The 57,671-nt window shown below is 35.6% G+C and carries 55 protein-coding genes (1 of these 55 running past the window's edge); 42 read left to right on the forward strand and 13 right to left on the reverse strand.

Features of this window, described 5'->3' with window-relative positions:
- Positions 1-301 precede the first annotated feature (301 nt).
- Complete coding sequence (locus tag C8N46_RS19465) at positions 302-493, forward strand: hypothetical protein (RefSeq protein ID WP_108116790.1); 192 nt, start codon at positions 302-304, stop codon at positions 491-493.
- A gap of 148 nt (positions 494-641) precedes the next feature.
- Positions 642-1,736: an adenylate/guanylate cyclase domain-containing protein gene (locus C8N46_RS19470; protein ID WP_108116791.1), complete on the forward strand. Its 1,095-nt coding sequence runs from the start codon at positions 642-644 to the stop codon at positions 1,734-1,736.
- A gap of 567 nt (positions 1,737-2,303) precedes the next feature.
- Here C8N46_RS19470 and C8N46_RS19475 read toward each other — a convergent pair.
- The 3 genes from C8N46_RS19475 to C8N46_RS20230 are packed head-to-tail and all read right to left on the reverse strand — an operon-like array spanning position 2,304 to position 3,048.
- Entirely contained in the window at positions 2,304-2,561 is a 258-nt protein-coding gene (locus C8N46_RS19475; protein ID WP_146169905.1) for a hypothetical protein, read from the reverse strand.
- 28 nt (positions 2,562-2,589) lie between these two features.
- Positions 2,590-2,838 carry a hypothetical protein gene (locus tag C8N46_RS19480; protein WP_108116793.1) on the reverse strand — a complete coding sequence of 83 codons (249 nt, stop codon included), beginning with the start codon at positions 2,836-2,838 and terminating at the stop codon, positions 2,590-2,592.
- 12 nt (positions 2,839-2,850) lie between these two features.
- A complete protein-coding gene (locus C8N46_RS20230; protein WP_146169906.1) occupies positions 2,851-3,048 on the reverse strand; it encodes a hypothetical protein in 198 nt (65 codons plus the stop codon).
- Positions 3,049-3,189: 141 nt separating this feature from the next.
- Here C8N46_RS20230 and C8N46_RS19490 point away from each other — a divergent pair, with 141 nt between their 5' ends.
- From C8N46_RS19490 to C8N46_RS19510, 5 genes are all read left to right on the forward strand, one after another.
- Entirely contained in the window at positions 3,190-3,786 is a 597-nt protein-coding gene (locus C8N46_RS19490) for a TetR/AcrR family transcriptional regulator (RefSeq protein WP_108116795.1), read from the forward strand.
- Positions 3,787-3,838: 52 nt separating this feature from the next.
- Positions 3,839-4,327 carry an acyl-CoA thioesterase gene (locus tag C8N46_RS19495; protein ID WP_108116796.1) on the forward strand — a complete coding sequence of 163 codons (489 nt, stop codon included), beginning with the start codon at positions 3,839-3,841 and terminating at the stop codon, positions 4,325-4,327.
- A gap of 423 nt (positions 4,328-4,750) precedes the next feature.
- Positions 4,751-5,416, forward strand: a complete 666-nt coding sequence (deoC, locus tag C8N46_RS19500; RefSeq protein ID WP_108116797.1) for a deoxyribose-phosphate aldolase — start codon at positions 4,751-4,753, stop codon at positions 5,414-5,416.
- Positions 5,417-5,419: 3 nt separating this feature from the next.
- Complete coding sequence (gene deoD, locus C8N46_RS19505) at positions 5,420-6,118, forward strand: purine-nucleoside phosphorylase (RefSeq protein WP_108116798.1); 699 nt, start codon at positions 5,420-5,422, stop codon at positions 6,116-6,118.
- A 17-nt stretch (positions 6,119-6,135) separates the two neighbouring features.
- The gene (locus C8N46_RS19510; RefSeq protein ID WP_108116799.1) at positions 6,136-6,663 is read left to right on the forward strand and encodes a SixA phosphatase family protein; all 528 of its coding nucleotides are present in this window, start codon (positions 6,136-6,138) and stop codon (positions 6,661-6,663) included.
- 106 nt (positions 6,664-6,769) lie between these two features.
- Here C8N46_RS19510 and C8N46_RS19515 read toward each other — a convergent pair whose 3' ends face one another.
- Positions 6,770-7,423, reverse strand: a complete 654-nt coding sequence (locus C8N46_RS19515; RefSeq protein ID WP_108116800.1) for an OmpW/AlkL family protein — start codon at positions 7,421-7,423, stop codon at positions 6,770-6,772.
- Between the two features lie 159 nt (positions 7,424-7,582).
- Here C8N46_RS19515 and smpB point away from each other — a divergent pair, with 159 nt between their 5' ends.
- Complete coding sequence (smpB, locus tag C8N46_RS19520) at positions 7,583-8,038, forward strand: SsrA-binding protein SmpB (RefSeq protein ID WP_108116801.1); 456 nt, start codon at positions 7,583-7,585, stop codon at positions 8,036-8,038.
- A gap of 90 nt (positions 8,039-8,128) precedes the next feature.
- On the opposite strand, the gene C8N46_RS19525 is transcribed toward smpB, so the two are convergent.
- Together C8N46_RS19525 and C8N46_RS19530 are read right to left on the reverse strand one after the other, a co-directional pair.
- Positions 8,129-11,650, reverse strand: a complete 3,522-nt coding sequence (locus tag C8N46_RS19525) for an amino acid adenylation domain-containing protein (protein ID WP_108116802.1) — start codon at positions 11,648-11,650, stop codon at positions 8,129-8,131.
- Positions 11,651-11,794: 144 nt separating this feature from the next.
- The gene (locus C8N46_RS19530; protein WP_108116803.1) at positions 11,795-12,436 is read right to left on the reverse strand and encodes a protein-L-isoaspartate(D-aspartate) O-methyltransferase; all 642 of its coding nucleotides are present in this window, start codon (positions 12,434-12,436) and stop codon (positions 11,795-11,797) included.
- A 204-nt stretch (positions 12,437-12,640) separates the two neighbouring features.
- On the opposite strand from C8N46_RS19530, the gene C8N46_RS19535 reads away from it, so the two are divergent.
- From C8N46_RS19535 to C8N46_RS19560, 6 genes are read left to right on the forward strand one after another with little or no spacing between them, the layout of a single operon-like run.
- Positions 12,641-13,606 (forward strand): Gfo/Idh/MocA family protein, encoded by a 966-nt coding sequence (locus C8N46_RS19535; RefSeq protein ID WP_108116804.1) that lies wholly within the window; start codon positions 12,641-12,643, stop codon positions 13,604-13,606.
- A gap of 6 nt (positions 13,607-13,612) precedes the next feature.
- Complete coding sequence (locus C8N46_RS19540; RefSeq protein ID WP_108116805.1) at positions 13,613-14,308, forward strand: hypothetical protein; 696 nt, start codon at positions 13,613-13,615, stop codon at positions 14,306-14,308.
- A gap of 14 nt (positions 14,309-14,322) precedes the next feature.
- Positions 14,323-15,210 carry a 3-hydroxybutyryl-CoA dehydrogenase gene (locus tag C8N46_RS19545; RefSeq protein WP_108116806.1) on the forward strand — a complete coding sequence of 296 codons (888 nt, stop codon included), beginning with the start codon at positions 14,323-14,325 and terminating at the stop codon, positions 15,208-15,210.
- A complete protein-coding gene (locus C8N46_RS19550; protein WP_108116807.1) occupies positions 15,210-15,650 on the forward strand; it encodes a YcxB family protein in 441 nt (146 codons plus the stop codon). The genes C8N46_RS19545 and C8N46_RS19550 overlap by 1 nt, the downstream gene beginning before the upstream one ends.
- Positions 15,647-16,261, forward strand: coding sequence for a M23 family metallopeptidase (locus C8N46_RS19555; RefSeq protein WP_108116808.1), 615 nt, complete (start codon positions 15,647-15,649; stop codon positions 16,259-16,261). The genes C8N46_RS19550 and C8N46_RS19555 overlap by 4 nt, the downstream gene beginning before the upstream one ends.
- A gap of 1 nt (position 16,262) precedes the next feature.
- Positions 16,263-17,477: a DUF1015 domain-containing protein gene (locus C8N46_RS19560; protein ID WP_108116809.1), complete on the forward strand. Its 1,215-nt coding sequence runs from the start codon at positions 16,263-16,265 to the stop codon at positions 17,475-17,477.
- Positions 17,478-18,017: 540 nt separating this feature from the next.
- On the opposite strand, the gene C8N46_RS19565 is transcribed toward C8N46_RS19560, so the two are convergent.
- Positions 18,018-18,794: an anti-sigma factor gene (locus tag C8N46_RS19565; protein WP_108116810.1), complete on the reverse strand. Its 777-nt coding sequence runs from the start codon at positions 18,792-18,794 to the stop codon at positions 18,018-18,020.
- The gene (locus C8N46_RS19570; protein WP_245896969.1) at positions 18,791-19,366 is read right to left on the reverse strand and encodes an RNA polymerase sigma factor; all 576 of its coding nucleotides are present in this window, start codon (positions 19,364-19,366) and stop codon (positions 18,791-18,793) included. Before C8N46_RS19570 ends, C8N46_RS19565 begins: the two co-directional genes overlap by 4 nt.
- Positions 19,367-19,482: 116 nt before the next feature.
- Here C8N46_RS19570 and C8N46_RS19575 point away from each other — a divergent pair, with 116 nt between their 5' ends.
- The gene (locus C8N46_RS19575; RefSeq protein ID WP_108116812.1) at positions 19,483-19,995 is read left to right on the forward strand and encodes a fasciclin domain-containing protein; all 513 of its coding nucleotides are present in this window, start codon (positions 19,483-19,485) and stop codon (positions 19,993-19,995) included.
- Positions 19,996-20,116: 121 nt separating this feature from the next.
- Here the strand turns inward: C8N46_RS19575 and C8N46_RS19580 are convergent, their stop codons facing one another.
- Positions 20,117-20,641: a hypothetical protein gene (locus tag C8N46_RS19580; RefSeq protein ID WP_108116813.1), complete on the reverse strand. Its 525-nt coding sequence runs from the start codon at positions 20,639-20,641 to the stop codon at positions 20,117-20,119.
- Between the two features lie 174 nt (positions 20,642-20,815).
- Here C8N46_RS19580 and C8N46_RS19585 point away from each other — a divergent pair, with 174 nt between their 5' ends.
- The 3 genes from C8N46_RS19585 (at position 20,816) to C8N46_RS19595 (ending at position 25,248) form a co-directional block, all read left to right on the forward strand.
- On the forward strand, positions 20,816-21,670 hold the full coding sequence (locus C8N46_RS19585; RefSeq protein WP_108116814.1) for a DUF4846 domain-containing protein: 855 nt from the start codon (positions 20,816-20,818) through the stop codon (positions 21,668-21,670).
- 8 nt (positions 21,671-21,678) lie between these two features.
- On the forward strand, positions 21,679-22,389 hold the full coding sequence (locus C8N46_RS19590; protein ID WP_108116815.1) for a hypothetical protein: 711 nt from the start codon (positions 21,679-21,681) through the stop codon (positions 22,387-22,389).
- Positions 22,390-22,521: 132 nt separating this feature from the next.
- Positions 22,522-25,248 (forward strand): zinc-dependent metalloprotease, encoded by a 2,727-nt coding sequence (locus C8N46_RS19595; RefSeq protein ID WP_108116816.1) that lies wholly within the window; start codon positions 22,522-22,524, stop codon positions 25,246-25,248.
- Positions 25,249-25,366: 118 nt separating this feature from the next.
- Here C8N46_RS19595 and C8N46_RS19600 read toward each other — a convergent pair whose 3' ends face one another.
- On the reverse strand, positions 25,367-26,680 hold the full coding sequence (locus C8N46_RS19600) for a hypothetical protein (RefSeq protein ID WP_108116817.1): 1,314 nt from the start codon (positions 26,678-26,680) through the stop codon (positions 25,367-25,369).
- A 143-nt stretch (positions 26,681-26,823) separates the two neighbouring features.
- On the opposite strand from C8N46_RS19600, the gene uvrA reads away from it, so the two are divergent.
- The 19 genes from uvrA (at position 26,824) to C8N46_RS19700 (ending at position 49,814) form a co-directional block, all read left to right on the forward strand.
- On the forward strand, positions 26,824-29,658 hold the full coding sequence (gene uvrA / locus C8N46_RS19605) for an excinuclease ABC subunit UvrA (protein ID WP_108116818.1): 2,835 nt from the start codon (positions 26,824-26,826) through the stop codon (positions 29,656-29,658).
- Between the two features lie 915 nt (positions 29,659-30,573).
- Positions 30,574-31,467, forward strand: a complete 894-nt coding sequence (locus C8N46_RS19615) for a hypothetical protein (RefSeq protein ID WP_108116820.1) — start codon at positions 30,574-30,576, stop codon at positions 31,465-31,467.
- 502 nt (positions 31,468-31,969) lie between these two features.
- Positions 31,970-32,743 carry a hypothetical protein gene (locus tag C8N46_RS19620; RefSeq protein WP_108116821.1) on the forward strand — a complete coding sequence of 258 codons (774 nt, stop codon included), beginning with the start codon at positions 31,970-31,972 and terminating at the stop codon, positions 32,741-32,743.
- 179 nt (positions 32,744-32,922) lie between these two features.
- Positions 32,923-34,143: a permease gene (locus C8N46_RS19625; RefSeq protein ID WP_108116822.1), complete on the forward strand. Its 1,221-nt coding sequence runs from the start codon at positions 32,923-32,925 to the stop codon at positions 34,141-34,143.
- A gap of 538 nt (positions 34,144-34,681) precedes the next feature.
- A complete protein-coding gene (locus C8N46_RS19630) occupies positions 34,682-35,161 on the forward strand; it encodes a hypothetical protein (protein WP_146169907.1) in 480 nt (159 codons plus the stop codon).
- A 308-nt stretch (positions 35,162-35,469) separates the two neighbouring features.
- Positions 35,470-36,147 carry a T9SS type A sorting domain-containing protein gene (locus tag C8N46_RS19635; RefSeq protein ID WP_108116824.1) on the forward strand — a complete coding sequence of 226 codons (678 nt, stop codon included), beginning with the start codon at positions 35,470-35,472 and terminating at the stop codon, positions 36,145-36,147.
- Positions 36,148-36,482: 335 nt separating this feature from the next.
- Positions 36,483-37,268: a shikimate dehydrogenase family protein gene (locus tag C8N46_RS19640; protein ID WP_108116825.1), complete on the forward strand. Its 786-nt coding sequence runs from the start codon at positions 36,483-36,485 to the stop codon at positions 37,266-37,268.
- 158 nt (positions 37,269-37,426) lie between these two features.
- On the forward strand, positions 37,427-38,326 hold the full coding sequence (locus tag C8N46_RS19645) for a hypothetical protein (protein ID WP_108116826.1): 900 nt from the start codon (positions 37,427-37,429) through the stop codon (positions 38,324-38,326).
- Between the two features lie 45 nt (positions 38,327-38,371).
- Positions 38,372-38,734, forward strand: a complete 363-nt coding sequence (locus C8N46_RS19650) for a hypothetical protein (protein ID WP_108116827.1) — start codon at positions 38,372-38,374, stop codon at positions 38,732-38,734.
- Between the two features lie 174 nt (positions 38,735-38,908).
- Positions 38,909-40,669: an alpha/beta hydrolase-fold protein gene (locus tag C8N46_RS19655; RefSeq protein WP_108116850.1), complete on the forward strand. Its 1,761-nt coding sequence runs from the start codon at positions 38,909-38,911 to the stop codon at positions 40,667-40,669.
- A gap of 36 nt (positions 40,670-40,705) precedes the next feature.
- Positions 40,706-41,428 (forward strand): DNA alkylation repair protein, encoded by a 723-nt coding sequence (locus C8N46_RS19660; protein ID WP_108116828.1) that lies wholly within the window; start codon positions 40,706-40,708, stop codon positions 41,426-41,428.
- Positions 41,412-42,299 carry an SPL family radical SAM protein gene (locus C8N46_RS19665; RefSeq protein ID WP_108116829.1) on the forward strand — a complete coding sequence of 296 codons (888 nt, stop codon included), beginning with the start codon at positions 41,412-41,414 and terminating at the stop codon, positions 42,297-42,299. Before C8N46_RS19660 ends, C8N46_RS19665 begins: the two co-directional genes overlap by 17 nt.
- Before the next feature lie 348 nt (positions 42,300-42,647).
- Positions 42,648-43,160 (forward strand): hypothetical protein, encoded by a 513-nt coding sequence (locus tag C8N46_RS19670; RefSeq protein ID WP_108116830.1) that lies wholly within the window; start codon positions 42,648-42,650, stop codon positions 43,158-43,160.
- A gap of 56 nt (positions 43,161-43,216) precedes the next feature.
- The gene (locus tag C8N46_RS19675) at positions 43,217-44,671 is read left to right on the forward strand and encodes a vanadium-dependent haloperoxidase (RefSeq protein ID WP_108116831.1); all 1,455 of its coding nucleotides are present in this window, start codon (positions 43,217-43,219) and stop codon (positions 44,669-44,671) included.
- Between the two features lie 122 nt (positions 44,672-44,793).
- Positions 44,794-45,027, forward strand: coding sequence for a hypothetical protein (locus C8N46_RS19680; RefSeq protein ID WP_108116832.1), 234 nt, complete (start codon positions 44,794-44,796; stop codon positions 45,025-45,027).
- A 4-nt stretch (positions 45,028-45,031) separates the two neighbouring features.
- On the forward strand, positions 45,032-45,352 hold the full coding sequence (locus C8N46_RS21085; protein WP_108116833.1) for a type II toxin-antitoxin system RelE/ParE family toxin: 321 nt from the start codon (positions 45,032-45,034) through the stop codon (positions 45,350-45,352).
- A gap of 178 nt (positions 45,353-45,530) precedes the next feature.
- On the forward strand, positions 45,531-47,762 hold the full coding sequence (locus tag C8N46_RS19690; protein WP_108116834.1) for a SulP family inorganic anion transporter: 2,232 nt from the start codon (positions 45,531-45,533) through the stop codon (positions 47,760-47,762).
- A 301-nt stretch (positions 47,763-48,063) separates the two neighbouring features.
- On the forward strand, positions 48,064-48,450 hold the full coding sequence (locus C8N46_RS19695; RefSeq protein WP_108116835.1) for a hypothetical protein: 387 nt from the start codon (positions 48,064-48,066) through the stop codon (positions 48,448-48,450).
- Between the two features lie 20 nt (positions 48,451-48,470).
- The gene (locus C8N46_RS19700) at positions 48,471-49,814 is read left to right on the forward strand and encodes an NCS2 family permease (protein ID WP_108116836.1); all 1,344 of its coding nucleotides are present in this window, start codon (positions 48,471-48,473) and stop codon (positions 49,812-49,814) included.
- Between the two features lie 242 nt (positions 49,815-50,056).
- Here the strand turns inward: C8N46_RS19700 and C8N46_RS19705 are convergent, their stop codons facing one another.
- Genes C8N46_RS19705 through C8N46_RS19715 form a run of 3 tightly spaced genes read right to left on the reverse strand, consistent with a single transcriptional unit; the run spans position 50,057 to position 51,894 of the window.
- Entirely contained in the window at positions 50,057-50,929 is an 873-nt protein-coding gene (locus C8N46_RS19705; RefSeq protein WP_108116837.1) for a DUF5777 family beta-barrel protein, read from the reverse strand.
- Entirely contained in the window at positions 50,919-51,467 is a 549-nt protein-coding gene (locus C8N46_RS19710; protein WP_108116838.1) for a YceI family protein, read from the reverse strand. Before C8N46_RS19710 ends, C8N46_RS19705 begins: the two co-directional genes overlap by 11 nt.
- Positions 51,468-51,477: 10 nt before the next feature.
- A complete protein-coding gene (locus tag C8N46_RS19715) occupies positions 51,478-51,894 on the reverse strand; it encodes an OB-fold protein (protein WP_108116839.1) in 417 nt (138 codons plus the stop codon).
- Positions 51,895-52,432: 538 nt separating this feature from the next.
- On the opposite strand from C8N46_RS19715, the gene C8N46_RS19720 reads away from it, so the two are divergent.
- The 5 genes from C8N46_RS19720 to C8N46_RS19740 all read left to right on the forward strand — a co-directional run.
- Positions 52,433-53,560 carry a LytR/AlgR family response regulator transcription factor gene (locus C8N46_RS19720; RefSeq protein ID WP_108116840.1) on the forward strand — a complete coding sequence of 376 codons (1,128 nt, stop codon included), beginning with the start codon at positions 52,433-52,435 and terminating at the stop codon, positions 53,558-53,560.
- Positions 53,561-53,643: 83 nt separating this feature from the next.
- The gene (locus tag C8N46_RS19725; protein ID WP_108116841.1) at positions 53,644-54,639 is read left to right on the forward strand and encodes a hypothetical protein; all 996 of its coding nucleotides are present in this window, start codon (positions 53,644-53,646) and stop codon (positions 54,637-54,639) included.
- 242 nt (positions 54,640-54,881) lie between these two features.
- On the forward strand, positions 54,882-55,571 hold the full coding sequence (locus C8N46_RS19730) for an LOG family protein (RefSeq protein ID WP_108116842.1): 690 nt from the start codon (positions 54,882-54,884) through the stop codon (positions 55,569-55,571).
- Positions 55,572-55,608: 37 nt separating this feature from the next.
- Entirely contained in the window at positions 55,609-56,877 is a 1,269-nt protein-coding gene (locus C8N46_RS19735) for a T9SS type A sorting domain-containing protein (RefSeq protein WP_108116843.1), read from the forward strand.
- Positions 56,878-56,922: 45 nt separating this feature from the next.
- On the forward strand, positions 56,923-57,671 hold the 5' portion of the coding sequence (locus C8N46_RS19740; RefSeq protein ID WP_108116844.1) for a gluzincin family metallopeptidase. It continues 2,035 nt past the right edge of the window; only the first 749 of its 2,784 coding nucleotides appear in the window; it begins with the start codon at positions 56,923-56,925; its stop codon lies off the right edge, out of view.

The raw sequence follows: 57,671 nt of genomic DNA on the forward strand, positions 1-57,671 counted from the left end.
ATTTTTAATTCTGAGCGCAAATAGTGTACTTAAGTTCGGCTCTTTTTTAAACTTAAATATAAATATACAAGTCTAAAGGAGCGCAGTCGAGAACACTAGAAAACGATGCTTTTCAATCGAATCTCGGTAGCTTCGCTCGTTATCTACGATAATACTCGAGTTGAAATTTATTATAAGTATTTGTAAATAAGTTAATTACAATATTTCTTATACCCAAATTACATTAATTACGGAATTCCCGTAAGTGATTGAGATTCTTATGTTGTATTTTAAAGATTTAACATCTTAAATTTTTATAGCTATGAAAAAAAGAAATCTTATCTCGTTACAGTTAAACAAAAAATCTATTTCCAACCTTCAATATGAAAAAGTGGTTGGTGGAGCTACGTATCCTTGTTCTACAGGTCCAGGAGTGACTTCTGTACGACCGTATTATTGTAAAGTAATGTGCGAGTTTCCGCATACTGCTGATCCAGAAAATTGTCCGGCATAACGATATAAAGCGAACTTGGTTTCGCTTTTTTTTATGTGTATTTGAGAATGCATAAGCTAACTAAAATTTTAATCTTTTAATGATTGAATCGTTCAATTTTTTAATCTTTTAAGTACTTTTAGCACACAGACAATTATTATCAATATTCATGTTCACGCCAAAATTCAAAAGATACCTCGCGCAAATTCTGCCATTTGGTGTAATATGGTTGCTTTTTGGAATCATTTTCTTATTGATTGAAATTGCCGCAACGAAAGATTATGCCTATCGTCCGAAAAGTGTTATTGAAGTCAATCTGCAAGTTTTTGTATTTGCCATGTTTGCGGTAACTTTGGTAGGTTTGCTTATTGGAACTATTGAAGTTTTGTTTCTCAATCGGCTTTTCGCGAAAAGTAGTTTCTTAAAAACCATCTTAGGAAAACTAGTCATCTACTCTCTTTTTTTATTTCTGATTATCGTCATCATGTATCCAATCGCGGCGAGTATGGAGTTGAAAATAAGCATTTTCGACTCGGCTATTTGGAATAAATTTTATGAATATTTAAAGAGCATCACATTTATAAGTACTGGTTTTCAGATGTTTATTTCATTAACTGCTTCCCTATTCTATGCGGAAATCAGTGAAAATATTGGTCACGGCGTGTTGGCAAATTTCATCAGAGGAAAATACCACAGACCCAAAGAGGAAAACCGAATTTTTATGTTTTTAGACATGAAATCGTCCACCACAATTGCTGAACAATTAGGACATGTTCGGTATTTTGAATTGTTAAAAGAATACTACTACACGCTGTCGGACGCAGTTGTTGCGCATTCTGGAGAAATCTATCAATATGTCGGTGATGAGATGGTGATTTCGTGGACATATAAAAACGGAATTCAAAACAACAATTGCATTGCTTGTTTCTTTAAAATGAAAGCGGATGTACAAAAAAAGCAAGACGAATTTAACAAACGATTTGGTGTAGTTCCCGAATTCAAAGCCGGATTGCACTTAGGAACCGTGACCACAGGCGAGATTGGTGCGGTAAAAAAAGACATCATTTTCACAGGCGATGTGTTGAATGCTACCGCACGCATTCAAGCACTTTGCAATACTTTGGGCGTTGACATCCTTATCTCAGAAGATTTGAAAGAAGCGCTCGTACTCGAATCAAAATTTAAAGCCATCTCTAAAGGAAACCAAGAATTACGTGGAAAACAAACTTTGAAAGAATTGTTTACAATTCAGTTTAGGAGTTGAAAAGTTTATAAGTTTATGAGTTTATCAGTTAACGTCAACGTCACATCGAGTGGTTTTCGATAGAAAATTGTATCGAGATGTGCTATGAAGTTCTACTAGGTTCAAAAATTACTTCAATCTTTCAATCATTTAATCTTTCAATTGATTCAGTTTATAAGTTGAAAAGTTTAGGTGTTTATCAGTTAACGTCAACGTCACATCGAGTAATTTTCGCTAGAAAATTGTATCGAGATGTGCTATGAAGTTCTACTAGGTTCAAAAAAATTACTTCAATCTTTCAATCATTTAATCTTTCAATTGATTCAGTTTATAAGTTGAAAAGTTTAGGAGTTTACTTTTATTAAGTTCTACAAATTCTAAACGTCACATCGAGTGTTTTTCTGAGTGAAACGAGGAAAATTGTATCGAGATGTGCTCTGAAATTCTATATGTTCAAAAAAATTACTTCAATCTTTCAATCATTTAATCTTTCAATAAAAAAAAGATAGAAGCATACATACAACTACACTTCTATCTTCCTTAACTAACTCAAAATTGATAATTATATATAGTAGGATATAATTCAAATTAGCAGTTATACAAAGAATTTCCACATCCTTCTGGTGTACAACTTAATTCAGGAGCTGAAAAACAAGTTTCTACATTCAATGTATAACAATCAACGCGACCAGTATTGGTACCACAATCATTTGTTGGGTTGCAATTACACGACAACGTTGGCGGTGGACAATCGGCTGTGTTTCCTCCTTTTACTGTTTGCGCTTCAAAAGAAGCTACATTCTGTTTTTTTAACAATAGTTTTAAGTTCAATTCTTTTTTCTTCATGGTAGGTATTTTTAAAATTAAATTCATATTAGCCAATATCTCCACAGACGTATGGTTCACAACTTAAAATTTTATCGGTATAACAAGCCTCTTCACGGATAGTGATACACACAAAAGGACACGTAACAGCATCTGAACAGATGTCGGATTGTTGACATACATCTGGTTCCACAGTAATTGGCTCACTATCAACCGCTGTTCCGCCCTTAATTCTCTTGGCTTCAAAAGAAGCTACTTTGCTCTTTCGTAAACTTAGTTTTACATTCTTTTTTTTCATGTCGACAGTTATTTACATCTCAATTGGCTTGCAATTATCAAACTTAGGATCGGTACACGAACAGGTTTCAATTGGGCACAAGCTATTATGTGTTAAAGGTTCGTCGGAAGGATTCGCGTTCACAGCTCCTCCAATAATTATGTTAGCATCTAAAGAAGCGATGACGTTCTTTTTTAAAGCTAACTTTATAGTGAAATGTCTTTTTTTCATGATGTGATTTTTAAATTAAGTTACATAAATTTACTAATAATCAAACATTTACAACTACATAGAAACAATACTTCCACTACGTTTTTACAATAAAAACTCATTTTATACCGATTGGTATATTTTTTTAACTATCTTTACTGCATGATTACCAAAGCCGAAAAAACAGCTGCATTTATTATAGAAACCGTTGCGCCTATTTTTAATAAAAACGGATACGCCGCTACGAGTATTTCTGATATTACCAATGCAACAGGCTTAACAAAAGGCGCGATTTACGGAAACTTTAAGAACAAAGAAGAACTTGCCATTGCGTCATTTAAGTACATGGTAAGACTACTCATGAAGGAATTGGTAAAACACATGGACAAAAGTGATTCTCCAATTGAAAAACTCTATTTAATTACCGATTTCTATCGCAATTACTATCTGTATACAAATAAAATGGGTGGTTGTCCTATTTTAAATGTGGGCGTTGACGCGAACAATCAAAATGCATTATTATTACAAAAAGTCCGTACCATCATTCAACGCATTCAAGACCAATTGGCAACTATTATTGAAGACGGTATTGCTTGTGGTGAAATTTCAGATAAAATCAACGCCATGCACGTAGCAAAACGAATTGACACCATGATACAAGGTGCTATTTTTATGGCATATACGATGGATGACGATTTTTACATTCAAGACACCATGAACCAAATTGACCAAATGATACAACAGCAATTAAAAGCATAACACTATTTTTTTACATCAAAATATACCGATTGGTATATTAAAAACTCACACTATGAAAGATTTACCAAAAATTCTAGAAAGTACCGCAACCATCCGATTTCAAGACTGTGATCCGTTGAATCATCTCAACAACAGCAAATACTTGGATTATCTCATCAACGCGCGTGAAGATCAATTGATTGCACATTACAATCTAAATATTTTCGAAAACGCCAAAAATACAGGAACTACGTGGGTTGTAGGCTCGCATCAAATCGCGTATATACGTCCAGCTTTAGTGATGGAAACCGTGACTATTCAATCACAATTGATTCAATACGGAAAAAAGCAACTCTTGGTGGAAATTCGCATGTATAACGAAGATAAAACCGAACTCAAAGCGGTCATGTGGAGTTCATTTGTCCATTTTAACGTGCTCAAAGGAAAAGCACACGAACACAATGATTACTTCTTACAATTATTCGAAAACGTACAACTTCCCGTAGAAGAGTCAACCTTTGACAAACGCATCAAAAGTTTACGCTTGGCAATGGTTTCGTGATAAATAAAAAAAGTTAGATTTCGTTCTTTTCCGCAGTGTAGTAGTAATTGTTCGTAGAAGTTTATCGAATATTTATAAATGATTACTATATAAATTTCAAAACTTAAAAATAGAGCTTGACAAACCAGAATTTCGAAAAATTACTACGGTTTTAGTTTTTCTTCAAAAAAGAAAAACTAAAAACACCTCTGGAAATCAAAGATTCATGAGTACCATATTGAAGAATATAAAACTCACGAACTAAAAGCGCCTTTTCTTTTGTTTCTTTTCTTTGGGCGAGCAAAGAAAACGAAAGTAAGAAGCTAAATTTATGTTATTTACTCATTTTTTTAAAGTCAAAACTAAATTTATATCGAAAGAGCTGTTTTTTATCAGTTTTTCCAAATTTGTTTTTAACTATCTTTACACCAAACAAAATAGTTCATGAATCTTCGTCGCTATATCGATCACACATTGCTAAAACCCACAGCAACTATTGCGGATATTGAACAACTCTGTAAAGAAGCTGTAGAGCACCATTTTTTCTCGGTTTGTGTCAACAGTTCGTATGTAAAAACGGCGAAGGAATTCCTTCCAAAAGACACCGACGTAAAAGTGTGTAGCGTGATTGGTTTTCCGCTTGGCGCGACAAATCTAAAAGGGAAAATTGGCGAATTGCTGCAAGCGAAAGAAGACGGCGCAGACGAGTTTGATATGGTCATCAATATTGGGTTATTAAAATCTGGAAAGTTTGCTGAAGTAAAGCACGAAATTATGTGTTTAAAAACCTTGGCAAACACTGCTATCTTAAAAGTCATTATTGAAACCTGTTACCTTTCGGATGAAGAAATAGTAAAAGCTTCTGAAATTGCCGTGGAAGCTGGAGCTGATTTTGTAAAAACCTCTACAGGATTTGGAACTGGCGGTGCTACTTTAGAAGCGATTGAACTCATAAAAAATGCCGTAAACGGAAAAGCACAACTAAAAGCTTCTGGCGGAATTCGTGATGCGGAAACGGCTATAAAATATATCAATGCAGGAGTTTCACGTATTGGAACATCTAACGGAATTGCTATAGTTTTAGGAACTTCCGCACAAAATAATTATTAAAATATGAGCGTACATATCAACGCAAAAAAAGGAGACATTGCACCGACGGTTTTATTGCCTGGCGACCCAATGCGTGCCAAATGGATTGCAGAAACATTTTTAGAAAACCCTGTACGATACAACGATGTTCGTGGCATGTTTGGCTTTACAGGAACGTACAAAGGAAAACCTGTTTCAGTACAAGGAACAGGAATGGGCGCACCCTCAATTTCAATCTATTCACACGAGCTCATTAACGAATATGGCGTACAAAAACTGATTCGTGTGGGAAGTGCTGGTTCATACCAAAAAGACGTAAAAATTAGAGATATTGTCGTTGCCATGTCGGCGTCGTCTAACAATAGTATGAACGATTTGCCCTTTGCGGGAGAAAACTTCGCACCGACTGCCAATGCGGAGCTTTTTGTACAAGCATTGCAAGCCGCCAAAGAAAAAAACATTTCAGTAAAAGCGGGAAACATCTTAACCAGTGATATTTTTTACCAAGAAGATGCCGATTATTATAAAAAATGGGCAAAACACGGTGTTTTATGCGTCGAAATGGAAACTTCTGCCTTATACACCATCGCAGCGCGTTTTCAAGTAAAAGCATTATCTTTACTCACTATATCGGACAGTTTGGTGACGCATGAAAGCACTACTTCCGAAGAGCGCGCGCAGACTTTCAATGAAATGATTGAAATTGCACTCGCTATCAGTTAACAACAAAGACACCTTTTATGAAAAAAAATGTATTGCTCGTTTTGAGCCTTTTCTTAGTTATCAATTGTTTTGCACAAGAAAAAAAAGACGCTAAAAAATCTACAGAATCGGAAACTTCTGTGTATTACTTAATTCGTCACGCAGAAAAAGATCGTTCTGACAAAGAAAATAGAAATCCTGATTTAACCAAACAAGGAAACAACCGAGCGGCGTATTGGGCGTCTGTATTTGAAAAAGTCCCTTTTGACGCTATTTATTCCACAGATTATAATAGAACAAAACAAACGGCGCAACCAACCGCAGACGCCAAAAAATTGCCTATAAAAATCTACGATCCAAGAAACATACAATTAGACCGTTTTTTAAAAGAAACCCAAGGAAAAACCGTGTTGATTGTTGGACATAGCAATACCACACCTCATTTTGTAAATCGGTTGCTTCAACGAGAAGATTACGAATCAATTGCCGATGATAATAATGGTAATTTATACATTGTAACCATTTCTGGCAATTCTAAAACTGCACAATTATTGACGGTAAACTAAATAAGTCAAGATGATAAACAAAAGAAAGCTGTTTTTGAAGTTCTTATTTCGTCAAACTGAACTTCAAAAACAGCTTTTTTAATACACAAATTTTGTAGGTTACCAATTAAAACTTCAATCCTACACCAAATCCTATCACTAGCGGATTGATATCTACATCTGCTCCTACTGTTGCTCCTAGTGCGCTGTTAGCATTGACAGTAGCATCTGTTTGAATCAATATCTTTTTGACATCAAGGTTTAAAAACCATTTTTCGCTCAATGCGTAATCAAATCCAGCCTGGAAAGCAAATCCGAAACTGTTGTCATAATCCACATCATCTGCAACAGGACCTTCATCCGCTCCATAAAAAATGGTATAATTAATTCCCGCACCTACATACGGTTTAAAATCTCCTATTGGGTAATGATATTGAAATGTTAGCGTTGGTGGCAATAACCAAACATCACCTAAATCAATATTTCCTGCGGCTGTATTTACAGCTTCTACCTCATGATTTGCGGTTCCCAAAATCAATTCTGCAGCCCAGTTTTCAGTAAAAAAATAAGTAAAATCCAGTTCAGGTACATACGCTGTGGAAATGGAAACATCGCCGCCAATAGCTTCAATAGAAGCACTTTCATTCGGAATTATTGAGATAAATCGCGCGCGAACTTGCCACTTTTTAAAAGTATTTTGATCTTTTTGTTGAACATCTTCTTGTGCTGTTAGTTGAAACATTCCTAACATTAAAAAAACACTAAATATTGCTTTTTTCATACGTCTATTATTTAATAATTATGACACAAATGTATGCGCGACTTTTTCCCAGAAAAATGACAAAAGTCATAGTTTTTTGAAAGATAGTTTTCGCTATTTTAAAAGCTTCAATATCGATATACTTGTCATTCCAAGAAATGTTAGTAACTTTGGCAATTCATGCAAAAAAATATCAACATACAAAACAGAAAAGCGCGTTTCCAATACGATATTTTGGATACCTATACCGCTGGAATCGTACTCACAGGAACGGAAATTAAATCCATTCGTATGAGCAAAGCCTCTATTGCCGAAAGTTTTTGTGAGTTTAATGAACGTGGCGAATTGTTTGTAGTGAATATGTACATTGAGGAATATGCTTTTGGTACACATTACAATCACAAACCCAGAAGCACGCGTAAGTTATTGTTGAACAAGAAAGAATTACGAAGTCTCAACAAAGAAGTTAAAAATTCAGGCTTAACAATTGTTCCATTGCGCTTATTTTTAAACGAGCGTGGATTGGCAAAACTTACCATTGCGTTGGCAAAAGGTAAAAAACTTCACGACAAGCGTGAAACGATTAAAGACCGCGATAACAAACGTAATTTAGATCGCATTAAGAAGAGTTATTGATTGTTATTTATATTTCTTTCAATATCCACTATAAAAAATTGAAATCCCTCTCGCAAATACACTTACGAAAGGGATTTTTTAATTGAAGATTTAAGACATGCTTACCGTTGAAGCATATTGCGTTTGTAACACTTTTTGATATGCCGCAATTTGTGCAAAAAACCAAACAAACGGTTCTGTTTGTCCATGTAAAATGCAATCATTGTTGCATACACTTTGCAACAATCCTTGTAGGTTTGCCTCCTTCAAAGCTGCAATTCCAGAAGATTCTTTGAAAAATAACGAACAATACGGTATGTTTTCAGCTTGTACATTTTGTAACGTGATATTTCCACTTTTTACCAAAATAGCAACGGATTCCGATGTTTCGTGAATCCCTAGCACAATCGACAAATCTGGTGTTTGAGGATGTACCTGTTTTTTAAGAAATTCAATAAACGAAACACTCCAATCATGTAATGCTGCAAGTGAAATATTCGTATTCTTTGTTGCATTGCGAATGATGGCAAGTTGTGCATCTACTTCTTTTTCTGCTTCAATGAGTGCCGCAAGTGTTTTATCCACATCTTCTTTTGTGTGTGCTGCAGAGCAAATAAAGCGCAAACGTCCTTTTCCTGGCTCTACAATCGGATACGTAACCGCAGAGGTTTGCACGCCTTTTTTGTATAAACTTTGTACGATTGCATACAATTTATCTTTGTCACTAAAATGTGGCGTTACAATAGGTCCATCGCCTGTTCCTAAGTCGTAACCCGCAGCTTCAAATTGATTTCGCATGTAACGTGTTGTACTCCATAAACGTTCTTGCAAAGCGGCATCTGAGCGAAGTCGCCTCAACGCTGTCAACGCTGCTGCCATATCGGCTGGACTCACAGATGCCTGAAAAATATAAGCTCTTGAAGATGATTTTAACAAATCGACATGTTCTTTGCTAGCTGCCACAACGCCTCCAAGACTTCCCATCGCTTTACTTAAAGTAGTCATAATAAAGTCTACTTCTTCAGTCACGCCTTGTTCAGCGCAAATTCCCGCACCATTTTTACCATAAAAACCAAACGAATGTGCTTCGTCAACCAACACAAGCGCATTGTATTTTTTTGCCATTCGGACAATGTTTGCAACAGGCGCAGCACCTTCTCCCATACTGTACACACCTTCTAACACTACTAATATTGTATTGTACGGAGAAGTTTCCGATTGTAATACTTCTTCCAAATCGTTTACATCGTTGTGTTTAAAAGTTCGTACAGTCGCACCACACAAACGCGCGCCGTCAACGATAGAAGCATGACATAATTGGTCAATGACGACAACATCATTTTTACCTAAAAGTCCCGCCACAGCACCAACATTTGCCGTATATCCTGTTGGAAAAAGACAAGCGCTTGACTTTCCGACCAAATCGGCAAATTCTTTTTCAAATTCCAAATGTTGGTCGGTCATACCAGAAGCGGCGGCAGAAGTTCCCATGCCTGTTCCGTGATTTTCGAGTGCAATCAACGCTTCTTGTATAACTTTTTTATCACGATTTAAGCCTAAATATAAGTTGGTTGTCCAAATAATCGCTTCTTGTGTTTCGTCATTATATGCATCACCGACTATTCCTTTGGTAGCACTTCCTGTTTTTAAAACTTTACTATACGGATTTCTTCTGTTATTGTTTACCATTTGCATCACTTCTTGCACCAATTTGCTCTTATCCGTAACACTCCAAGCAGTTGCTTTTGCCGCTTGAAATGTTGGATGACTCGATTGAATGTGTGTTTGAAATGTTGCTAAAGAATCCGAAGTTGTATTGACCATACTTTTACAAGACATCGTTTCTACATCGCTAGATGCAAACACTAAATGCTTTGCCAATGCTTCTGGAGTTGGATGGTCAAAAACCATGCGTTTTGGTATTTTTCTGTTGATGACTCTTGATAGTCGACTGCTGAATTCTAATGACGTTAGCGAGTCCAATCCCAAGGCTTCAAACGATTGGTTTGGTAAAATAGAAGCTGTGTTTTTTATGTTTAAAATTGTAGCAACTTCTTTGATGATAGCTTTTTGCAACGCTTCTACTGTAGTTTGAGTACTATTTATTTCAAAAGAATCATCTGTGTAAGAAGTGTTATTTTTTGCCAATTCGGAAAGCTTTTTTCTGTCTAATTTATCATTCGGTAATAATGGTAATTCATCCAAAAACGTAATCATTTGTGGAATCATGTATTTTGGCAATCGTTCCGAAGCATAGGATTTGATAGCTTCATCTGTGATTGAAGCATCTTTTGTCACCACATACGCCGCCAATATTTTTTGACCTATTCCACCTTCAATTGCCGCTGCTGCTACAGCATCAATTCCTGTCATGGTTTCGAGTGTCGATTCAATTTCTTCGAGTTCAATTCTGTATCCTCTAATTTTTACCTGCTGATCGGCTCTTCCTAAAAATTCTATTTCACCATTGTCCAATCTGCGGCACACATCGCCAGTTTTGTATAAACGACTGTCTGTAATTTCATCAGTAGGTGTTATTTCTATAAATCGCGCTTTGGTTTGTTCATCGTCGTATAAATAACCTCGTGCTAATTTCGGTCCCGCTAAATACAATTCTCCTGCTTCTCCTATGGCAACAGGCTTTAAATTTTCATCTAAAATATACGAGCGCGAATTTGGATGCGATTTCCCTATAGTCACAACTTCAGTTCCTTTAGAAACTTCTGCTATGGTTGAATATACCGTATCTTCGGTAGGTCCGTACGCATTCAATACTCTTGTAATTGATGGTTGTTCGTACGCTTGTGCCACGAGTGAACGCTTTAATGCTTCTCCTCCAAAAACTAAGGTTTGAACGTTTTTTGGCAAATCTTCCGTAGCCAATAACGCTTGCACTGATGACGGCACCATGACAATGGTTCTTAATTTGTCTGACGCAGGAATTTGTGTCACTTCTAGTGCATTTTTTGCCAGAATTAGCATTCCTCCTAACGCCAATGTTCCCATGATTTCTAGTACAGATGTATCAAAACATACAGATGCGCCAGCAAACATTCCATACAATTCTTCATCGCTAAATACGGTACGCGAAGCTGCTACCATAGCAACAACATTATGCTGTTCAACTGCAACACCTTTTGGTTTTCCTGTTGAGCCAGAAGTATAAATGATATATGCTAAGTCATTTTCAGTTGCTTTAATAGTTTCTTCCGTATGCGCTCCAACGCTGTTTATCCAAATGACTTCGTTTACCTTTTTACATAGGTTGGCTGTTTTTTCATCATCTACAAAAGCAGCAATGGCTTTGGAATGTGATAACATATAATCGATTCGTTCTTTCGGATAGTTAGGATCTAACGGAACATAGGCGCAACCTGCTTGCATAACTCCCAACAATGTAGCTACCAATTCCCATGAACGACTCATGCAAACAGCTACTAACGAGCCTTTTGCAATTCCACGATAGTGCAATTCGCCCGCAACAGCATTTACTTTTTGTTGAAGTGTTTCGTAATTTATTTCGTTGAGTCCATCAATAATGGCGAGTTCTTTGGGTTTACAGCACATTTGTTGCTGAATCCAACTGCAAACTGTCCTAGGAAGTTTGTCTTTTTCTTCTGATAAAGTATTCATAATCATCTTTCTTTATTAGTTACTAATTTGTTTTTAAAGTCAGATGGATTATGGGGAAGTCCGATACAATCATATATGATGCATCATGTTTAATTTAAAAATGACAGTTACAGTTTTTGTTATTGTATAAATATACGCATATTGTTAATTTTTATCTTCCAACATCGGCACAAAGCGAAATTCTCCAAATTCTTTTTTAGTAAATTCTTTTTCGGAAGTTCTAATGAATAAGGTCATGATTTGTGCTTTTTCGCCCACTGGAATGACCAATTTTCCGCCTATTTTTAATTGCCCCAATAACGGTTTTGGTACAAACGGCGCACCTGCTGTTACTACAATTCCGTCAAAAGGTGCTTGTTCGGGTAAGCCTTTGTAACCATCGCCAAAGATGAGTTTTTTGGGTCTGTAGCCTAATTTTGGCAGAAACAAGCTCGTGCGTTTAAACAATTCTTTTTGTCGTTCAATGCTGTAAACTTTTGCGCCTAATTCGAGCAACATCGCGGTTTGGTAGCCGCTTCCTGTACCAATTTCTAAAATGGTGTCACCACTTTTAATTTCGAGCAATTGTGTTTGAAATGCTACCGTGTACGGTTGCGAAATTGTTTGATCGGCAGCAATTGGAAAGGCTTTGTCTTGATATGCATGCGCTTCAAAGCTCGAATCCATAAACAAATGGCGCGGAATATTTCGAATACCATCCAGCACTTTTTCGTCGGTAATTCCTTTGTCGGCAACAATTTGCGCCAACTGATTTCGCATGCCTTTATGTTTGAACGAATCTTTCATTTGCTCACAAAAGTAACAGTATTTTTTGGCTATCAAACTAAAAAAATTAGTAAAAATACAACTGATTGACAACGAATGTGTTTCTGTAGTAAATTCACAACTTATCAAAAATACCCTTAAAAATTAGCATATAATTATATAATTGTTGATGATAAGGCAACGGTTTTGGAAAAATAAATTATTTTTGTGGAAAACACTTTTTTTATGCTAAAAGCTGGAGTTTTAGGTGCTGGACACTTAGGAAAAATTCACCTTCGTTTATTACAACAATCTTCCCAATACGAACTTGTCGGTTTTTATGATGCCAATCCTGAATACGCAAAGAAAATCGTAAAAGAGTTTGGCTACACGTATTACGATTCTATTGATGCGTTGATTGATGCGGTAGATGTTATTGATATTGTGACTCCAACCCTTTCACATCACGAATGTGCTAAAAAAGCCATTTTGAAAGGAAAGCATGTGTTTATTGAAAAACCGATTACCAATACGGTTGCTGAAGCGGAAGAATTAATTGCGTTGGCAAAAAAACATAAGGTTAAAGGACAAGTAGGACATGTAGAACGTTTCAATCCTGCGTTTATGGCGGTGAAAGATCAAATTAATACGCCAATGTTCATTGAAACTCATCGTTTGGCAGAATTTAATCCGCGCGGAACCGATGTCCCTGTGGTGCTCGATTTAATGATTCATGATATTGATGCGATTTTAAGTGTGGTGAATTCGCCTATAAAGCAAATTAACGCCAGTGGTGTTTCTGTTATTAGCAATTCGCCAGACATTGCCAATGCGCGATTGGAGTTTGAAAATGGTTGCGTTGCCAATCTGACGTCCAGTCGAATTTCCATGAAAAACATGCGTAAAAGTCGTTTCTTTCAGCGTGATGCGTATATTTCTGTGGATTTTTTAGAGAAGAAAGTAGAAGTCGTAAAAATGAAAGACGCGCCTAAAAAAGCGGATGAATACGCCATGATTCTTCAAAATGCAGAAGGCGTGAAAAAGCAAATCTACTTTGAAAACCCTGATATTTCGCAAAACAACGCCATTTTGGACGAATTGGAAACCTTTGCAGACGCCATCAATAACGACACTACACCAATTGTTTCGCTAGAGGAAGCTACAGAAGCATTACGCATCGCGATTCAAATTATAGAAACTTTCGAAAAATAATTTTTCATGCATTTATTAAAATACGCTTTATTAGTACTTTGCTGTTGTTCGATATCGTTTTCGTTCGCGCAAGAAGAAAAAATCAAGATTAAAAGTACAGAACAAATTAATGTTTCCAATTTAATAAAGGACATTCAAATTCTTAAAAAAGAACAAGACAACTTTAAAATGGTTTGGTGGATTCCTACTGAATATTGGGAAGTAGTTTTGAATGGAAGCAACGTAATTCCGGCAGAAGATATTGAACCTTTTACAAATACATTGGACGAATATATTTTAGTAGGCTCTATGCATGCTGAAATGACACAATACGGTGATTTTAAACCAAAATATATCAATCTTCAATTGAAAGACAGTAAAGGAAACATTTATGAAGAGTTGAAAAGTTCTGAAATTTCTGCTGAATATCATGAAATACTTTCTTCGCTGAAGCCTTCTATGACAGAAACTTTAGGAGAACTCGGAAGGCAGATGAAATTTCATGTATTTAAAAAAACTGGAAAAGATGGAAAGTTGATAGCACCGATGAATCAATATGGTGAGTTTACAATTCTTTTCAATAAAAACAACAAGTTCAATTATAAATTGCCGCTCGGCAGTATGGTTGAAGAAAAAATGTGCCCTCAAGACAATGAGTTGCTCAATGGAAACTGGCGCTTTTGTCCTTGGCATGGAAAAAAACTAAAATTACAGACAAAATAAATACGCAAAACACTATGAAAAATGTAGCTGTTATCGGAGCAGGAACTATGGGCAACGGAATTGCACATACGTTTGCTCAATTTGGCTTTAAAGTACAATTGATTGATATTTCGCAAGCTTCTTTAGATAAAGGAATCGCAACCATTACGAAAAACTTGGATCGTATGGTGGCGAAAGAAAAAATCTCAGAAGAAGACAAACAGAATACACTGAATAATATTACCACATTTACCAACTTAAAAGAAGGTGTGGAATATGCTGGCTTGGTCGTGGAAGCGGCTACGGAAAATGTGGATTTAAAACTGCAAATTTTTAAAGATTTAGACGAATTATGTCCCGATGATACCATCTTGGCAACCAATACTTCTTCTATTTCTATCACACAAATTGCAGCCGTAACTTCGCGTCCTGACATGGTGATTGGAATGCACTTTATGAATCCAGTGCCGATTATGAAATTGGTGGAAATTATTCGTGGATACAACACATCGGATGAGGTTACCAATACCATCATGGAATTGTCGAAAAAACTCAACAAAGTTCCCACAGAAGTTAATGACTATCCAGGATTTGTAGCCAATCGAATTTTAATGCCCATGATTAACGAATCTATTGAAACCTTGTACAATGGCGTGGCTGGCGTACAGGAAATTGATACGGTAATGAAGTTGGGAATGGCACATCCTATGGGACCATTGCAATTGGCAGATTTTATCGGATTAGACGTGTGTTTGTCTATTTTGAATGTAATGTATGAAGGATTTAAAAATCCGAAATACGCACCGTGTCCATTGTTAGTCAATATGGTGATGGCTGGAAAATTGGGTGTAAAATCTGGAGAAGGTTTTTACGATTACTCAGAAAGTAGAAAAGCAGAGAAAGTTGCAAAAATGTTTGGCTAATGATAGCTACTAAAACGTATAGCTTAACGCGAGAAAAATACCGTGATGTTTTCTTTTTTGTTTTTGGAAGAAGTCTGTTGCAACTCTTACCATTTTTAGTTGTATGGACGTTGTTATTCGGCTGGCAAGTTGGGCAACTAATTGCTTTGTATAGTTTGATTGTTCTAATTATTGTAGGATTCAGTTACTTGATTTTGACCTATGTAAAAAACATGGAACCGTATTTTTCGGAAACTCAGCTACATTTTGATGAAGAAACTTTGCAGTTCACTAAAAATGGCGAACAAGTTTCGTGGAAAATAGGGCTGTTAAAAAATGTCATTACCAAAGACGATTATTGGCTGATTTATGTGTCAAAAACCAAATACATTTATATTGCAAGAGATATTTTTTATTCGGACGACGATTTAAAAAAGTTTGAAACCTATATCAACGCTTGAAACAACTCGTAATCATACTGTGTTTGTGCCTGCTTGGCTGTCAAAAAACGAATTCAAAAAGTGAACCAAAACATCTAGACAAAACGGCAACTGTTTCTAAAAATTCATTTGCTGTTTTTGATTCGTTATTCGAGCAGAATCCAGCTTTCCGTGCAAATAGTTTTGACTTTCCTGTTGGAAAACCCAATGCTAAAGGCTATTACAATGCTCAAAAATTCACCGAAAATAATCATCTAGGTGAAGATTGGAACGGTACAGGCGGCGGAAACTCTGATTTGGGCGATGCTGTGTACGCAATTGGAAATGGTTATGTAAAATTTGCTGAAAACGCAGGTAGTGGCTGGGGAAATGTTATTCGCATTGTGCATCAATACAACGGAAATTATTATGAATCGTTGTATGCGCATTGTGACACTATTTTCGTAAAAAAAGGTACTTTTGTTCCCAAAGGAATGCAAATTGGCACTATTGGCAATGCAGATGGCGCTTATTATGCACATTTGCATCTAGAAATTCGCGATGATATTTTCATGGAAATTGGTGGCGGATATAGCACAAATACGAGCGGATTTCTAAATCCGACAACATTTATCAAATCAAACAGCAACTAACGTGGCAAACATCAATCCATTCAAAGCAGTACGACCAACGCGCGACAAGGTTAGCTTAGTCGCTTCTCGCTCGTATCAAAGTTACACGCAAGACGAACGTGAAGCACGATTGGATTACAATCCGTTTTCGTTTCTGCACATCGTAAATCCAGGATATAAATATCACAAAGAAATTTCTGGAAAAGAGCGTTATGGTTTGGTGCGCAATCGTTATTTGGAGTTTAAAGAAGATGACATTTTTGTACAAGATGAATCGCCGTGTTTTTATATTTATCGCGTTGTGAATCGCGAACAGCAAGTATTCACAGGAATTGTCGCTGCAGCCAGTACGGAAGATTACAAAAATAATGTCATCAAAAAACACGAAGATACGATTGAATACCGCGAGCAAGTGTTTAAAGAATACCTAAAAACGGTTGGCTTTAATGCAGAACCTGTACTCCTCACCTATCCTGATTCTGATAGTATCAGTTCAATTTTAGCAAAATATACAGAAACGCGTGCCGAATTTGAATTTACGACGACCTATCGCGACACGCATTATTTGTGGTTGGTGGAAGATGCCAATGACATCAAAGTCATTCAAGATGAATTTGCGCGCATTGGCGATGTATATATTGCGGACGGACATCATCGTTCGGCGTCTTCTTTTTTGTTGAGTGAAGATGCACAAAAGGAAAGCTACCGTTCGTTTATGAGTTATCTCATTCCGGAATCGGAGTTGCGCATTTATGAATTTAACCGTTTGATTAAGGATTTGAATGGCTTGTCGAAAGAGCAATTTTTATTAGAACTCGATCAGCTATTTCGTATTGAAAATAGAGGATTGGAATTGTACAAACCGTCTAAAAAACATCACTTTAGCATGTATTTGGATGGCGAATTTTACTCGTTATACTTGCGAAAAACACATTACAATTTTACAGATTCGCTCAGCGAATTGGATACACATATTCTCTACATCACCATTTTAAAACCTATTTTGGGCATTACCGATTTGCGAAACGACAGTCGAATTGATTACGGATATGACAAACACAATGTCATCGAAATGAAAAACCGCATTGACTCAGGCGAATTTGCTGTTGGTTTCGGACTCGTTCCTGTAAATGTGGACGAAATGAAACGCATTGCAGACGAAGGACTCACCATGCCACCAAAAAGCACCTACATAGAACCAAAATTGCGAAGTGGCGTTACGATTTATGAGTTTTGATTTTGGTTGTTGGTTCTCAGTTGTCAGTTGTCAGTTGTCAGTTGTCAGTGAAAATACTTTTTCATTTTACATTTTGAGTTTTATATTTTAAATTTCGTTATTCGTTATTCGTGAATTTTTCACTCTTAACTCATCACTTTTAACTAAGTTGTTGGTTGTCGATTGCTAGTTGCTGTTTTTTTTATTCTCTTGATATTGGATGTTGAATTGTTGCAAACTCTTAAAACAATAAAATTTAGGAAATCTAAGCTGTTCTCGATACAACAAACTTGCGTTCGCCACTCGAACGGACATATGATATTTCAAGTTCGAGTTGATAATTAGACTTAAGTTAAAGCAATAGCACATTTTCAAATTATCAAATTTTCACATCAAAAGAGGCGTCACTTCGAGTGAAATTTCGCAGAAATTTTGTATCGAGAAGTACTTTGAAATTCTAAATGTAAAATATACAACGTTACTTGTAAGAAGTTAAGCCAAGTTCAAATTGAAAGACCAAACACCCAAAACCCAACACCCAAAACCTAACACCCAAAAAACCTACAAATACACATTCGTCACTAACTGCTCTACAGTGGCGTGGTCGCTTCCGCCTTTGGGTTCAATCGTAATGTTCAGTGACGTTGCTTCATCAATATAATTCATTACTACGACGTCTTTGTTTTTATCAATCACGCCCATATTAATCATTTCGCCTTCTACATCTGCCCACATTTGATAGGTTTTGTCGGCTGGCAATTCAGGAAGTTTCTGAACGTTGACAATCGCAGATTTCGCTTCATGATTGATGTATGCTGTGGCAAATCCGCCAGGAATTTTAGCATTGCCTTTCATAGCGTATTGCAAAGTGTTCGGGTCTTTTACGATGGAAGCCAATAACTGCGAACTTTCCAAATCAGTTTGTAAGTTTTGAATTTGCGATTTGATATCGTTGAGTTCTTTTTGTGTGACTTGCAAATCTTCTTTTGTGGAATTCCATTGGGTAAACATCCAAAGGGAGCTTATCATAAACAACGCTGCCAAACTAGCGGCAATCCATAAAAAGGTTTGTGGTTTGGCTTCTTTCGGAAGTTGTTTTACATCGGTATATTCTTGTCGAATCGATTCAAATAAATCTTCTTTAATGAAATCTGGTGGCTGAATGGCATTTTCGAGAGAAACATTTTCAAAATCCTGTTCAATTTCAGCATACTTTTGAGCGAGTTCAGCATCGTCTGCTAACATTTTTTCAAGCATAGCGACTTTCTCGTCAGGCAACAAACCTAATAAGTACATCTCCAACATTCCGCTTTCTATGATAGTGTTTCTATCTTTCATGCCAACAATTCTAAAATACAAATTAACATCAGTGACTCTTGGTCATATACTTCGCGTAACTTTTTAATGGCTTGTCGCACATACGATTTAAAAGTTCCTAAGGGAACGCCCATTTCTTCATGCGCCTCTCTGTGTGTAAGTCCGTTAAAGTATATTAATTTTAGGGCTTTTTGATGATGAGCATCGAGTTTTGCCAAAGCTCCTTTTAATTCTGTGTGCAGATCATCATGTGCTTCTTCGCCTTCATCTTTATATACACTTAAATCTTCCATTTGGATGAGATTGTCCTTTTTTCTTAGAAAATTTAGTGTTGTATTTCGAGCAATACGATATAGCCAAGTGTAGAATTTTCCCTTAGTTGCATCGTATAAATGTGATTTATTCCATGCTTTTATAAACGTTTCTTGTAAAATTTCTTGTGCAGCTTCTTCATTTCTGCTCATGCGAATGATAACACCATAAATTGCACCAGAATACATGTCGTATAACTTGGATAGTGCGGTTTCGTCACGATTTTGAAATCGTTCAATGAGAATGGAGTCGTCTTTCACTTTTGAAATAAATCTTCTCAAATTTAAAAAAATTTTTGACCAAGCTCATCCAAAAGATAAAAACTTGTGTATATATAAATGAAAGCGCTTAGAAAATTAGAAAAAGAATTAAAATTTAAAAACTAAAAAAAATTATTATGAAAAAATTAATCCTAACAATTACAACCATTGCAATATTTGCGTTTGCAACCCAAACAACGGCACAAAACCAAGACGTCGTAGACATTGCAGCTTCTAACAAAAGTTTTTCTACGTTAGTTACTGCTGTGAAAGCGGCTGGTTTGGTAGATGCATTAAAAGGTGAAGGACCATTTACTGTATTTGCACCCACAAATGATGCTTTTGGAAAAATAGACCAAAACACATTAAGTGCTTTATTGAAGCCAGAAAATAAGTCAAAATTGACGGCTGTGTTAACATACCACGTGATTAAGGGAAAATTGACTGCAAGTGATGTAGTCGCTGCTTTGAAAAAGGGAAAAGGAAAAGTAACATTAACAACGCTTAGCGGAAGCAAAATAACCGTTGTACAAAACGACAAAGGAATTTGGTTGAAAGATGCTAATGGAAACTATAGCATGATTTCAAAAACGGATATTATGGCTAGTAACGGTGTCATTCATGTCATAGACACTGTCGTGATGCCATAATTAGTGTTGGTTAGTTTTACAAGTTGGAGGAACGTTTTTAAAAAAAGCGTTCCTCTTTTTTTGGTTTTGGGTGTTAGCTGTTGGAGGTTAGATTGTATTACAAAAACCAAACACCCAAGACCTATTTAGACCGCGAGCCTACAAACTGCTGCGATTTGTTTTTAAACAACACATTAAACGTTGTTAAACTTCCGTAAATTCTTGTAATATATTGTTGCAAGTCTATTTTTTCTTGCTCTTCCAAATTGCTGGAATTTATTTTTTGTTCCATCACGCGAATGCGGTCGCGTACCATGACGATTTTGTGAAAGAAACCATCAATAGGTAATTCTTTACTTTTTAAATTGGTGCCGCCAGGTTCTAAAATCAGTTTTCCGTCTTTCCACTTATCGCCTATCGGAACAATTTCTGAAACATCCGACCATTTTTTGAGCATGTTTCGCAAAATGGTTTCTACTTCATAAAAACTCACCGTATCGACTTCATCTTCTACAGCGTCAATTACTTCAAAATCGCTATCAATATCAATCGTTTCCAATCCGTTGTCGATAAAAGTTACCCAATAATGTTTGGACGTTACGTTGGTAACTACGCCCAATCCGTATGTTTCGTGCTTTATGCGAGAGCCGATGCCTAAAATGTTCATGTTCTTTTTTGGTATTGTTATTGTTTTACTCGTAATTATAGTTCAATAATTTGTACATTTAATTCTTGAAAATCAGCAACCTCTGGGCAAGCCTACGGAGTAGAAGAAGGAAATAAAAACCGACATCTGTGTTGAGCATTCATAATTTCGTGTACTGAGTAAAAATAACATCCTATGACAAATCTAACAACACTTACAGTAAAAAATATCATATTCAGTTTATGTATAAGTCTGACCTGTTATGCTTGCGCGAATGAAAAAAAGCAAACCCCAAAGCCAAAAAAAAAAATTGCTCTACAACAAGAAACTGAAATTGAAGAACCTATCATCAATCCTGAAGGAAAAACAATTGAAGAACGCTTCAACACACCAGAAAATTACACCAGAGTTCCACTTGAAGCAACACATTTTGGAACGTATCTGCGAAAATTACCGCTAAAACCATTCAACAGCACCGTTAAATATTATGACGGACGCGAAAAATACAACGACAACGTCTACATTTCTGTGGTCGATATGGAAATTGGTACGCGCGATTTGCAACAATGTGCCGATGCCGTAATGCGCCTACGCGGTGAATTTTTATTTGAGCAAAATCGTTTACAGGATATTCACTTCAACTTTGTTTCGGACGGAAAACCACGCTACTTTACAAAATATGCCAAAGGCGATCATTCGTATAAAAAATTCAGACGTTACATGAATTACATTTTTGCGTATGCAAACACAGCTTCTTTACGAAAAGAATTAGAAGTCGTTCCAAACATAGAAGATATCCAAGTGGGCGATGTGTTTATACAACAAGGAAATCCGTTTGGGCATGCTGTCATTGTAGTGGATGTAGCGAAAAATGAAGAAGGAGAAAAAATATTCATGATTGCCCAAAGTTACATGCCTGCACAAGAAACTCAAGTCTTAGTCAACAATCAAAATGCAGCACTCAGTCCTTGGTATATTGCAAAAAAAGGAACCGTACGCACACCTGAGTGGACATTTGAAAGCACCGATTTAAGACGATTTAAAAACTAACCAACTCCATGAAAAAAATCGCAAAAATTCTAGGTAAGTTTCTCTTAGGAATTGTCATCACGCTATTAATTGTATTTACCGTACTATACTTGGCTTACAACGAACCTGTTCCACAAGTTTCAGATAGTAGTAAAGCGGATGTACTCGCACGTCAAATGCTGACTGCGTTAAATTATGACGCCTATCAAAATACGCGCTATTTGAGTTGGACGTTTCCTGGCGGGCATCACTATGTTTGGGATAAAGACCAATACAACGTTGAAGTGTCGTGGAGTGACGTACAAGTACAACTCAATTTAAAAAAACCTAATACAAGCACTGTCACAATAAATGGAAAACCCTACACCAACAATGACAAAACGGACTATATAGAAACGGCACTTTCGTACTTTCACAACGATTCATTTTGGGTAGTTGCGCCTTATAAAGTCTTTGATGAAGGTGTAACACGAAGTATTGCTAAAAACGAAGCGGGCGAAGAAGGATTGTTGGTAACCTACACAAGTGGCGGAACCACTCCTGGCGATTCCTACTTATGGCATTTGGATGAAAACGGTCGTCCGAAAGGCTATCAAATGTGGGTGGATATCATTCCTATTGGCGGATTGTATGCTTCTTGGGACAATTGGCAACCAATGGAAAGTGGCATATCCTTAGCGACTCTACATAGTCTATTGGTCTTAGATATTGATATTGAAAATCTTAAAGCTTGGAATTAGAGATTCGTAATTTGTTAAAATTTTAGAGCTTTTTGTGTGAATTGTTAAACTTTTTCCAGCATATTTTAAAAAAAAAGTTAACTTTAGCGCACTTTTATTAAACTAAAACTTCTATTAATCAATTTATCAATTATGAGAAAGAACTACTTCTTTTTAGTATTGTTACTTCCTTTCTTCGCCTTTTCGCAAGGAAAGTCATTTTGGAAGCAAAGCAATACTACTAACTTCCAAGAGGAAGAACTATTAGTAAGAACGTCCATTCCCACGGTATATGATACATATACGTTAGATTTACAATCTTTAAAACAATTGCTAGCGTCGGCTCCTGACAGAGATGTAAACATTCAGTCAGAAATCGTAATACAATTTCCAGGTGCAGAAGGAAAAATGGAAAACTTTGAAGTATACAATGCTTCTGTATTAGAACCATCGTTTGCAGCAAACTATCCTGACATTCAATCGTATGTAGCTATCAGTAGAGAAAATACAGGTACTGTACTTCGTTTTTCTACCACTATCTTCGGATTCCATGCCACGGTTCATGCAGTTGACAAAACTTTGTACATTGATCCAATGACAAAAGACTTGCAAACGTACATGATGTATGAAAAATCAAACTTATATCGTACGGTAGCTGATGATTATATTGGATGTATGGTGGAAGATGCTGTTGATGACAATTTGTCTGGACGCAGTGCTACTGATGATTTTCAACTAGAAAATGCTAACGATGGACAGTTACGTACGTTCCGTTTGGCATTGGCTTGTACGCAAGAATATGCAAACTATCACATCAACGCTGCGGGACAAGCTGCTGCTACAGATGCTGTAAAAAGAGCAACGGTTTTAGCGGCAATGAACGTTACCATGACAAGAGTAAATGCTGTTTTTGAAAGAGACATGTCGTTAACGATGACATTGGTAGACAATACAAGTATCATTTTCTTAGCGGAAAACGACGGATATACCGATAGTGATGCTTCACAATTAATCAACCAAAACCAAGCGATTGTAACTGCAAACATTGGTTCAGCAAACTATGACATCGGTCACGTATTTACTACTGGTGGTGGTGGATTGGCTGCATTAGGTAGTATCTGTTTTACCAATAACAAAGCACAAGGAGTTACAGGTTCTCCAAACCCTGTAGGCGATCCTTTTGATATTGACTTCGTAGCACACGAAATGGGACATCAATTTGGTGCGCCGCATACCTTTAATGGAAACCAAGTAAACTGTTCAGGTGGAAACCGAAACGCGGCTACGGCTGTAGAACCAGGAAGTGGAACAACCATTATGGCGTATGCAGGAATTTGTGGTTCAGATAACGTGCAAAATAATAGTGACGATCATTTCCACGCAATTAGTATCGATAATATGTGGACACGTTTGAACCAAGCACCAATCTGTTCTAATAATACAGCAAACGGAAACACTGCACCAACAGTAAATGCAGGAAATGATTATACGATTCCGTATGGAACTGCTTTCACCTTAGATGGTACTGCTACTGATCCTGATGGAACTACCTTATCATATTGCTGGGAGCAAGTGGATGTCGGAACCGTTTCAGGAGTTCCTTCTCCAACAAACACGACAGGACCACAATTTAGATCGTATTCTCCTGTGGCTACAGGCGATCGTACATTCCCACAATTAAGCGATATTTTAGACGATAACTTAACGCCACAATGGGAAGTAATGCCAAATGTAGCTAGAACTATGACATTTGCGTTAACCGTAAGAGACAATGGAACACCAAATGGTGGACAAACAAATAGAGATGACATGACCGTTACCCTGGCTAACACAGGGCCATTTAGAGTAACTGCGCCAGATACTACAGACCAAAGTTTTGTAACTGGTGAAACGACCACAGTAACTTGGGATGTTGCTGGAACTACTGCTAACGGAATCAATACATCTAATGTAAATATCTTATTATCTACAGATGGTGGACAAACATTCCCAACCGTATTAGCTGCTAACACGGCAAACGACGGTTCTGAATCAATCACATTTCCATTTATATTTGAACCGTATTGTAGAATCAAAATTGAAGCTGTTGGAAACATCTACTTCGCAATTTCTAAATCGTTCTCTGTAGGAGCTACGGTAACAACCAATACAGTTTGTAACACGTATACTACTGGACCAATTGCAACGCCAATTCCAGATAGTACAGGAGCGAATGTACAAGGAACTCCAGTATTTATTCCTGTAACAGTTACAGAATCTACACCAATTACAGATATCAGAGTAAGTGCTGATGTAACTCATGCATGGATAGGTGACTTAATTATGCAATTGCAAGCTCCAAATGGCGGTGGATTCTCTAATATTTGGGCACGAACTTGTAATGATGCACAATACGGAAATGTAGATGTTACCTTCCGTGATGGCGAACCAACTATTATGTGTGCTTCACCAACCGTTGGAACCTACGCACCTGCAAACCCTATGACTGGATTTAACGGAAATAATCCTTCTGGTACGTGGAACTTGGTATTTGTGGATTTCTTTAACGGAGATTCTGGTATCGTAAATGAATGGTCTATTGAATTGTGTACTACTACAACGTCAGTAGTATTAAGCAACGAAGAATTTGAGTTAGACAACTTTGCACTCTATCCAAATCCAAACAAAGGAGAGTTCTCGTTATCGTTCAACTCTACGTCTGGAGAAGATATCAGCATCAACGTACACGACATTTCTGGTAGATTAATTCACAGCAAGAACTACAATGCTACGGCTACTTTTAATGAAAACATTTCATTACGCAACGTAAGCACAGGAATGTACTTAATTACAGTAACAGACCAAGAAAGAACCGTTACAAAGAAATTGATTATTGAGTAATCAAGTTTCTATATAACATACTTAAAACTCCGAAGCAAACACTTCGGAGTTTTTTATGTAACTCTGTTTTGAGAAGCCTGAAAAGATGCACTCAAAGTTGTAGGTTGAAAACTAGTTTTTAATTTTCTTTGTCATTGAAGTAGTCTTTAATCCAATCACTAAAAAAATTATAATTACGTTCTGTATATAGTACCAACTCTTCATTATTTAACCCTATAATAATATCATAGAAATCATACATACAAAAGTTATTAATTTTATTTATTCCTTGTAGTATAATATTATACTTTTGTCTGCTATCCTTTTTTTCCTTCTTTTCTTTTATTTTCTCTGAAAAATATTGCTTGGTGATGTTTAAAAGTAAGCCATAAACAGGAATCTCCTGCTGAATTGACATTATTTTTATAGAATCAATAATTTCTTTTTTATCATCTTTTACAATATATATATTGAATTCACTATAATCTTTGGGATTTTCATCTATAATCTTAATTATTACGCGCTCATTAATTTCTTTTTTTAAATTTTGTTCACGGAAAAAGAAATTTTTAAAAGATAAGAAATTTACTTCACTGGAAAAATCAATAAATCCTAATCTTAAATAATCTTCAAAATTAAGTTCAGGTATATGTTTATCACTAACATTTATATTAAATGTTGTTAGCAAAAATTTTTCTTCATTAGATAGATTATTAAAAAGTGTTTTAAAATAAAAGTCTCGGTTATCCTTTTTTATTTTATTAGAAATAAATTCAATTATACCAGAAACTTCATTGTATAATAATTCTATGTATCTATACTTTTTAATTAAAGAAATTGGATTAGTATTAGTTATTTCTGAATCGAAAATATTTCTATTTTTTAAATAGTTTGAATATTCATGTAGATAACTATTCAGAGTATCATAAATCTCTTGAAGAACTTCATAACCAGAAACTGTTTCTATTTTATTATAATTATTATTAAAGAAACTTATTGAACTTCCAATATTTTTATTTTCACCTCTTTTGAAGCTATCAATTAACTTTCTATGATTATCCAGCAAATTAAAAAAAGTAGTGTCCAACTTCTGGTCAAGCATGATTTCTGCTTGTGCTTTAAAGACTTTTCTTGATTCTTCTAATTCTTGTCTATTTAATTCTAACTCTTTTCGATTGAGAGCTAATTCTTTTTGTTGATTCTTAATCTCAATCTTCTGTCCAAGAAAAGCAATATAGATAAAGAAAAGACCTGCTAATGCCCACAAAGAACCTGAAACTCCACCAATAAAATCACCAACTTCGTTAAAATCATCTCGTATTAAAAACCAATAGTAAAGACCAACTATTAAAAAGATAAATCCTGTAAAGACAAAGAACCATCCGAAAAATCGAATTTTCTTAATTGTCTTTTCTGTTTTAGCTATCTCTTCATCAAATTTTTTATCGTTCATAAACACAAAATTAAGTACTAAATATACTACTTAAACCAAAGAAATAAAGTATTTCCTGTAGCTTCTCTAACTATAAAAATTGAAATCATTCAAATTTACTTTCTGCATCTAAAATTCGTACCTTTGCACTTTTGCAAAAAGCTATGACGAATTACGAAGAAAATATTGAAGTACAAGGCGCTAGAGTTCACAACTTAAAGAACATTGATGTTACGATTCCCAGAGAGAAACTGGTCGTAATTACAGGACTTTCAGGAAGTGGAAAATCATCGCTCGCTTTTGATACGATTTATGCCGAAGGACAACGCCGCTATATTGAAACGTTTTCCGCGTATGCGCGACAGTTTTTAGGCGGATTGGAACGTCCAGACGTGGATAAAATCGACGGTTTATCGCCCGTAATCGCTATTGAGCAAAAAACAACTAGCAAAAGCCCGCGTTCTACCGTCGGAACCATTACGGAAATCTACGACTTTCTTCGTTTGTTATTTGCCAGAGCCGCAGATGCGTACAGTTACAACTCTGGCGAGCAAATGGTCAGTTATAGCGATGAGCAAATCAAAGACTTAATTTTAAACGATTTCAACGGAAAACGCGTTAATATCCTCGCTCCTATCGTACGCTCGCGTAAAGGACATTACCGCGAATTGTTTGAAACCATCGGAAAACAAGGCTTTGTCAAAGTGCGTGTGGATGGTGAAATTTTGGATATTGAAAAAGGAATGCGCGTTGACCGCTATAAAACCCACGATATCGAAATTGTGATTGATCGTTTAAAGATTGATGACAAGGTAGACAATGACAAACGTCTTACGGAAACCATCAAAACAGCGATGTATCACGGTGATGATGTGTTGATGGTGATAGATCAAGATGCGCCTACAGAAGCACGCTATTTTAGTCGTAACTTAATGTGTCCGTCTTCGGGAATTTCCTATCCAAATCCAGAGCCAAACACCTTTTCGTTCAATTCGCCAAAAGGCATGTGTCCCAACTGTAATGGTTTGGGAACGCTTCATGAAGTCAACGAAACGAAAGTCATTCCAGATACCAAAGCAACTATTAAAGGCGGTGGTATTGCACCGTTGGGTGACTATAAAAAGTCGTGGATTTTCAAGCAGTTGGAAATCATTGCGGCACGTTACGATTTCAAACTCAGCGATCCTATCAAAGACATTCCCAAAGAAGCTTTAGACGTCATTCTCAACGGTGGCAACGAAAAATTCTCTGTGGTCAGCAAAACACTAGGCGTCACGCGCGATTACAAAATTGACTTTGAAGGGATTATTAGTTTTATCAAAAATCAATTTCAAGAAAGCGATTCAACTTCTATCAAGCGTTGGGCAAAAAATTACATGGACAAGGTCGATTGCTCCGAATGTGGTGGTTCGCGCTTACGCAAAGAATCGTTGTACTTTAAAGTCAACAATAAAAATATTGCCGAATTGGCACAAATGGACGTGGTGGAATTGTCTGCTTGGTTTGAAGAATTACAAAACAATCTCTCCGAAAAGCAACAAAAAATCGCGTCGGAAATCATCAAAGAAATCTCTACGCGGTTGCGATTTTTATTAGATGTGGGTTTAAATTATCTCTCTCTCAACAGAAGTTCCAAATCACTTTCGGGCGGCGAAGCACAACGCATTCGTTTGGCAACGCAAATTGGCTCGCAATTGGTCGGTGTCTTATATATTTTGGATGAACCAAGCATCGGATTGCACCAACGCGACAACGAAAAACTCATCAATTCTCTAGAATCATTGCGCGACATTGGAAACTCTGTCATTGTGGTAGAACACGACAAAGACATGATAGAACGCGCCGATCACGTGATTGACATTGGTCCAAAAGCGGGGCGACATGGAGGCGAAATCATCTCAGAAGGTTCGCCGAAAGAATTATTAAAACACAATACCTTAACAGCGGAATATTTGAATGGAAAAAAGGAAATTCCTGTTCCAAAAAAACGCAGAAAAGGAAATGGAAATACCTTAATCTTAAAAGAAGCCACAGGTAACAACCTAAAAAATGTGTCAGTCGAATTTCCACTCGGAAAAATGATTGGCGTTACAGGCGTTTCGGGAAGTGGAAAATCGACCTTAATCAACGAAACGCTCTACCCTATTTTGAATGCGCACTTTTTCAATGCTGTAAAAGAACCAATGCCCTACAAAAGCATCAAAGGTTTAGAACATATTGACAAAGTAATTGACATCAATCAGTCACCTATTGGGCGTACACCGCGTTCCAATCCTGCTACCTATACAGGCGTTTTTAGCGAAATTCGAAGTCTGTATGCCAAAACTCCCGAAGCGGCGATTCGTGGCTACAAACCTGGTCGTTTTAGCTTTAACGTAAAAGGTGGCCGTTGTGAAACCTGTCAAGGAGGCGGATTGCGTGTGATAGAAATGAATTTTTTACCAGATGTATATGTCGATTGCGAAACCTGTCAAGGAAAACGCTTTAACCGTGAAACATTAGAAATTCGCTACAAAGGGAAATCTATTGCTGATGTGTTGGAAATGACCATGAACGAAGCCGTAGCATTCTTTGAACACATTCCTAAAATTCACCGTAAGCTTAAAACCATCAAAGATGTTGGGTTGGGCTATATTACGCTCGGACAGCAAAGCACCACACTTTCTGGCGGAGAAGCACAACGTATCAAACTAGCTACCGAACTCTCTAAAAAAGACACTGGAAATACGTTTTACATCTTAGACGAACCTACCACGGGACTGCATTTTGAAGACATTCGCGTGTTGATGGAAGTTTTGAACAAATTGGTCAACAAAGGAAACACCATTGTGGTTATTGAGCACAATATGGACGTTATTAAAATGGTCGATTATATTATTGACATTGGCTACGAAGGCGGAAAAGGTGGCGGAAAAGTCATTACCACAGGAACTCCGGAAGAAGTGGCGAAACACAAAAAAAGTCACACTGCACGCTTCTTAAAGAAGGAATTGAAATAAATCTATAGTCAATTACTCAGAGGCACGCCCACAAAGCATTCAGTAGAAACTATTCAAACATTTCGGCACAAGTGTCGGAGCATTATAAATCTCGATTATCAAATAAAAAAAGAGTGTCCCCGCCAAGAAACACTCTTTTCACACTTTGAATTAATAATAAACTACGTAAACTAAACGCTAAACCTGTTTCGATCCCCTAAATCGATAACACTACAAATAACGCATGAATACTAGAGTTTTCAGCAAACAAACTATGTGAAACGGAAAAACAAGCCCTGAACGTTCCGTATATTATGTTGAAGATTTGTACTAAGATTAAATTTAAAAACAACTCCGTGCTGTCACTATTACTTTTTCGTCAATTTTGATAAGAACAAACACGTATATACATCTTTTATTGGGGAAAGCTTCCTGCTGACGTGCAACAACAAATTCCCCACGTTGGAAAGCTTCTCGCAGGTCTGCGAGACGTTTTCCAACGCAAACAAAAGTGTGTTGCAGCACTGCGAGGCGCTTTTGTAACTTCCCGAAAGCTTGCTGCACGGCTGCGAGAACGTTTCGGGAACTCCCGAAAGCCTGTTGCATTGCTGCGAGAAGCTTTCGGGAGTGATTTTATTGCGAATTATGCAATGAAATCATGAAAAATGATGTTTTTATTAAAAGATTCGTAAAATGATTGTTTTTTAGTTTTTATAAATCTTTCTTGTTATTGGTTGAAATGGTGAGTAGTTCTCTCCAAATTACGGAAAACCGCATTGTGTATGTGTGGGTTTTGTTTTACATTTATGGACAATAGCGGGAAGTTGTTGTAAAATTAGTTCCTGTTAGTTACCAAATTTGGTATGTAAACAGGAATTCCTGTTATGCATACGTTAGCTGCAAGGTTGAACGAACACCTAGAAAACAAAGAAAAATTTGAAATACGAAAATAGACTTATAGCATTTATAGATATTCTTGGGTTTAAAGAAATTGTTCGTTCATCTGAAAAAGATGATTCAAAAATTGAATTTCTGTACTCTGTATTAGACTATCTAAAAAGTTGGGAAACATCTGAAAGTTGGAGTTCACAGTTAGTGGAAATAGAGGAAGATGCACAAAAAAAAGGAGTTGAAAACTTTGACATTAGAGACAAAACAAATAGCACATCATTTTCGGACAGTATTGTAGTATCTGTAAAAGTTGAAAATAATGTCAATGAAATGGCTTCTACATTAATAGTCAACCTTGCTTATATCGGAGCAATTCTTTTTGAAAAAGGAATTTTATTTAGAGGTGGACTTACAATTGGAAATCTAATTCATAACGAAAACGGAACCGTTTTTGGGCAAGGTTTGATAGATGCATACCAACTTGAAAGTAATAATGCAAAGTTTCCAAGAATTGTGTTATCAGATAAACTTTTAAAACAACTAAACTACCCGCTTGAAACCAAAAGAAATAGATATCCTTATCACCAATATCTTGAAAGATTCAATGATGGTTGTGTTGGATTTCATCAAATGATTTATTTTCAAGTTATTGAGAGTTGGATCGAAATGACCGATGAAAAAATAAAAATAAGTTTAGGGAAAATTAGAAAAGTTATAGTAAACGGACTTGATACGAGTTTTGAAAATCCGAGCGTGTTTGAGAAGTTTAAATGGCTTAAAGAACAATATAACAAACTCATAATTCTTAATGATTTTGACTTCGAGACAAAAACACACGAGAATATAAAATTGAAAATTAGAGAATTAAACGAAGGAATTCACGGTCATAACGTTCATTATAAATATACTGATGACTTTTATGACTCAACGAAAAAATAAAACCCAGCAGCTAACACCGGTAACCGTTGCACAACCCAATAATCCCACAAAAAACAAGGCATTCTTAGCACTTTTAAGAGTGCCTTTCTTTTGAACCTCCCTATTGAACTCTAAAATTTGCACCGCTTACAATCCAGCTACAGCTGTTATATAGTGACTTTATTTTGAAAATGATTAAACCAAACGATTTAGCGCCACTTTTTGTCGTTGTTGAAATGAATTTTAGATATTTTTTAAAGTTGTAAACAATGACTAAATTCAATCACTTAACTGAAAATTGTTGAATAATTTTTCTTGATAGATTTTCTTGCCTTGCATATCCTAAGATACGCAATTATTCAATATCTTACACTTGTGCAACAGGCACACGGTGTATAATTAATAAGATTGAATTTCCTCAGCGGAAATTCAATCTTATTAATTATCTTTCCGAAACAATGGAAAAGGACTTCCCTCCTTTTCCTGCAAAAAATCATACACAAATACGTTGTTCGTCAGCTGAATGAAAATACGTTATAAACATAAAGAAAAAGCAAAAAATGCCAAATTAGAGCAAGAAAATTATCAAGTTCTTGGATATGGAGATTTTAGTACTGAGTCGAATATATTTCTTATTGCAAATGACGAATTGAAAATTTTGAATTTTGACCAAACTTCTGTCGAAATAATTGATGATGATTTATCTGAATACGTAAGAAGAGATGATTTGAATTATGGTAAAAGGTTCTATTTAAACTCTAAATTAAATCAAGTTAGAAATGATTTAATTAAGTATTCTGATTTAACATTTTCATCAATTTGGAATTTTAGTAGAAACTATAAATTTTTTAAGGAAAGTAATTATGAGATATCCGACTTTTATAAAGATTATGTTTTGAATGAGGAATATAAACTAAATCTAATTGAAGGGTTTCTGATTTTTGCGAACGATTATATTGATAGAAAATTTGGAGTAGACCATTACAGAGAAGCCTTTAATTTTTACAAAACTGAATCTTTGGAATTATTAGTTCAAAAAAAAACAGATGACATTCAGTTTTTTGAAAGTAAAAGTTATTCAAATACACTAATGAACTTTATTAGTGAGACTTTGTGGGACGAAAATCAGAATGAGGAAAAATCTAAAAGCCATAGACTTCATTTTTTTTGGCTAATTGACTCTCTATTTTTAGAAGAAATAACAAGTATTCAACGTTTAAAAACTTTTTATGATGATTGTCTTATTATAGAATATAACAAGAATTATTATGTTCTTAATAAATATTGGTGGGGATAATAAAAGCCGAACGCACAACACGGTATATAAGCAATAGCGAGACAGTGCAAAAACCAATCGAAATGACTTTTAATAAATTTTGTACATTAGCCTAACGGCAGTAGTTTTAAGTACTACTGCATATATACTTTATCGTTGGGGCACATGTGAAAAGAAAACACAAAAGAACTATCATCTAAATGAATCAATTTTTGAATCAATGGGGAGAAGCAGCGTATACTAGTCTAGGATTTTTCTGGATGGCAATGTGGGCTTTTGTTTTGGGATATATTGTCAGTTCATTGATACAGGTTTTCATTACTGAAAAACGAATGCAAAAAGTAATGGGAAATAAAGATGGGAAAAGTGTTCTGCTGGGTACTTTCTTTGGATTAATAAGTAGTTCTTGTAGTTTTTCTGCTTTAGCAACTTCAAAATCTTTGTTCCAAAAAGGGGCTAGCTTTGTTTCATCAATCGCCTTTTTACTAGCTTCGACCAATCTTGTAATTGAGCTCGGTATCATAATTTCCATTTTCTTAGGTTGGCAGTTTGTCGTTGGAGAATACGTTGGCGGAATATTACTCATTCTATTTAGTTGGTTTCTTATCCTAATTATCAAACCTAAAAAACTTATTAAAAATGCACGGCATAACCTGAATTCATCTAATCAGAAAGAGCAGCTTGACCAAAAAACTTTTACTGAAAAAATAAAATCTGAGGAAAAATGGGCTAAGGTTGGGAAACAGTATGCAATGGAGTGGAAAATGGTTTGGAAAGATGTAACCGTAGGATTCACGATAGCAGGAATTGTTGCTGCTTTTGTACCAGACTCATTCTTTCAAACACTTTTCATCAATACTAGCAACGGGCAGCAGTCATTCGATTTTTTTACTTTACTTGAACACGTTATTGTTGGGCCGGTAGCAGCATTCCTAACATTTATTGGTTCAATGGGCAATATCCCACTTGCTGCTTTGCTTTTTGGAAAAGGAGTAAGCTTTGCAGGAGTAATGGCTTTCATATTTAGTGACCTTGTAGTATTTCCCGTTTTACGTATCAATGCAAAGTACTATGGTTGGAGAATGTCTTTTTTTATATTGTTCTTGTTGTTTACATCACTTGTGGTTACTTCGTTACTATTGCATTATGGGTTCAATTTGCTAGACCTCATACCTGAATCTAATGTAACAAGCATAACAGAAAAAGAACATTTTAAAATAGATTATACTTTCTATTTAAATCTCGGTTTCCTGGCTTTGTCGGGAGTTCTAATCTATTTCGGATTTTATAAAGGAAAAGATGTAATGCACTATAAAGAAATGGCACCCAAAAGCCCATTGCTTGAAAAAGTATTGAAATGGTTTGCAATCGTAAGCTATGTATGGTTGATAATTGGAATAGCTTTAAAATATCTGATTTAGAAAGGTTTAAACAAATAAAACACAATGCCCCAACATTGGTAACCATTACACAACCCAATAATTCAAAAAAACAAGGAATTCTTAGCGCTTTTAAGAGTGCCTTTCTTTTGAGCTTCCCTATTGAACTCTAAAATTTGCACCGCTTACAATCCAGCTACAGCTGTTATATAGTGACTTTATTTTGAAAATGATTAAACCAAACGATTTAGCGCCACTTTTTGCCGTTGATGAAATGAATTTTAGGTATTTTTTAAAGTTGTAAATAATGACTAAATTCAATCACTTAATTGAAAATTGTTGAATAATTTTTCTTGATAGATTTTCTTGCCTTGCATACAATAAGATACGCAATTATTCAATATCTTAGACTTGTGCAACAGGCACATTGTATATAAAAAATAGGCGAAACAATAGTAAAACCAATGTTTTTGACTTGTATCCAACTTTGTACTTAACCGAAAGTTTAGTACTTCGAAATCGCCTACTTTTCATATACTAAACGTTACCATTAATTTAATCCGCAACCTAAAATATTCTAATGAATACATTTTTAATAATTATCGGAATCTTAATTCTTTTCTATATTCTTCATAGAATATTGATGAATTGGCAAATAAACAAATCAATTGATTATTTCATTGAAAATGCTGAAACAGTTACGAAAACACCTGAAATGATTGAGAAAGAAGAGATTTTAAAAAACCGTATAGAGGACTTAAAGAAAAAGAATTACCATAATGAATTAGATTTACTTTATGATCTTTCCTCTGTGTACATATTAGAAATGCTTAAAGATGAATCTGGTTGGACATTGAATAAAAATGATTTCAGAATTAAAAGAGTAAATGAAACGGAATTAAAAACCCGATTAAAAATTTCACATTTTTCAGGTAATGAGAGGGTTTATCAAATTAATTATACTCAAGGATTACAAAAATTTACAGATATTAATAACTATAAAGTTGGAATGAAAATGTTAGATATTTTCTGTCAAGAATTAGATACGTTTTATAAGTAAAAAAAACTAATGGTAACAATGGTAACCGTTGCACAACCCAATAATTCTACAAAAAACAAGGCATTCTTAGCACTTTTAAGAGTGCCTTTCTTTTGAGCTTTCCTATTGAACTCTAAAATTTGCACCGCTTACAACCCAGTTATAGTGACCAAATAGTGACTTTATCAAAGCAAGCGATTTAGCGCTCCTTTTTTGCCCTTTTGGAGATGAGTTTCAAGTACTTTATCCAAAATTACTATCTTTAACCTAGTAACTGACGGTTATGCAAAACCTTTAGTAGATAGTAAAACCCCTAAAATAATCCCAATATGGAAAAATGCTTTTTTAGTACTATTGCAATTATTTTGTTCTCACTAAACGTAAATGCACAAAATTGTCCTTTTGATAATACCTTTTATAGAGATTTGACGCCTCCATCCTCAGGTGCAACCGTTAGTGACCCTTGTGTTTTTGGTGGTGATCTCATCACTGTGAATGTTACACTAGGTGAAACGTATGACTTTTCAACATGTTCAACAAATACACTTGATTTAACCATGACGCTATATAATACCGCAGGAACAGACATTCTAGCAACGGATGATGATGGTTGTGGTCCATTTGCTGGTCCAGCAACCATTAGCTGGACGGCAACCTATACAGGAACTGTCAATCTCTTAGTAGATGAATTTCCTTGTAATAGTGGCACCAATTGTATCACTTTGGACGTCACTTGGCAAGAGACATTAGGAACTAGTGATGATTTCGTTTTTGATCAAGTATCTATCTATCCGAATCCAACTTCCGAAGTAGTATACATTAATTTAAGAGATCTAAAAGATGCTGTAACCTTACAAATATTCGATATAAATGGTCGTGTACTACACACGAAACGCATCCTTCAAAGCAAGGTAGTTCAATTCAAATTAAATGCTCCTACAGGTTTGTATTTTATTGAATTACGTTCAGAAGATCGAAAGAGTATCTACAAATTGATTAAAAACTAATGTTTGCCAACAACAGTAATCGTTGCACAAATTCCCAATTTCGTAAAATAGCTGGCTTTCAGTTTTATGAACTTTTCTTTTTGTCATTGACTTCCTAGAATCTTTGATTTCCTACGCATGTGATGAGTTTATCGAAGTATGTGCTGAGCTTGTCGAAGTATGTACTGAGTTTATCAAAGCATACGGTAAACCACATTGTATATGTGTGGGTTTTGTTTTACATTTATAAAAAATAACAGGAAGTTATTGTAAAATTAGTTCCTGTTAGTTACTAGATTTGGTATGTAAACAGGAATTCTTGTTATACGTACGTTGTGTGTAATTATAACTGACAAATGAAAATTGACGGAAAGACAAAAATTTATGGTATTCTTGGCGACCCTATTAAGCAAGTTGCTACACCGGAATTGATGAATTCTATTTTCAAAAAAAATGGCGAAAACAAAGTTCTAATACCATTTCACGTCAATCAGGTTTCTCTGGAGTTGACAATCCAAGGATTAAAGAAGATTCAAAATTTCAAAGGTGCTGTTATTACAATGCCACATAAAGTAGAAATCCTAAAGTATCTTGATGAAACATCAGATGAAGTGAAAATGATTGGAGCTTGCAACGTTATCAAAAGAACTCCTGAAGGAATAATCAAAGGTGAATTACTGGATGGCAAAGGATTTATTCAAGGGTTAAAAAGTAATAACCATTTTGTTGAGTCTAAAAGAGTCTTTCTTTTAGGTTGTGGTGGAGCTGCATCTGCAATAGCATTTGCTTTATGCGAGAATAAAATTCAGAAGTTATCAATCTTTAATCGAACGAAATCAAAAGCTATGAAACTGATTGATAAACTGACAAAGGCATATCCAAATATCGACATATCATATAGTGATAATGTTTCGAATGATTTAAATATTCTAATTAATGGAACTTCTGTAGGAATGAAAGAAAGTGACAAACCTCTTTTGTCTTTATCAAATTTGAATAGTAATACATTAGTTGCAGATATTATTATTAGTCCTGAAATGACTTGTACTTTGAAACAGGCAACTCAAAAAGGGTGTCAAATTCATAAAGGAATTGCAATGCTAGAAGGACAGATTAAGTTAATGAATGAATTTATGAATTGAAATTAACTACACACAACACGGTATATAAAAGATATCGGCTTAAGTAATAGAACGAAAGATAAAATATAGAACAAAGGTTAGTGCTTAACCAAAAAGTTAGTGCGTAAAAATCCGCTACTTTTCATATACTAACCGTTGGCAACCATTGAAAAAACTGAATGGAACTAAAAGAAATAACTAAATCTGATTTTAAAATTTCTGATTATCGAAATAAAACAACTGTTTTTGAGTTTGACAATTCAAAATACAAACTAATTCTTGGAAACCTTCAAGAAATTAGAATGTCGGTTTATCTGTATTTTGATGTAAAGTTCTTTAAGAATGACAAATTGATTTTATCGGGTGAAATGCAAGAGCCTAATGGATATTACGAACTTTATTCGCCAAACAAAAAATTCGTTTACATTCCATTAAAAGGTGGACAAGAGATAATCAATTTAGACTCAAATCAAAAATTAATAAGTTCTGTCGATTGGTTTAATGGCAACATATTTAACCATGCTTCCACAAAAATGATAATCAATGGAGCAAATGAATTTAAAGTTATTGATTTACAACAGATGAAAGAAATATTTCATCATAAGGAAGAAAAGGAATATTTAAATGATGCGTTTTTCGTAGAAGATAATTTGATTTGGAGATTTACACCAAATGGAGACATTGCCGAATTGAATTTAGAATCTAAAGAACAAAAAATTGCGGATATCGAATTGCCTTTTTCAATGTTCGGAATTGACTTGGCAAAATATAAACCTCTTATTGACAAGAAAACACATTGTTTAGGTTTGCCTAAAGGCGGAATGGCATATTCAGGAAATCTAAATCATTGGAACTATCTAAATTCAAAGAAAAAAATAGTTTTTGAGACTTTAGTACCAACATCTGACATAAAATACAGTAAAGGCTATGAAAGAGACTATTGTAATGTTGAGTATAAGTATGTCGAATTAATAAAACGGTTGCCAACAACCTATAAAAATAAGGGCGGAATAACTGCCCAAACAAAAGATAATAACAATAATAAACTTTGGTCTAAACTGAAAAGATTATGGTCTTAAAACCACCACTATTCCTATACTAGACAGTTGTGTGTCATTTGAGAAATGAAATCGGAAAAGAAAATTAAAATATTAGACTCGTGGAATATTTCTGGATTCGGAATAATAGCCGAAGTGGAAAATGTTCAAGATGGAATTCCAAAAGGAACGATTTTAAAATCTCAAGAATCTGAACTGACTTGGATTGTGAAAAGTCGAATTGTGGAAACTTTGGCAATTGATGAGTTGACCAGATTTCCAAACGAAACTGAAACACCAATTCATCTGAATTTAAAAAATGTCTCGAGTATGGAAAAAACTAAAGAAAGAATTGTGGAAAAAAATCTAAATCGGATTTTCCAATATCATCTTGAACCAAATAAACATAACGAAAAACCGAAAAGTGGAGAAAAACTATTAGTTGAATAAAAAAACAAGGCATTCTCAGTCCTTTTAAGGAAGCCTTTCTATGAAACCCTAAAATTTGCAACGCTTACAATCCAGCTATAGTTGCCGTATTTTACTCATAATCACAAAACCCACATTGCACAAAACCAATCTTTACACTACATTTATAGAAAACCAATAACCAAACCAACCACCATGACCAAACTTTTCTATAAAATAGTTTCCAAAAACTATCTGCTCATATTGCTCTTTACATGCTGTCTTGTGTCCTGCACAGATGCAAACACAAAAGAAAACACTGCTGTAAACATAGCGCTTTCCTTTCCAACCGAACACTACAAAGAACCTCTAGACGGACGATTGATCCTGCTTATCTCCAAAGATACCGTCACCGAACCACGCTTTCAATTGCGAGACGATTCGAAAACCTGTCAAGGCTTCGGCATGGACGTGACCGACTGGAAACCTAGCGAATCTCTTCAATTTGATGCAGCATCGTTTGGCTATCCTGTCGAAAACTTTGCGGACTTGCCTTCAGGCGAATTTTATGTGCAAGCGGTATTTCACAAATACGAAACCTTCCATCGCGCAGACGGATTGACTGTGAAATTACCCATGGATCGAGGCGAAGGACAACAATGGAATCGCGCACCTGGCAACCTCTACTCGATGCCGCAAAAAATAACCATTAAAGACGGAGCATTTCCATCTCTGACTGTAAAACTCGATCAAAAGATTCCACCGATTGAACCACCAAAAGACACTAAATATGTAAAACATATCAAAATCAAAAGTAAATTGTTGAGCGATTTTTGGGGACGCGATATGTATGTCGGCGCGCATGTACTCTTGCCAGAAGGCTGGGACACGCATCCTGATGTAAAATATCCACTCGCGATTATGCACGGACATTTTCCTAAAGATTTTGACGGATTCCGAACCACGCCACCCGATCCAAATTTAAAACCAGATTACAGCGAACGTTTTGACGTAGAAGGATATAATATCATGGTGCAGCAAGAAGCCTATGACTTTTATAAAACATGGACAGGTCCTGATTTCCCAAGAGTGATTGCTATCAAAATTCAGCATCCAACACAATATTATGACGATTCGTACGCGGTCAACAGTGAAGCGCAAGGTCCGTATGGCGATGCGTTGACGTACGAACTCATTCCATACATCGAAAAACAATTCAGAGGTATCGGCGAAGGCTGGTCACGCTTTGTCTACGGAGGAAGTACGGGCGGCTGGGAAGCCTTGGCAGTACAAGTAAAATATCCAAAAGAATACGGAATGTGCTTTGCGGCATGTCCCGATCCAATTGATTTTAGAGCCTATTGTTTGGTAAATATTTACGAAGACGAAAACGCCTATTACGAAAAAGGCACATTCCGAAAAACGCTCGTGCCAGGACATCGTGATTACTTAGGAAATGTTGATGCAACGCTCAAAGACATGAACTACCGCGAATTGGTCTTAGGCTCCAAAGGACGTTCGGGACAGCAATGGGACATTTGGGAAGCGACCTTCTCTCCTATTGATAACGAAGGCTATCCGAAACGAATTTGGGATCGCCTTACGGGAGAAATTGATAAAGAAGTGGCAGCGTATTGGAAAGAAAACTACGATTTAGCCTATATCTTAAAAAGAGATTGGGCAAAATACGGACAAGACTGGGTACATAAAATTCATTTGTACTGCGGCGATATGGACAATTATTACCTAAACAATGCGGTATACCTTGCGGAAGATATTCTATCAGAAACCACCGAACCGTATTACGACGGTGAAGTAGACTATGGCGATCGTGCCGAACACTGCTGGAACGGCGACCACGACAATGGAAATCACATCAGTCGTTTGCGCTATCATCGTATGTTCATCAAAAAATATGTAGACAAAGTTGCCAAAGTAGCGCCCAAAGGTGCTGATTTGACAAGCTGGCGTTATTGATTTTTATAAGATTTAATTCGCAGCAACCCATTTGTAATGAACGTAATTACTAAAAAATCAACAGTTAGAGAAATTCTTAAAAAGTGCTTCATACACTATCATCAAGATGGTTTACACAAGTTAATTACAGAAATTCACGACGCTATTTTGTCACACAAAGTTACTTTTCCGAATTTAGAATTTTGTGCTGAGACTGTGTTTGAAACACTTCCTGAAAATCAACACCTTCCTTTTTGTGATGCTATCCATCGCTTAAAAACTGAAGGCGGCAACGTTCTTTTAGGTAAAATTTTGCAAAAAAGATTGCCTTTCGACTATACACAATCTATCGAAAAAGCCACCGAATATATTGCGGATGCCGATATTTGGTATGTATGTGATATTATAGGTGAACGTGTTTATGGGTACGCACTGTTGCATGAACCGCAAAGAACTATTCAAGAAATAAAAAGACTGTCCAAACACAAAACCAATTGGGTTCTCAGAGCGTTAGGCGCTGGAACTCATTATGCTATTAAAAAAGGATTGGAGAAATCGCATGTAAAAAACATGTTTACAATATTGCTTTCATTCGCAAATGCTAAAGATAAGGAAGTGAGACAAGGAATCGGTTGGGCAGCCAAAACTACGGCAAAATTTCATCCAGATATTATTGCATTGTACTCCGCTGACATAAAGCATCCCGAAAACACAGCATATTGGTTTAGAAAAAAGATTGAAATTGGTTTAAACAGAAATGCTTATGCCAAGAAAAATTGAAGTCACATCCGTTCTAAACAAAACTAAAAAAAGAGATAGCTGGTTTTTAGACGATTACACGGTAAATTTATACAGCAGTTGTTCATTTAACTGTTTGTATTGCTACATTAGGGGAAGTAAGTACGGAACAAATTTGGAAGAAAGTTTATCGATTAAATCCAATGCTATTGAAGTGTTGGATAGACAGCTTTTTCGGAGAGCCAAGAAAAATGAATATGGTATTGTTGTGTTATCTTCTGCTACTGATCCGTATTTACAACTAGAAAAAACATACGAACTCACAAGAGAAGCTCTAAAACTCATTGCTAACTATAAGTTTCCTGTTCATATCATTACGAAATCGGATTTAATAGAACGCGATTTTGACTTGCTACATCAAATAGATAAAACGGCTATTCACTCAAATGATTTAAAAGATAGATTGCACAACCGAGGAACCATTATATCCTTTTCGTTTTCAACTTTGGACGATACGGTAGCTAACATCTTTGAAAAAGGAGCTACAAAACCTTCTGTACGACTTAAAACATTGAAAAATACAGTTCGCGAAAACTTTCACACAGGAGTCAGTTTAATGCCGTTATTGCCCTTTATATCAGATACTACAGAGCACTTACATTTATTATTTTCTACATTCAAAAAAAGCAATGTAAAATACATACTTCCTGCAACAATTACCCTTTTCGGAAACGGTAAGGCAGACAGCAAAACGTTGGTTTTAAATGCTATTAGAAAACATTTTCCTGAATTGGAAAATAGGTATTTGAATTATTTTAAAAACGGTTCACAAATGCCTGATTTTTACAAAAAAGCATTCGCTGCTAAAATGAAAGAACTTTGCAACGAATACGAAGTCAGTAATAGGATATAATATGCTACTAGACTTTTTATTGTTAGTAAAGCAACGCTAAAACTCCTTTTAGAATTTTATTAATTTCAAGAACAAGCGCTAGGTTAGTATCCTTGTGGAAATGAAAGGGTAAAATGAGTTGGTGAGTTATTTTTCCTGAATTACTGGAAACAGCATTGTATGTGTGTGGGTTTTTGTTTTATATTTAGAGAGTAATATTGTTTTGACTCTATAGTAGAAAGAGAAAATAATGAGTATCCTATTGTAGTTGACACGTTTGAGGAATTTGAATATTTAAGTTTTAAACAAATGTTGACTGAATTGGATATAAAAAAACGAAAACTAACAATGCATAACATTTGAAAAACTATGTGTAAAGAAGATTTAAAAATTCATTTTTGTACCTGCTCAAATAAGTTAGAAATTAATATTGACTTTGCAGATGAAGTTGTAAAACTGTATCAATTAAAAAAAAATGATTCCCGAATGGCGATATTGAATGATGATGGTTCATATATGGAAACTTACTTTAAATGGACTCTGTCTTCATTTAAAGAGGAAGTCAACAAGAATGGTGTAATGGGAATGATGGTATATCCAAAAACACAAATTAATAACGAACTTACAATTGATAGCATTCTAGAAGCTCTAAATTCAAATAGTAATCCGTTTGACTTTAACTACAAACCTAAAGAAAAAGATTTTATCAAAATTGAAGAAAAATATAAGTTTATTGAAATTGATGACCACAAACGACCTGCAATAATGGAATATATATCTTTCAAATTTGAAAATGGAAAATGGGAGTTCGGAAGATATCCAATGCACTTCATACACCAAGAAACTGAAATAGGAAAAATAAAAACGTTGAACAACAAATAATTTTTTACTTTTAAACTTCACGTACAAAAACATATCATATCATTGAGTATCATATAATGAAAAAAATAGTTGTAATCGCAGTTGTTGTAACCATCTTGTTGGGTTGTGGAGAGCAACAAAAATCTAATAAAATACAAGAACCGAAAGGAACCGAAAATGTCGCCTATAAATGGGGAGCCATGGCACTCACCGCTACGGCAAACGACACGGAACGCTTTAAACCAAGACCAACCATTACTTCTCGCTATTTGGGATTAATCTTTGTGGCAGTTTTTGATGCTTGGTCGCGATACGATGACAACGCAATTCCTGTATATTTAAAAAATGTTGAGAGAAGACCGCAAAACGAGCAGTCGCTAAAAAATAAAGAAATCGCGATTAGTTATGCGGCATTTCGTGCCATGAATGAATACTATTACACTGATAAAACACTTTTTGAAGATTTTATGCGCCAGTTAGGACTCGATCCTAGTAATGAAAGTTTAGATCCTACGACTCCAGAAGGTATTGGTAATTTGGCGGCTAAAGCTGTCATTGAAGCGCGAAAAGGTGATGGAGCCAATCAATACGGAGAAGAAAAAAATTCTAATGGAACGCCGTATTTTAATTATGTAGGGTACGAACCTATCAATTCTGCGGATGCGAACGTGGATGCCAATCGTTGGCAACCCAAATATTTCTCAGATGGCAAAGGAGGAAAATTTGCGCCTGGCTGTTTAACGCCTTTTTGGGATAACGTACAACCAATCGCTCTGAAATCTGCAGATCAATTCAGACCTGGTCCACCACCATTGATAGGCTCCAAACAATTGGAAGAAGAAGTACAAGAAGTCATTGAACTACAAGCCAATTTAACCGATTATGAAAAAGCATTGGTCGAATTTATGAGAGATGGACCACAATCTGTACAACAAGCGGGACACTGGCTAAAATTTGCACAAGATGTGTCACGAAGAGATCAACATACGTTGGATGAAGATGTGAAAATGTATTTTTACAATCAAGTTGTAGCCATGGATGCCTTTATTGCTTCTTGGGATGCTAAAATGCATTATGACTATGCCAGACCGTACGCATTGGTGCACGAATATTACAAAAATCAAAAAATAAAAGCTTGGGGCGGTGAAGGAAAAGGCATCATTGAGTTGGATGGGACGCAATGGAGACCGTATTCGCCAGACACCTTTTTATGTCCGCCATTTCCAAGTTATGTTTCTGGGCATAGTACCATTAGTGGTGGATGTGCAGAAGCCTTAAAACTATGGACAGGAAGTGACGAATTTGGTTCTTCTGCCGAACTAGTTGCCGGCGCCATGACGGAACCTCATAACTTAGGAGATACCATCACCTTACAATTTCCAACATTTACAGAAACCGCCGAAATGGCAGGAATTTCAAGAGTATTAGGAGGCTATCATATTCAAGCCGATAATGTGGCGGGACTCGAATTAGGAAGAAATGTAGCCAAAGAAGCTTGGAAATTTTACAAAGAGCATGTGGGAGAAAAGTAAATTGTAAAATAATAATGTGCAAGCTATCTTCTGCGAAAAACGGATTGTGAATCATTTATGAAATACAGTAGATTAACGTAAAACCCACAAAATAAATTTGTAAATTTGAAAAAATCACTGTTATGGATTTACAAACAAGAAAACTGAATTTAATAGCATATCTTGCTCAATTACAAGATGAAAAGTTCATTGAAAAAATAGAAAAGTTTATTTTAAGAAAACAACAAAATGAACCTGAATATAAGCCATTTACTGTTGAAGAGTTGATTCAAAGAATTGAAAAATCTGAGAGTGATTTCAAAAATGGAAAATTCAAAACTCAAGAGGAATTAGAACAATCGTTCAGGGAATGGTAGTACTATGAAAATAATTTGGACTGATTTCGCTATCAAAAATCTTAAAGATATATTTGATTATTACTCAAATAAGGTCTCAAAAAAAATAGCTCTAAAAATAAGATCACAAATACTTAATTCAACTTATCAACTTTTAAATAATCCTGAATCTGGTCAATTAGAATCAAATCTAGTAAAATTAAAACAAAACCACAGATACCTAGTTAGCGGAAATTACAAGATAATATATCGTGTAAGCCACAATCAAATCATCATAAATGACGTTTTCGATACTAGACAAAATCCTAGTAAAATGAACAAAGAGAGCCGTGATGAAAATAATTGACTTACTCTTTGGCTACAGCTATAAATAGTACATAGAAATCATCTTGACTTTTCCTATTTCCTAAAAAAAAACAGTTCTCCAATTTTCCAACAACTTTCATACTTCCCTTTCGTAATTCCAAATATTTACTATTTTAGACAATTAAGGGACGAACTATAACTTTTGGACTACTACTTACATGGAAAACACACCCAAATCTGGTATTCAGGGATTGATTGAAAATTGGCAAAGTGATTTAATTGCAGCAGTAAGTGTCGCGCTAATTGCGTTACCGCTTTCATTAGGAATTGCCTTAGCAGCAGGCGCACCAGCAATGTCTGGTATCTTTTCAGCCATTGTGGGTGGAGTGGTAACTACATTGTACCGCGGTGGACATATATCCATCAACGGACCCGCCAAAGGAGTAATTGGAGTCATCCTTTTGGGAATTGCCATCATGGACGATGGTTCAGGACAAGCGTTTAATTATGTATTGGCGGCTGTTGTGGTGTCTGGTGTGCTTCAAATGCTATTGGGTATCTTAAAATTAGGGCGACTGGCAGATATTTTCCATTCTTCCGTAATTCACGGTATTTTGGCAGCAATTGGCATCATCATATTTGCAAAACAAATTCATGTAGCTATGGGCACGCACTCTGAGAGTCCAAGCATTATACAAAACTTGGTTGATGCCGTCGTATACCTACCACAAGCCAATCCGTTTGTAGTCATAATTGCCTTGACAGGATTGCTTTTATTATTATTTCAGTCTAAAATTAGCAATCGCTTTTTTCATTTATTACCTGCGCCCATGTGGGTGATTGCGCTTTCCATTCCCTTTGTGTATGCGTTTAATTTCTTTGATGAACAAACACTGTCATTCTTTGGAAAAGCCTATGAAGTAGGTCCAAATTTATTATTGGACATTCCAGATACGATAACGGATTCCATCATTCATCCCAACTTTGGCAAAATACATACAATTGAATTCTGGACGACCGTATTTTCTATGTTAATCATTACAAGTATTGAATCCCTAGCCATTGCAAAAGCAGTAGACAAGATTGATCCGTACGGACGAAAAACAGATTTGAATAAAGATTTAACAGGAATCGGATTGAGTACTGCAGTGGCGGGTTGTATTGGAGGTTTGCCAATTATTGCGGTAATTATTCGAAGTACGGTAAATATTCATAATGGCGCTAAAACGAAATGGTCTAACATGTATCAAGGACTCTTGTTGTTGCTTTTTATTTTGGTATTGAGTCCAATCATGACGCAAGTGCCACTGTGTGCGTTTGCCATTTTACTGGTATATACAGGGTTTAAATTAGCATCACCTTCGGTATTTAAACAAATTTACAATCAAGGAACGGAGCAACTCATATTCTTTGTGGGAACCATGATTTTAACCCTATATACCAATTTGTTAATTGGATTGCTTGGCGGATTGGTCTTGGCACTCGTAGTTCACATGTTGTTGGCACGACTACCGATTCCAGAATTTTTCAAAATGGTGTACAAATCGCGCACAAGATTGATACAACTTCCAGACAATAGTTACGATTTAAAAATTAGAGGAATTGCAAATTTTCTTGGGATTATAAAGGTAGATAAACTAGTCGCGCAAATTCCTGCTGGTGCCAATGTCAATATCGATTTATCAGAAACCAGACTTGTAGGCATTACCTACATGGACTATTTGGTAGAATACTTAAAAACACAAAGAGCTACGGGCGCAGAAGTTTTTATCACAGGATTGGACTCGCATGTGTCTTCATCAACGCACAACAGAGCGTTAAAACTTAGTTTGACAAGTGCTACCAAATTATCGCATCGACAAAAACGCTTGCGAAACTTAGCCACTGAAAAAGGATATCAATACACAAGTCAAGTAGATTGGAATACGACCTATTTAAAGAAATTTCACTTTTTTGAAATCAGACCCATTGAGCGAAAATACAATTGTTTAAAAGGTTCTTTTGATGAGGTAGATATGTCTTGGGAAATTGCGGATGTCACCTTCAATGAAGGGCAAGCGTTTACCGCAGAAACCTTTAACACTACCCTAATGATTTTAAAACTCAACACCAAAATACCTGTGTTTACGATGGAAAAAGAAGCGGTATTGGAAAAATTATTCGACCGCGTCATGGCATTTACAGGCTATAAAGACATTGATTTTGAGATATATCCCGATTTTTCTAAAAAATTCCTCTTAATGGGGAATAATGAAGCGGAAATTCGCTCCTTTTTTACAGAAGACATCATTCGCTTTTTCGAAAACCATCAAATTTACCATTTAGAAAGCAATGGCGAAGCACTCATCATTTTCGACAAAATCAAACTCGCACGAACCGACGAAACCATTGAATTTATTGAATATGGTAAAAAATTAGCGAAACTGTTGGATGCGAAGCTTACATCGTAAGTAGCTAATTATCTTTGCTCCTATTTTTACGTGGCTAACTTGTCATCCTGCACTTGCATTGAGCGTAGTCGAAATGTAGGTAGGAATTTAATCTTGTCACTAATTATTTTCCTAAATTACGGGAAACCACATTGCATATGTGTAAGTTTTGTTTTACATTTATAAAAAATAATGTGAGGCTTATATAAAATTAGTTCCTGTTATTTACCATATTTAGTATAAAAACAGGAATTCCGTATATACATACGTTGTGCAACATACAAAAGAAACATTGTGACTGATATTAACCAACTAATATATTATGAGCGAAGAACAAAAGAAAAAACCACTCTTCATCCAAACCCTTGAGTTATTATTTATACTCACTCTACTATTATCCTTCGTTGATTTACCTTGGATATATCCAGATGAGTTTATTTGGCATCAAAGATTAATACTTCCCGGAATAATTTTTCTTGTGAGAATATTATATGGACTAAATGACATCGGAATTGCCATTGCCGCATCACTGACATTTCTAAATTCTATCGGAGTAAATGGACTTCCAGCAATAGCACTTTTCTTGTTAGTAATCGTTGGCATTATGAATATTTTTAGTGCAGACAGTTTATGGGCGAATGCCTTTAAAATAATAGGAGGATTTACAACTGGTAGTTTTGCTCAAAAAGCAGTGCCAAAAAAAAGATAAAAAACTAAACAATTTAAAAAATGAAAAACAAAATTGACAAATACTTTAAAATCAAAGAGAAAGGCTCTACAATTAATACTGAACTATTAGCTGGACTTTCTACGTTTATGAGTTTAGCCTATATAGTCGTGGTTAATCCCGCAATATTGTCTGAGGGTGGTATTAATAAGAGTGCTGTATTCTTTGCAACAATAGCAGTATCAGGAATTTTTACAATTATTATGGGTCTGAAAGCAAAGTTGCCATTTGCACTTGCACCTGGTCTTGAAATGGATGCATACGTTGCATTTTATATTGTGGCAGTTTTAGGCTTCTCTTGGCAACAAGGTTTAGCAATTGTTTTCTATTCTACTCTAATATTTTTTATTTTATCGATAGTTGGGTTAAGAGGTAAAATTGTAGACAGTATTCCAAATAACATGAAACACACCCTTGCTGCAAGTGTTGGAATGTTTTTAATAATGATTGGTTTTAAGATTTCTAATATGGTAGCATTTGAAGGTGCAACACCAATTGGAATAGGAGATTTAACTGGTCAAGGAGCAATTACATTATATATTGGCTTAGCTGTTATAATTTTATTAGAGAAAATTCTAAAATTTAAAGCATCGATTTTAATAAGCATTATAGTTATGGCAGTTTATGCTAATTATGTAGGTCTTGCAGATGATATGCAAGGTGCGGAATTGTCAATGGAAATGTTCTCTGCGATTGGCTCATTTTGGACAGGATTAGATGTCATACTCGACCCTCGTTCTTGGGCACCAATACTTATACTTTTTCTTGTTGATTTCTATGGTAGTGTGGCGAAAATTATTGGGCTTACAGTAGGCACTAATATTTTTCCAGAAAAAGGGAGTGAAGATAAAAAAATAAAAGGTGGACTTATGGTTGACGGATTTGCAGCTTTAACAAGTCCTATAGTTGGAACAAGTAGTGTAACGACATTTGTAGAAAGTAGTGTTGGCATCAAAGAAGGTGGTAGAACAGGACTTACTGCTGTAGTAATAGGAGTACTATTATTAGCCTGTTTATTATTAACACCATTAATCAAATTCGTACCAGTTGTTGCAACTTCATCTGCTTTGATTTGGGTTGGTTTATGGTTAATGCCTAAAGGTATGATTAAAATATTTTCAGACAATACAGAAATATGGGATAGATTTAAAACAATTGACAAAGTAATTTTATGTTTAATGCTTTTAGTTGTAGTTTTATCATTTTCGCTTCAATATGCACTTATAATTGGTTATGGAGGCTATGTAGTAAAACAAATTATAGATAAGGACAAAAAACCAAATGTATATTTAATTGCTTCACTTGTGGTTTTGATAATTGGAACTGTTGCTCAATGGTTAACCTGATAATATAACATTAAAGTACGTTACACAACCCAATAATTCCACAAAAAACAAGGCATTCTTAGTACTTTTAAGAATGCCTTCCTTTTGAGTTTACCTATGGAATCCTAAAATTTGCACCGCTTAAAACTCAGCTATAGTGACCAAATAGTGACTTCATATTGAAAATAATCAAAGTAAGTGATTTTGCTTCACTTTTTGCCGTTGTTGAAATAAATTTCAAGTACTTTTTATCGAAACCACTCTCATAACTGCAAAAAATAAACCGCCCCAAACCCAAAAAAGAAATTCCCATCTTTAAAGTTAAAGTTTCGAGTGGTTTGCGTAATGAAAGTATCTTCTACAAAAAACGGATTGTTGGTCATTTTGAATTGTAATAACAACTTGCTGACTTCCCAATTGGTGCCCAAAGCAAACGCACCAAAGGTTTCGCGCGATTCCAATTCGTTGGCAACATAGTAATACTCAGAAACCAGCGATACATGATTGCTGACTTTGTAACGCGCACCAAATCCTACTGCAAAATGGTTGTGGTCGTCTTGTGGAAATCTGGAAGAGGTTCTGTGAATAAACGTCGGCGCGATTTGCGCAGAGAAATTTCGCGTAAACTTCTTGGCAATCAACACTTGTGAAGCAAATGCAAACTTATCACCTGAATCTGCGCGTTGTGTAATGCCGTTTAAACGTCGTGTTCGGTAGGTTGCCGTTTGTACTAAGGAAATACTGAGCGGCGTTGTGTTGTTGACGGTTTGTCGTAACAATCGGTATTTTAAATAGGTATCCACTACGCCATTCGGCGCCGAAGTTCCAAATCCGATGGTGAGTCTGTCGGAAATTCCGTAATCCAACCCGAAACGCGCCGACATTTTATCTGCGATAAACGAATTGCCACCGTAATTCGGAATGTTCCAGTAGCGCGACATAAACGAGATTTCCAAGGTATTTTTTTTGCGTGTTTCTACCGAATGTCCCACAGAAATGCGCGTTCCTTTGAAGGTTAACGACACATAATCGTCCATCAACAGTGATTCCGCATTGAGTTTGTCCAACAAATCCTGCGCCATCACTCCTGACGACAAACTTACAAATACGATAAACGCTAACAACTTACTTTTCATACGGCGCATAGGTAAAGTGAAACGTGACTTCAATTTTCTTCGAAATATTAGGCGACAGCAACGGCGGCACATTAATATCATAATCGTCAATCAACACATCCAACGCTCCGGTAATGGTATATCCTGCGTCGGTTTTGGTGATAGTTGCTTTGATATCGATGGTTTTGGTGGTGTTTTTTAGCGTAAAATCGCCTCTAATAATGCGTGTTTGCGTCGCGATTTCTGAATCAAAATCGATAATTTTTCCGCTAAAGGTTGCTTTCGGATACAAATCGGATTCAATATAACTTTCGTTGAAATGATCGCGCATGAGCGACTTTTCAAACACAAACGCACGCATCAAAATACTCACCGCAATTTCTTGAGAATACGGATTGAACAAACTCAACACCTGATTGTTCTTCGCCTGAATATTTTCTACAGCAGTGTACGAGAAAAAAGTAACTTGTCCCTGACGCTCAATAAAATCGTTCGTTTGCGCAGAAACGTTACTGTAATACAAAAGACTAAAAAGTACAAAGAGTACAACTTTATTCATACAAAACTGCTTAAATGATAACACAATGCAACAAAATCACATCTAAGAGAAATCCTTTTAAAATTCCTTTCAATTTGATGTTTTGTCCCGCGTGAAGCTTTTTCACATCTGCATTTTGATCGGATTGCATTTCGCATAAAATATAGCTCGCATCCGAATCGCCTTTTAAAATTAAACTATATTTCCCGTCTTGAAAGGTAATATCTTTAATTTTTCCTTCAATCTCAATTGCTTTTTCAATAAAATCTTCCAGCTTTTGCTGTTTGTGTTGAAATTTTGCCAACAATTCATTCGTCGTAAATGATTCTTCCGTTTGTACAGTATTGGTATCTGCAATACCGCTGTTGACATATTGATACAAAAAAAACAAACTCAAACATAGTACGCAACTTATGACGGATATTTTATAGTATTTTATATTTTTCATGATATGATGATTCTTTTATCAGTAATTGCATTCATTCAAACAAAAATTTATTTCTTTCAAAGGAAATTCCATTTTTTTGAGTTGAGTTCTTATAATTGACATAAATCTAGTTTTCTATTTTCTTATTCTTTGTTCGCCCAAAGAAAAGAAACAAAAGAAAGGGCGCTTTTCCAGAGGTGTTTTTAATTTTCTTTTATGGAAAATTAAAACCGAAATAATTTTTTCGAAATCTTACATTCACCATGCTCTATTTTGAGTTTTAAAGTTGATGAAATATTTCTTTTTCAAATCATGAAAAAATTTGTTGAAAAATTATTCCTACACTGCGGAAAAGAACTCACTCTTCATTTGATTATTCTAAGTTCATTTTTATTTTGTAATTACCATATAAAAGTACTGTTTTCTGCAATGTCCTTTAAGTAGATTGTGTGTAAAGCGGAAAATAAACGCCTAAAAAGGAATATAAAATCGTTAGAAATAGCGGGAAAACCGAACGAAATAGTATTTTAGTGTGGTCAATACGAATTGAGAATACGCCATGCGAAATTATAAAATCTATCTCTATGCAACCGTCAGTTTTCTGTTAGTGTATGTGCTTGCTATAAGCTTTATGATACATCCATTATTGGTAAAACAGAAAAGCATTGTACAACTGCAAAATACCATCAACCTAGCGATGAAAGAAATTCAGCAAATGAGTTTGTTAACTGCTGATGCGCTGACGCATCAAATTTCGAAAGAAACGATGCTCAATAGTATTCAAAAAGCGATTGCGGGAAGCGATAAGGAAAATATGTATTTGTCCGTGTTTGATTGGTCGGGAACCATTGTTTGTCATCCCGATGTTACAAAATTACGCAGCAAAAACGAGCAAAAAAGCAATAGCATTTCCAATATGAAAAGCGAAGTGACTGGTGAAGAATTGTACGCGCTCATACAAAATACGGATGAAAAGAATTCGGAAGCTTCGGAAATCATTGCGTTGCGTCCTGTGGCGAATTCGGACTTAATCATGGCGGCACATTTGAATTTGGAAAACTTTACGCAACAAACCAACACTTTTACCGAAGAAGCCAAAACGAGTTATTTGTTGCTCGGCTTGCTATTATTGTTGTTATTGTTGATTGTCATCAGATTGGTCTCGGTGTATTACGAACAAATTATTGAGCGCAAAACGGCAAAATTGGAAGATGGCGTGTTGAATTTATCCAAGCTCAACGATTCGCTCGAAAACTATCAAAAAAGCATTGCCGAACTAAAAACGATTTCCGAAACCAAAACCGAAGAAACGGTTGAAACAACTACGGAAGAAGACAACAAGGAAGTTCCGAAACAGCGACTCCTCACCTACATTCGCAACGAATTGATGCCGATTGCAATTGAAGACATTTCGTATATCTATGTGGAAAACTCCATCTCGTACGTGGTTCGAAAAGATGGCAAACGCTTTACAGCAAACGATAGTTTAGACCAAATTTACGCCACACTCGACCCGAAACTCTTTTTTAGAGCCAACCGACAAACCATTGTAGCAATTTACGCCATTGATAAAATCATTAAATACGGAAACAGCGCACTCAAAATAGAAATGCAGCCTGTCTCAGAAATTGACATTATTATTGGAAAAAACAAAGTCGCGGTGTTTAAGCGTTGGCTGGATTTGTGATTGTATTTCTAACCATGCTCCGTTAAAGGAATGGTTTTTGGAGATACTACCAAGAAAGTTCAAGAAAACACAAATGATAGTTTATGAAAAAACTACTTATAATTGCCTTCTTTGTTAGTTTTAGGCTTTTTGCACAAACGCCAAGCGAACTACAAAAACTAGATACAATTTATCTTTTATTTTCATCAGATAAAAATCAAAAAAAGGACATTGTATACATCAATGAAAAATTAAGAGACACTTCTTTTAATTATTCATATCGAAAAAATGACAAACTACTTTTTGATGTTGGATATCGAAAATATTTAGATTTTGATGATTATTTTGACAACAACAAAACCTACAATAAATACCAAGAAAGACAATTCATAAAGAAAAATAAGCAGACAATAGTTGATATTAAGTTTATGCACAGTCTTGCATCAAATTCTTCAACGCTTCTCAATATTTTACAGGGGAAAACGCTTTTTTTAATTGATGAAAGTGATGCAAAAAACAACAAAGTATTGGTTCGGGAAGTGTTTTTAAGCATGTTTGACGAAACGACTTGTTCTGGTACGGAAGATGATGACTTGTTTTTGGCAAAAAGTATTCAACCGTTTTACTATGAGTTGAAGAATTATACATTGAAAAATAAAGATGAAAAATATACATTCTTAAAACCTTCCAAATTCACGGGAAATAAAGATATATATTTACTTTATAATCCTTCAATGGAAAATCATAAATCCAGTTATACATACGCAACTCATGACGGTTCTAAGCTTTCAGAGTCTAAAATAAAGGAGCAATTCACTTTTAGACTTTCCATTGGAGAAAAAAATGTTTTTTTTCAAGTAACTAACAAGCGAAAACAAACAATGAAACTTTCTAGAATATATGATATTAGTAATGGAAAATATCACATCATTTCACAGGAAGAACTCAACTCTTTATCTGAAAAACAGATAGAAAAGCTTTTTTCAGAAATCAAAAATATCTACATTATTGAAAGTACAAAAAATAACAAATTTGTAACTCCCAAATTAGGGAAAATCACAACTGAAATTAACACGTTTGTCAAAAAAGAATATCAGTAATACTACTTAAAAAGGCGAAAACAACTGATACTAGATTTGAAATTAAAACTGTAACAACCTCATAACAAATATATTATGCGATAGAATTATCTGTTTCTACATTTTTCTTCAAAAAATACTGTTTGACTTTATGAAAAATCGCTATTTCCGAAATTTCTCATAATGTTAATCTCCTCTAAAACCTTTGTCAAAATTCTATATAAAATAGTATCTTAGCACGTTTTGATTAAAAATTGAATTACATGAGAAAAGAAAGAAATGCCAAAGGCTGGAATGAAATAAAAACGAATGATTCTTGGGCACTTTTTAAAATTATGGGCGAATTCGTAAACGGATTCGAAAAAATGAGTCAAATCGGACCTTGTGTGTCTATTTTTGGTTCAGCACGTACCAAACCTGATAACAAATACTATAAACTCGCACAAAAAATTGCGCACAAAATCGTCGATCACGGCTATGGAGTGATTACCGGCGGTGGACCAGGAATTATGGAAGCTGGTAACAAAGGAGCGCACTTAGGCGGCGGAACTTCGGTAGGTTTAAATATCGTATTGCCTTTTGAACAACACGACAATCCATATATCGATCCTGATAAAAGCATCAATTTTGACTATTTCTTTGTTCGTAAAGTGATGTTTGTAAAATATTCGCAAGGATTTGTAGTAATGCCTGGCGGATTTGGAACGCTGGACGAACTTTTTGAAGCGATAACGCTTATTCAAACCAAAAAAATTGACAAATTCCCTATCATTTTGGTCGGAACCGAATTTTGGTCAGGCTTAATCGATTGGGTAAAAGAAACCTTGTTGGCGAAGTTTTCAAACATCAGTGCTGGCGATATGGACTTGATTCATATTGTAGACAACGAAGACGAAGTATTGAATATTTTAGACGCGTTCTATAAAAAATACAACCTGAGTCCTAACTTCTAATCGAAGTTTTGTAGAATAATTGCACCCGAAAAAGAAAATGAAAAGAAAAATACTCATGCTTATCCTATGTTTTTACATAGGATTACAACAAAATACGGCTCAGGAAAATATCAAAACGATGTTTTACAATCTTTTGAATTTTCCTGAACTTTCTCTCGACCGATTGGACGAATTGGAAATTATTATCTCTGATTATCAACCCGATTTGTTTATGGTGTGTGAATTGAACGACGCGTTTGGCGCAGGTTTGATTCTCAACCGATTGCAAATGATCAATCCCAACTATGCGCAAGCAACTTATTTTAACAATACTTCCGACGATACTGGAAGTGATTCCAATTTGTTGCAGAATTTAATCTATTACGACAGTTCTAAATTTATTTTAGAAGGACAAGATATTATTACGACTTTTTTGCGCGATTTTAATCGCTATACTTTAAAATTGAATACCGTAAATCAGGCGACCAATCCGATTGTATTGGAAGTATTTGTGGGACATTTAAAAGCAGGAAACTCGGTTGATGATGAATTGCAACGCTTTTTAATGGCAGAAGAATTGGTCAATTATTTGGACAACTTAGACCCAAACAGCAAAGTCATTTTTGCAGGCGATTTGAACTTGTATACCAGCAATGATATTACTTTTCAAAAACTCACTGATCCTTTCAACGTGATTACACTGACCGATCCGATAAATCGTTTGGGCGATTGGCATACGAACAGTAGTTTTGTGGATGTTTTTACACAATCCACTCGTACGCAAGGCGGTTTGGGTGGCGCTTCTGGCGGATTTGACGATCGATTCGATTTTATCTTAACGTCAGAAAACATGTTGACCAATACTGATTTGTATTATGTCCCAAACTCCTACAAATCCTTTGGAAACAACTTGAATCCAAACTGCTTCAATAGTGCTATCAATACATCCGATTGTGCAGAAGTTCCAGGTTCTGGCGTGAGTTATTCGCCTGCATTGCGTACCGCATTGCACGATATGAGCGACCATTTGCCTGTAGTGATGGAATTGGAAACCAACGAACAATTACTCAGCACAAATCAATTTACAGCCAACAGTACTTTTCAGTTTGTTCGTGGAAATGTGGCTGATAGTCAATTGTCATTTGTGTTAAATTCTACCCAAACAAACCATGATTATGTGATTTATGACGTTTTAGCACGAAAATTGATTTCAGGAAAAGCGAAAAATAACGATATTACAACAGTAAATATCTCCGACCTACCGAAAGGTATTTACTATATAAAAATTGACAATTTTACAGAAACTAAAAAATTTATAAAAAAATAATTGAACACAATACGTACCCATTTCGAATTATACATCCTACTATTTTTGAGTGTCGCAGCTTTTGGACAGCATAAAAATACGGTTACAGCTACGCTTCAAACGCGAACCAATACACTCAATGTTGTTCAAAAAATTACCTACACGAACGAAGCAGGAACAGCACTTTCAGAAATTTATCTGAACGATTGGAGTCATGCCTTTTCGGGAAAAGATACGCCGTTAGCGAAACGCTTTGCGGAAGAATTTCACCGAAACTTTCACCTAGCGCCTGAGAAAAAGCGCGGTCGCACGATGGTGAATTATATTTCGATAAATGATGCTATTTTAGATTGGGAACGCTTGGACTATCAAGTTGATATTATCAAAGTAACACTTCCAGAACCGTTACAACCCAACGAATCCATTACGCTCGATTTGAATTATCAAGTGAAGCTGGCGTACGACGAGTTTACACGCTACGGATTTGCTAAAAATGGCGATTACAGTCTTCGATATTGGTATATGACACCAGCGGTTTACCGTGATGGTTGGAAATTGTATAGCCATAAAAATTTGGACGATTTATACACCGAACAAGCCAATCACAACATCACGCTGATTATTCCAGATACATTTGAAGTGATTTCGACTGCAGATTCCATGAAAAATGATGGAAATGGTTTGGTGCAATTTACTGCTAAAAAGGTGAAAGACGTTACCATTTTACTCCGTCAAAACTCACAATTTAAAACCTTTCAAACTGATAAAGTAAACATTACCACCAACCTAAATCCGTATGGTTTGGATGAAAAGCA

Origin of the sequence: Kordia periserrulae (assembly GCF_003054265.1) — a bacterium.
Taxonomy (GTDB): domain Bacteria; phylum Bacteroidota; class Bacteroidia; order Flavobacteriales; family Flavobacteriaceae; genus Kordia; species Kordia periserrulae.

What these genes read in the sequence shown, in the direction of transcription:
- C8N46_RS19575 (WP_108116812.1), top strand. Translation starts at nt 19,483, where the DNA reads ATGAAAAAATTAATCCTAACAATTACAACCATTGCAATATTTGCGTTT.
- C8N46_RS19475 (WP_146169905.1), bottom strand. Translation starts at nt 2,561, where the DNA reads ATGAAGAAAAAAGAATTGAACTTAAAACTATTGTTAAAAAAACAGAAT.
- C8N46_RS19680 (WP_108116832.1), top strand. Translation starts at nt 44,794, where the DNA reads ATGGATTTACAAACAAGAAAACTGAATTTAATAGCATATCTTGCTCAA.
- C8N46_RS19630 (WP_146169907.1), top strand. Translation starts at nt 34,682, where the DNA reads ATGAATACATTTTTAATAATTATCGGAATCTTAATTCTTTTCTATATT.
- C8N46_RS19635 (WP_108116824.1), top strand. Translation starts at nt 35,470, where the DNA reads ATGGAAAAATGCTTTTTTAGTACTATTGCAATTATTTTGTTCTCACTA.
- C8N46_RS19700 (WP_108116836.1), top strand. Translation starts at nt 48,471, where the DNA reads ATGAAAAACAAAATTGACAAATACTTTAAAATCAAAGAGAAAGGCTCT.
- deoC (WP_108116797.1), top strand. Translation starts at nt 4,751, where the DNA reads ATGAATCTTCGTCGCTATATCGATCACACATTGCTAAAACCCACAGCA.
- C8N46_RS19655 (WP_108116850.1), top strand. Translation starts at nt 38,909, where the DNA reads ATGACCAAACTTTTCTATAAAATAGTTTCCAAAAACTATCTGCTCATA.
- C8N46_RS19735 (WP_108116843.1), top strand. Translation starts at nt 55,609, where the DNA reads ATGAAAAGAAAAATACTCATGCTTATCCTATGTTTTTACATAGGATTA.
- smpB (WP_108116801.1), top strand. Translation starts at nt 7,583, where the DNA reads ATGCAAAAAAATATCAACATACAAAACAGAAAAGCGCGTTTCCAATAC.
- C8N46_RS19465 (WP_108116790.1), top strand. Translation starts at nt 302, where the DNA reads ATGAAAAAAAGAAATCTTATCTCGTTACAGTTAAACAAAAAATCTATT.
- C8N46_RS19660 (WP_108116828.1), top strand. Translation starts at nt 40,706, where the DNA reads ATGAACGTAATTACTAAAAAATCAACAGTTAGAGAAATTCTTAAAAAG.
- C8N46_RS19490 (WP_108116795.1), top strand. Translation starts at nt 3,190, where the DNA reads ATGATTACCAAAGCCGAAAAAACAGCTGCATTTATTATAGAAACCGTT.
- C8N46_RS19645 (WP_108116826.1), top strand. Translation starts at nt 37,427, where the DNA reads ATGGAACTAAAAGAAATAACTAAATCTGATTTTAAAATTTCTGATTAT.
- C8N46_RS20230 (WP_146169906.1), bottom strand. Translation starts at nt 3,048, where the DNA reads ATGAAAAAAAGACATTTCACTATAAAGTTAGCTTTAAAAAAGAACGTC.
- uvrA (WP_108116818.1), top strand. Translation starts at nt 26,824, where the DNA reads ATGACGAATTACGAAGAAAATATTGAAGTACAAGGCGCTAGAGTTCAC.
- C8N46_RS19580 (WP_108116813.1), bottom strand. Translation starts at nt 20,641, where the DNA reads ATGAACATTTTAGGCATCGGCTCTCGCATAAAGCACGAAACATACGGA.
- C8N46_RS19725 (WP_108116841.1), top strand. Translation starts at nt 53,644, where the DNA reads ATGAAAAAACTACTTATAATTGCCTTCTTTGTTAGTTTTAGGCTTTTT.
- C8N46_RS19535 (WP_108116804.1), top strand. Translation starts at nt 12,641, where the DNA reads ATGCTAAAAGCTGGAGTTTTAGGTGCTGGACACTTAGGAAAAATTCAC.
- C8N46_RS19530 (WP_108116803.1), bottom strand. Translation starts at nt 12,436, where the DNA reads ATGAAAGATTCGTTCAAACATAAAGGCATGCGAAATCAGTTGGCGCAA.
- C8N46_RS19720 (WP_108116840.1), top strand. Translation starts at nt 52,433, where the DNA reads ATGCGAAATTATAAAATCTATCTCTATGCAACCGTCAGTTTTCTGTTA.
- C8N46_RS19690 (WP_108116834.1), top strand. Translation starts at nt 45,531, where the DNA reads ATGGAAAACACACCCAAATCTGGTATTCAGGGATTGATTGAAAATTGG.
- C8N46_RS19695 (WP_108116835.1), top strand. Translation starts at nt 48,064, where the DNA reads ATGAGCGAAGAACAAAAGAAAAAACCACTCTTCATCCAAACCCTTGAG.
- C8N46_RS19620 (WP_108116821.1), top strand. Translation starts at nt 31,970, where the DNA reads ATGAAAATACGTTATAAACATAAAGAAAAAGCAAAAAATGCCAAATTA.
- C8N46_RS19590 (WP_108116815.1), top strand. Translation starts at nt 21,679, where the DNA reads ATGAAAAAAATCGCAAAAATTCTAGGTAAGTTTCTCTTAGGAATTGTC.
- C8N46_RS19515 (WP_108116800.1), bottom strand. Translation starts at nt 7,423, where the DNA reads ATGAAAAAAGCAATATTTAGTGTTTTTTTAATGTTAGGAATGTTTCAA.
- C8N46_RS19705 (WP_108116837.1), bottom strand. Translation starts at nt 50,929, where the DNA reads ATGAAAAGTAAGTTGTTAGCGTTTATCGTATTTGTAAGTTTGTCGTCA.
- C8N46_RS19730 (WP_108116842.1), top strand. Translation starts at nt 54,882, where the DNA reads ATGAGAAAAGAAAGAAATGCCAAAGGCTGGAATGAAATAAAAACGAAT.
- C8N46_RS19710 (WP_108116838.1), bottom strand. Translation starts at nt 51,467, where the DNA reads ATGAATAAAGTTGTACTCTTTGTACTTTTTAGTCTTTTGTATTACAGT.
- C8N46_RS19640 (WP_108116825.1), top strand. Translation starts at nt 36,483, where the DNA reads ATGAAAATTGACGGAAAGACAAAAATTTATGGTATTCTTGGCGACCCT.
- C8N46_RS19625 (WP_108116822.1), top strand. Translation starts at nt 32,923, where the DNA reads ATGAATCAATTTTTGAATCAATGGGGAGAAGCAGCGTATACTAGTCTA.
- C8N46_RS19565 (WP_108116810.1), bottom strand. Translation starts at nt 18,794, where the DNA reads ATGAAAGATAGAAACACTATCATAGAAAGCGGAATGTTGGAGATGTAC.
- C8N46_RS19510 (WP_108116799.1), top strand. Translation starts at nt 6,136, where the DNA reads ATGAAAAAAAATGTATTGCTCGTTTTGAGCCTTTTCTTAGTTATCAAT.
- C8N46_RS19715 (WP_108116839.1), bottom strand. Translation starts at nt 51,894, where the DNA reads ATGAAAAATATAAAATACTATAAAATATCCGTCATAAGTTGCGTACTA.
- C8N46_RS19545 (WP_108116806.1), top strand. Translation starts at nt 14,323, where the DNA reads ATGAAAAATGTAGCTGTTATCGGAGCAGGAACTATGGGCAACGGAATT.
- C8N46_RS19540 (WP_108116805.1), top strand. Translation starts at nt 13,613, where the DNA reads ATGCATTTATTAAAATACGCTTTATTAGTACTTTGCTGTTGTTCGATA.
- C8N46_RS19495 (WP_108116796.1), top strand. Translation starts at nt 3,839, where the DNA reads ATGAAAGATTTACCAAAAATTCTAGAAAGTACCGCAACCATCCGATTT.
- C8N46_RS19675 (WP_108116831.1), top strand. Translation starts at nt 43,217, where the DNA reads ATGAAAAAAATAGTTGTAATCGCAGTTGTTGTAACCATCTTGTTGGGT.
- C8N46_RS19650 (WP_108116827.1), top strand. Translation starts at nt 38,372, where the DNA reads ATGAAATCGGAAAAGAAAATTAAAATATTAGACTCGTGGAATATTTCT.
- deoD (WP_108116798.1), top strand. Translation starts at nt 5,420, where the DNA reads ATGAGCGTACATATCAACGCAAAAAAAGGAGACATTGCACCGACGGTT.
- C8N46_RS19480 (WP_108116793.1), bottom strand. Translation starts at nt 2,838, where the DNA reads ATGAAAAAAAAGAATGTAAAACTAAGTTTACGAAAGAGCAAAGTAGCT.
- C8N46_RS19550 (WP_108116807.1), top strand. Translation starts at nt 15,210, where the DNA reads ATGATAGCTACTAAAACGTATAGCTTAACGCGAGAAAAATACCGTGAT.
- C8N46_RS19595 (WP_108116816.1), top strand. Translation starts at nt 22,522, where the DNA reads ATGAGAAAGAACTACTTCTTTTTAGTATTGTTACTTCCTTTCTTCGCC.
- C8N46_RS19670 (WP_108116830.1), top strand. Translation starts at nt 42,648, where the DNA reads ATGTGTAAAGAAGATTTAAAAATTCATTTTTGTACCTGCTCAAATAAG.
- C8N46_RS19600 (WP_108116817.1), bottom strand. Translation starts at nt 26,680, where the DNA reads ATGAACGATAAAAAATTTGATGAAGAGATAGCTAAAACAGAAAAGACA.
- C8N46_RS19470 (WP_108116791.1), top strand. Translation starts at nt 642, where the DNA reads ATGTTCACGCCAAAATTCAAAAGATACCTCGCGCAAATTCTGCCATTT.
- C8N46_RS19665 (WP_108116829.1), top strand. Translation starts at nt 41,412, where the DNA reads ATGCCAAGAAAAATTGAAGTCACATCCGTTCTAAACAAAACTAAAAAA.
- C8N46_RS19585 (WP_108116814.1), top strand. Translation starts at nt 20,816, where the DNA reads ATGACAAATCTAACAACACTTACAGTAAAAAATATCATATTCAGTTTA.
- C8N46_RS21085 (WP_108116833.1), top strand. Translation starts at nt 45,032, where the DNA reads ATGAAAATAATTTGGACTGATTTCGCTATCAAAAATCTTAAAGATATA.
- C8N46_RS19525 (WP_108116802.1), bottom strand. Translation starts at nt 11,650, where the DNA reads ATGAATACTTTATCAGAAGAAAAAGACAAACTTCCTAGGACAGTTTGC.